This window comes from Pseudomonas fluorescens, assembly GCF_902498195.1.
GTDB classification, from domain to species: domain Bacteria; phylum Pseudomonadota; class Gammaproteobacteria; order Pseudomonadales; family Pseudomonadaceae; genus Aquipseudomonas; species Aquipseudomonas fluorescens_BU.
Genome location: NZ_CABVIY010000006.1, coordinates 401,264 through 458,934, shown reverse-complemented (window position 1 = coordinate 458,934; position 57,671 = coordinate 401,264). Strand labels below are relative to the sequence as shown.

General features: G+C 60.0%; 51 protein-coding genes and 3 pseudogenes (2 of these 54 running past the window's edge). 23 read left to right on the top strand and 31 right to left on the bottom strand.

The genetic code is table 11. The features are described from left to right. Positions 1–150: the beginning of an arginine/ornithine succinyltransferase subunit alpha gene (aruF, locus tag F8N66_RS23580; RefSeq protein WP_150772453.1), read on the bottom strand. Its footprint begins 870 nt before the window's first position; the window shows 150 of its 1,020 coding nt (coding positions 1–150); its start codon is at positions 148–150; the stop codon falls past the left edge of the window. Between the two features lie 221 nt (positions 151–371). Continuing rightward, on the bottom strand, positions 372–1,592 hold the full coding sequence (locus F8N66_RS23575) for an aspartate aminotransferase family protein (RefSeq protein ID WP_150772452.1): 1,221 nt from the start codon (positions 1,590–1,592) through the stop codon (positions 372–374). Positions 1,593–1,907: 315 nt separating this feature from the next. Here F8N66_RS23575 and F8N66_RS23570 point away from each other — a divergent pair, with 315 nt between their 5' ends. Beyond that, entirely contained in the window at positions 1,908–9,656 is a 7,749-nt protein-coding gene (locus F8N66_RS23570; protein WP_150772451.1) for a dermonecrotic toxin domain-containing protein, read from the top strand. Positions 9,657–9,714: 58 nt separating this feature from the next. On the opposite strand, the gene argR is transcribed toward F8N66_RS23570, so the two are convergent. The 7 genes from argR to acs form a co-directional block, all read right to left on the bottom strand. Further along, complete coding sequence (gene argR / locus F8N66_RS23565) at positions 9,715–10,695, bottom strand: transcriptional regulator ArgR (protein ID WP_150772450.1); 981 nt, start codon at positions 10,693–10,695, stop codon at positions 9,715–9,717. Between the two features lie 246 nt (positions 10,696–10,941). After that, complete coding sequence (locus tag F8N66_RS23560) at positions 10,942–11,706, bottom strand: ABC transporter ATP-binding protein (protein ID WP_150772449.1); 765 nt, start codon at positions 11,704–11,706, stop codon at positions 10,942–10,944. Between the two features lie 27 nt (positions 11,707–11,733). After that, positions 11,734–12,846: a M14 family metallopeptidase gene (locus F8N66_RS23555; RefSeq protein ID WP_150772448.1), complete on the bottom strand. Its 1,113-nt coding sequence runs from the start codon at positions 12,844–12,846 to the stop codon at positions 11,734–11,736. Position 12,847: 1 nt separating this feature from the next. Further along, on the bottom strand, positions 12,848–13,546 hold the full coding sequence (locus F8N66_RS23550; RefSeq protein ID WP_150772447.1) for an ABC transporter permease: 699 nt from the start codon (positions 13,544–13,546) through the stop codon (positions 12,848–12,850). Beyond that, entirely contained in the window at positions 13,543–14,232 is a 690-nt protein-coding gene (locus tag F8N66_RS23545) for an ABC transporter permease (protein WP_095193266.1), read from the bottom strand. The genes F8N66_RS23550 and F8N66_RS23545 overlap by 4 nt, the downstream gene beginning before the upstream one ends. A gap of 90 nt (positions 14,233–14,322) precedes the next feature. Beyond that, positions 14,323–15,099, bottom strand: a complete 777-nt coding sequence (locus tag F8N66_RS23540) for an ABC transporter substrate-binding protein (protein WP_150772446.1) — start codon at positions 15,097–15,099, stop codon at positions 14,323–14,325. Positions 15,100–15,794: 695 nt separating this feature from the next. Continuing rightward, on the bottom strand, positions 15,795–17,750 hold the full coding sequence (gene acs, locus F8N66_RS23535) for an acetate--CoA ligase (protein WP_150772445.1): 1,956 nt from the start codon (positions 17,748–17,750) through the stop codon (positions 15,795–15,797). Positions 17,751–18,218: 468 nt separating this feature from the next. Between acs and F8N66_RS23530 the strand changes: the two genes are divergently transcribed. Beyond that, positions 18,219–18,482, top strand: coding sequence for a DUF2790 domain-containing protein (locus tag F8N66_RS23530; RefSeq protein ID WP_150772444.1), 264 nt, complete (start codon positions 18,219–18,221; stop codon positions 18,480–18,482). Positions 18,483–19,021: 539 nt separating this feature from the next. Then, positions 19,022–20,269, top strand: a complete 1,248-nt coding sequence (locus F8N66_RS23525) for a ribonucleotide-diphosphate reductase subunit beta (protein WP_150772443.1) — start codon at positions 19,022–19,024, stop codon at positions 20,267–20,269. 165 nt (positions 20,270–20,434) lie between these two features. On the opposite strand, the gene F8N66_RS23520 is transcribed toward F8N66_RS23525, so the two are convergent. Beyond that, positions 20,435–21,247 carry an HNH endonuclease gene (locus F8N66_RS23520; RefSeq protein ID WP_150772442.1) on the bottom strand — a complete coding sequence of 271 codons (813 nt, stop codon included), beginning with the start codon at positions 21,245–21,247 and terminating at the stop codon, positions 20,435–20,437. Positions 21,248–21,475: 228 nt separating this feature from the next. Here F8N66_RS23520 and F8N66_RS23515 point away from each other — a divergent pair, with 228 nt between their 5' ends. Beyond that, a complete protein-coding gene (locus F8N66_RS23515) occupies positions 21,476–22,435 on the top strand; it encodes a hypothetical protein (protein ID WP_150772441.1) in 960 nt (319 codons plus the stop codon). Between the two features lie 27 nt (positions 22,436–22,462). Here F8N66_RS23515 and F8N66_RS23510 read toward each other — a convergent pair whose 3' ends face one another. Both F8N66_RS23510 and bglX read right to left on the bottom strand, forming a co-directional pair. Further along, positions 22,463–23,158 carry a DUF6933 domain-containing protein gene (locus tag F8N66_RS23510; RefSeq protein ID WP_150772440.1) on the bottom strand — a complete coding sequence of 232 codons (696 nt, stop codon included), beginning with the start codon at positions 23,156–23,158 and terminating at the stop codon, positions 22,463–22,465. 48 nt (positions 23,159–23,206) lie between these two features. Continuing rightward, complete coding sequence (gene bglX / locus F8N66_RS23505; RefSeq protein WP_150772439.1) at positions 23,207–25,504, bottom strand: beta-glucosidase BglX; 2,298 nt, start codon at positions 25,502–25,504, stop codon at positions 23,207–23,209. 224 nt (positions 25,505–25,728) lie between these two features. Between bglX and F8N66_RS23500 the strand changes: the two genes are divergently transcribed. From F8N66_RS23500 to F8N66_RS23490, 3 genes are read left to right on the top strand one after another with little or no spacing between them, the layout of a single operon-like run. Further along, positions 25,729–26,046 carry a helix-turn-helix domain-containing protein gene (locus F8N66_RS23500; protein WP_150772438.1) on the top strand — a complete coding sequence of 106 codons (318 nt, stop codon included), beginning with the start codon at positions 25,729–25,731 and terminating at the stop codon, positions 26,044–26,046. Positions 26,047–26,092: 46 nt separating this feature from the next. Further along, positions 26,093–26,455: a type II toxin-antitoxin system RelE/ParE family toxin gene (locus F8N66_RS23495; protein WP_150772437.1), complete on the top strand. Its 363-nt coding sequence runs from the start codon at positions 26,093–26,095 to the stop codon at positions 26,453–26,455. Beyond that, positions 26,448–26,768 (top strand): helix-turn-helix domain-containing protein, encoded by a 321-nt coding sequence (locus F8N66_RS23490; RefSeq protein WP_150772436.1) that lies wholly within the window; start codon positions 26,448–26,450, stop codon positions 26,766–26,768. Before F8N66_RS23495 ends, F8N66_RS23490 begins: the two co-directional genes overlap by 8 nt. 23 nt (positions 26,769–26,791) lie before the next feature. Here the strand turns inward: F8N66_RS23490 and F8N66_RS23485 are convergent, their stop codons facing one another. Further along, the gene (locus tag F8N66_RS23485) at positions 26,792–28,309 is read right to left on the bottom strand and encodes an amidase family protein (protein WP_150772435.1); all 1,518 of its coding nucleotides are present in this window, start codon (positions 28,307–28,309) and stop codon (positions 26,792–26,794) included. Positions 28,310–28,440: 131 nt separating this feature from the next. Further along, positions 28,441–29,499 carry an MBL fold metallo-hydrolase gene (locus tag F8N66_RS23480; RefSeq protein WP_150772434.1) on the bottom strand — a complete coding sequence of 353 codons (1,059 nt, stop codon included), beginning with the start codon at positions 29,497–29,499 and terminating at the stop codon, positions 28,441–28,443. Between the two features lie 216 nt (positions 29,500–29,715). Here F8N66_RS23480 and F8N66_RS23475 point away from each other — a divergent pair, with 216 nt between their 5' ends. After that, positions 29,716–30,327: a TetR/AcrR family transcriptional regulator gene (locus F8N66_RS23475; RefSeq protein ID WP_150772433.1), complete on the top strand. Its 612-nt coding sequence runs from the start codon at positions 29,716–29,718 to the stop codon at positions 30,325–30,327. 123 nt (positions 30,328–30,450) lie between these two features. After that, positions 30,451–30,981 carry a DUF1003 domain-containing protein gene (locus F8N66_RS23470; protein WP_150772432.1) on the top strand — a complete coding sequence of 177 codons (531 nt, stop codon included), beginning with the start codon at positions 30,451–30,453 and terminating at the stop codon, positions 30,979–30,981. Here F8N66_RS23470 and F8N66_RS23465 read toward each other — a convergent pair. Then, a complete protein-coding gene (locus tag F8N66_RS23465; RefSeq protein WP_150772476.1) occupies positions 30,966–31,928 on the bottom strand; it encodes a LysR family transcriptional regulator in 963 nt (320 codons plus the stop codon). The genes F8N66_RS23470 and F8N66_RS23465 overlap by 16 nt on opposite strands. A gap of 15 nt (positions 31,929–31,943) precedes the next feature. On the opposite strand from F8N66_RS23465, the gene F8N66_RS23460 reads away from it, so the two are divergent. Then, positions 31,944–32,651 (top strand): CTP synthase, encoded by a 708-nt coding sequence (locus F8N66_RS23460; RefSeq protein ID WP_150772431.1) that lies wholly within the window; start codon positions 31,944–31,946, stop codon positions 32,649–32,651. Beyond that, positions 32,648–32,971, top strand: coding sequence for an antibiotic biosynthesis monooxygenase family protein (locus F8N66_RS23455; protein ID WP_150772430.1), 324 nt, complete (start codon positions 32,648–32,650; stop codon positions 32,969–32,971). The genes F8N66_RS23460 and F8N66_RS23455 overlap by 4 nt, the downstream gene beginning before the upstream one ends. Positions 32,972–33,096: 125 nt before the next feature. Here the strand turns inward: F8N66_RS23455 and F8N66_RS23450 are convergent, their stop codons facing one another. After that, complete coding sequence (locus tag F8N66_RS23450) at positions 33,097–33,423, bottom strand: DUF2025 family protein (protein ID WP_150772429.1); 327 nt, start codon at positions 33,421–33,423, stop codon at positions 33,097–33,099. A gap of 221 nt (positions 33,424–33,644) precedes the next feature. On the opposite strand from F8N66_RS23450, the pseudogene F8N66_RS23445 reads away from it, so the two are divergent. The 5 genes and pseudogenes from F8N66_RS23445 to F8N66_RS23425 all read left to right on the top strand — a co-directional run bounded on the left by F8N66_RS23445 (position 33,645) and on the right by F8N66_RS23425 (position 39,000). Then, a pseudogene (locus F8N66_RS23445) lies at positions 33,645–34,771 on the top strand (glycerophosphodiester phosphodiesterase). A gap of 198 nt (positions 34,772–34,969) precedes the next feature. Then, on the top strand, positions 34,970–35,278 hold the full coding sequence (locus tag F8N66_RS23440) for a PepSY domain-containing protein (RefSeq protein WP_150772428.1): 309 nt from the start codon (positions 34,970–34,972) through the stop codon (positions 35,276–35,278). Positions 35,279–35,436: 158 nt separating this feature from the next. Continuing rightward, positions 35,437–35,742: a PepSY domain-containing protein gene (locus F8N66_RS23435; RefSeq protein ID WP_150772427.1), complete on the top strand. Its 306-nt coding sequence runs from the start codon at positions 35,437–35,439 to the stop codon at positions 35,740–35,742. 422 nt (positions 35,743–36,164) lie between these two features. Further along, complete coding sequence (locus tag F8N66_RS23430) at positions 36,165–37,187, top strand: transporter (RefSeq protein WP_150772426.1); 1,023 nt, start codon at positions 36,165–36,167, stop codon at positions 37,185–37,187. A 199-nt stretch (positions 37,188–37,386) separates the two neighbouring features. After that, positions 37,387–39,000 carry an inorganic phosphate transporter gene (locus F8N66_RS23425; protein ID WP_150772425.1) on the top strand — a complete coding sequence of 538 codons (1,614 nt, stop codon included), beginning with the start codon at positions 37,387–37,389 and terminating at the stop codon, positions 38,998–39,000. A gap of 92 nt (positions 39,001–39,092) precedes the next feature. On the opposite strand, the gene F8N66_RS23420 is transcribed toward F8N66_RS23425, so the two are convergent. Next, positions 39,093–39,515, bottom strand: coding sequence for a multidrug/biocide efflux PACE transporter (locus F8N66_RS23420; protein ID WP_150772424.1), 423 nt, complete (start codon positions 39,513–39,515; stop codon positions 39,093–39,095). 88 nt (positions 39,516–39,603) lie between these two features. On the opposite strand from F8N66_RS23420, the gene F8N66_RS23415 reads away from it, so the two are divergent. Continuing rightward, a complete protein-coding gene (locus F8N66_RS23415; protein WP_150772423.1) occupies positions 39,604–40,458 on the top strand; it encodes a LysR family transcriptional regulator in 855 nt (284 codons plus the stop codon). Positions 40,459–40,579: 121 nt separating this feature from the next. Here F8N66_RS23415 and F8N66_RS23410 read toward each other — a convergent pair whose 3' ends face one another. From F8N66_RS23410 to F8N66_RS23400, 3 genes are read right to left on the bottom strand one after another with little or no spacing between them, the layout of a single operon-like run. Next, the gene (locus F8N66_RS23410) at positions 40,580–41,815 is read right to left on the bottom strand and encodes an RNA polymerase sigma factor (protein WP_150772422.1); all 1,236 of its coding nucleotides are present in this window, start codon (positions 41,813–41,815) and stop codon (positions 40,580–40,582) included. 1 nt (position 41,816) lies between these two features. Then, positions 41,817–42,161, bottom strand: a complete 345-nt coding sequence (locus F8N66_RS23405; RefSeq protein ID WP_150772421.1) for a YciI family protein — start codon at positions 42,159–42,161, stop codon at positions 41,817–41,819. A gap of 27 nt (positions 42,162–42,188) precedes the next feature. Continuing rightward, positions 42,189–42,614 (bottom strand): YybH family protein, encoded by a 426-nt coding sequence (locus F8N66_RS23400; RefSeq protein ID WP_150772420.1) that lies wholly within the window; start codon positions 42,612–42,614, stop codon positions 42,189–42,191. 141 nt (positions 42,615–42,755) lie between these two features. On the opposite strand from F8N66_RS23400, the gene F8N66_RS23395 reads away from it, so the two are divergent. After that, on the top strand, positions 42,756–43,241 hold the full coding sequence (locus F8N66_RS23395; protein WP_150772419.1) for a GNAT family N-acetyltransferase: 486 nt from the start codon (positions 42,756–42,758) through the stop codon (positions 43,239–43,241). Positions 43,242–43,364: 123 nt separating this feature from the next. On the opposite strand, the gene F8N66_RS23385 is transcribed toward F8N66_RS23395, so the two are convergent. The 3 genes from F8N66_RS23385 to F8N66_RS23375 form a co-directional block, all read right to left on the bottom strand. Continuing rightward, positions 43,365–43,853: a GNAT family N-acetyltransferase gene (locus F8N66_RS23385; protein WP_150772418.1), complete on the bottom strand. Its 489-nt coding sequence runs from the start codon at positions 43,851–43,853 to the stop codon at positions 43,365–43,367. A gap of 97 nt (positions 43,854–43,950) precedes the next feature. Beyond that, a complete protein-coding gene (locus F8N66_RS23380; RefSeq protein ID WP_150772417.1) occupies positions 43,951–44,436 on the bottom strand; it encodes a GyrI-like domain-containing protein in 486 nt (161 codons plus the stop codon). Positions 44,437–44,502: 66 nt separating this feature from the next. Beyond that, a complete protein-coding gene (locus tag F8N66_RS23375) occupies positions 44,503–45,165 on the bottom strand; it encodes a LysE family translocator (RefSeq protein WP_150772416.1) in 663 nt (220 codons plus the stop codon). Positions 45,166–45,304: 139 nt separating this feature from the next. On the opposite strand from F8N66_RS23375, the gene alaC reads away from it, so the two are divergent. Both alaC and F8N66_RS23365 read left to right on the top strand, forming a co-directional pair. Then, positions 45,305–46,522, top strand: a complete 1,218-nt coding sequence (gene alaC / locus F8N66_RS23370) for an alanine transaminase (RefSeq protein ID WP_150772415.1) — start codon at positions 45,305–45,307, stop codon at positions 46,520–46,522. Positions 46,523–46,691: 169 nt separating this feature from the next. Further along, positions 46,692–47,555: an RHS repeat-associated core domain-containing protein gene (locus F8N66_RS23365; protein ID WP_150772414.1), complete on the top strand. Its 864-nt coding sequence runs from the start codon at positions 46,692–46,694 to the stop codon at positions 47,553–47,555. A gap of 69 nt (positions 47,556–47,624) precedes the next feature. Here F8N66_RS23365 and F8N66_RS23360 read toward each other — a convergent pair whose 3' ends face one another. Beyond that, positions 47,625–48,977, bottom strand: coding sequence for a GntP family permease (locus F8N66_RS23360; protein WP_150772413.1), 1,353 nt, complete (start codon positions 48,975–48,977; stop codon positions 47,625–47,627). 82 nt (positions 48,978–49,059) lie between these two features. After that, the gene (locus F8N66_RS23355) at positions 49,060–49,593 is read right to left on the bottom strand and encodes a gluconokinase (RefSeq protein WP_150772412.1); all 534 of its coding nucleotides are present in this window, start codon (positions 49,591–49,593) and stop codon (positions 49,060–49,062) included. 215 nt (positions 49,594–49,808) lie between these two features. Here F8N66_RS23355 and F8N66_RS23350 point away from each other — a divergent pair, with 215 nt between their 5' ends. From F8N66_RS23350 to F8N66_RS23335, 3 genes are all read left to right on the top strand, one after another. Continuing rightward, positions 49,809–50,840, top strand: a complete 1,032-nt coding sequence (locus F8N66_RS23350; RefSeq protein ID WP_150772411.1) for a LacI family DNA-binding transcriptional regulator — start codon at positions 49,809–49,811, stop codon at positions 50,838–50,840. 142 nt (positions 50,841–50,982) lie between these two features. Continuing rightward, positions 50,983–51,621, top strand: a complete 639-nt coding sequence (locus F8N66_RS23340) for a glutathione S-transferase family protein (protein WP_150772410.1) — start codon at positions 50,983–50,985, stop codon at positions 51,619–51,621. 158 nt (positions 51,622–51,779) lie between these two features. Continuing rightward, positions 51,780–52,340, top strand: a complete 561-nt coding sequence (locus F8N66_RS23335) for a hypothetical protein (RefSeq protein ID WP_150772409.1) — start codon at positions 51,780–51,782, stop codon at positions 52,338–52,340. 126 nt (positions 52,341–52,466) lie between these two features. Here F8N66_RS23335 and F8N66_RS32270 read toward each other — a convergent pair. The 6 genes and pseudogenes from F8N66_RS32270 to F8N66_RS23305 all read right to left on the bottom strand — a co-directional run. Beyond that, positions 52,467–52,886 (bottom strand): annotated as a pseudogene (locus tag F8N66_RS32270) (methyl-accepting chemotaxis protein); the annotation flags it as partial. A gap of 129 nt (positions 52,887–53,015) precedes the next feature. Next, positions 53,016–53,681, bottom strand: a pseudogene (locus F8N66_RS32265) (PAS domain-containing protein); the annotation flags it as partial. A gap of 737 nt (positions 53,682–54,418) precedes the next feature. After that, complete coding sequence (locus tag F8N66_RS23325) at positions 54,419–55,432, bottom strand: ABC transporter substrate-binding protein (protein WP_150772407.1); 1,014 nt, start codon at positions 55,430–55,432, stop codon at positions 54,419–54,421. Beyond that, positions 55,429–55,968 (bottom strand): sigma-70 family RNA polymerase sigma factor, encoded by a 540-nt coding sequence (locus F8N66_RS23320; protein ID WP_150772406.1) that lies wholly within the window; start codon positions 55,966–55,968, stop codon positions 55,429–55,431. Before F8N66_RS23320 ends, F8N66_RS23325 begins: the two co-directional genes overlap by 4 nt. A gap of 236 nt (positions 55,969–56,204) precedes the next feature. Beyond that, positions 56,205–56,996, bottom strand: coding sequence for a phosphate/phosphite/phosphonate ABC transporter substrate-binding protein (locus F8N66_RS23315; protein WP_150772405.1), 792 nt, complete (start codon positions 56,994–56,996; stop codon positions 56,205–56,207). A gap of 140 nt (positions 56,997–57,136) precedes the next feature. Next, positions 57,137–57,671, bottom strand: the 3' portion of a protein-coding gene (locus F8N66_RS23305; RefSeq protein WP_150772404.1) for a fatty acid desaturase. It continues 407 nt past the right edge of the window; 535 of the gene's 942 nt are visible here — the last part of the coding sequence; its start codon lies beyond the right edge, outside the window — the gene reads right to left on this strand; its stop codon occupies positions 57,137–57,139.

Genomic DNA, 57,671 nt, shown 5'->3' with positions numbered 1-57,671 from the left:
TTCGGCGGAGAACGACGCTTCGCTCGCGGCAATCTTGTCGCTCAGGCGTTCAACGTCATCCGGCAGGGAAGTGACACCAATCGGACTGTCCGCAGCCAGACGCTGTACCTCGCCCAGATCAGCCATTTGCGCGGGGCGCATCACCAGCATGGTGTCACTCCTTTTCAAAACTCTTGAGGAAAATAACCGGGCAGTCATTGAAGACACTCGGACTAAAGTGGGAGCGGGCTTGCTCGCGAAAGCGATACTTCAGACAGCAACGATGTTGGCTGATACACCGCTTTCGCGAGCAAGCCCGCTCCCACATTTTGATCCGGCCCGGAACAAAAAATTGGGATCGACGCCTGAATCGCCAGGCGTCGAAGGGTCTATCAGGCTTGCGTCAGTGTTGCCGCGGCGCGCTCGAAGCGGTCCAGGCCGGCATCGATATCGGCGTCTTCCACCACCAGGCTCGGGGCGAAACGCACCACGTCCGGGCCGGCTTGCAACACCATCAGGCCTTCTTTTTCAGCGGCGTTGAAGATGTCCTTGGCCTTGCCTTTCCAGGTATCGCTCAATACACAACCGATCAACAGGCCCAGGCCACGGACCTGGGTGAACAGGCCGTACTTCTCGCCGATCTGCTCAAGGCGCGCCTTGAACTTGTCGTGCTTGGCGTTGACGCCGGCCAGCACTTCAGGGGTGTTGATCACGTCGATCACCGCTTCGGCGACAGCGCACGCCAGCGGGTTGCCGCCGTAGGTGGTGCCGTGGGTGCCGACGACCAGGTGCTTGGCCAGGTCTTCGGTGGTCAGCATCGCCGCGATCGGGAAACCACCGCCCAGGCTCTTGGCGCTGGTCAGGATGTCCGGGATCACGCCGTAATGCTGGTAGGCGAACAGTTTGCCGGTGCGGCCCATGCCGGTTTGCACTTCGTCGAAGATCAACAGCGCGTTGTGCGCGGTGCAGAGTTCGCGGGCGCCTTGCAGGTATTCGAGTTCGGCCGGGATCACGCCGCTTTCGCCCTGGATCGGTTCCAGCACCACCGCGCAGGTCTTGTCGGAAATGGCGGCTTTCAGCGCGGCCAGATCGTTGTACGGCACGTGGGTGATACCGGTGATTTTCGGACCGAAGCCATCGGAGTACTTCGACTGGCCACCGACGTTCACGGTGAACAGGGTACGGCCGTGGAAACTGTTGAGCGCGGCGATGATTTCGTACTTCTCGCTGCCGAAACGGTCATGGCCGACACGACGGGCCAGCTTGAAGGCGGCCTCGTTGGCTTCGGCGCCGGAGTTGCAGAAGAAGGCACGCTCGGCGAAGGTCGCGTCGATCAGCTTATGGGCCAGGCGCAGGGCCGGCTCATTGGTGAACACGTTGGACACGTGCCACAGCTTGTTCGCCTGCTCGGTCAAGGCACCGACCAGCGCCGGATGCGCATGGCCCAATACGTTAACGGCAATCCCGCCGGCGAAGTCGATCAGCTCGCGACCGGACTGGTCCCAGACGCGGGAACCGGCGCCACGTACCGGAATGAAAGCGGCAGGCGCGTAGTTGGGAACCATTACCTGGTCGAAATCGGCGCGTTGTACCGCAGCGTGCTCAACGGACATCGGAGTCTCCTGAAGAGGAACACCCGCCTGAAACTGGCGAGCGATGGGGGGATTGTAAGGACAGTTTTCAGCCCGGCCTTGCCGCCAAGCGACAACTTCTTATAGCGCAAACCCCGGATTTTCCCGGGTTTACGGCAATGCGACATATAGGGTCGCAAAGGCGCAGTTTAACTGCCTCACGGGGATAGCGGCAGGGTCGCGGGGATTTGATTTACGGAGCCGCGCCATTCGCAACCAAGCCTTAACTATGTAATGCACGGTGATCGCGTCGCTTTGATTTGCTTGGGCATTCTCCAACGCTCAAGGAATAGCACGATGCAATTACCCAACCGACCACAATCCGCAACGACAACCGACACGCAGTACCCGGAACACCCGGACAGCCACTATCAACACCTTAAAAACTCAGTGCCCACATGGCTTGGCCAGGCCTCGTCGGCCAAACGCCAGGCCTTGAAGAACACCCAGCCGAAGCTCCTCGATCGCCTTCAAGCGGCGCCCGCCGCACAACACCAGGCACTAAAGACACTCAACGCCGCCCACTGGACCGCCCAAAACGAAGTCGACCGACGGCTGGCGCGCCTGCAAGACGCCAGCGCGTTCGCCGAACCCTTGCTCAAGGCGGCATTGAAAAGCCGTTTCGGACTGGACCTGGACGTCAAGGCAACCTTCCTGCGCCTGTATGTTCCTGCGACGATCCCCTGGTTCCCGATCAAGACCGGCGCCCGCGCCTGGACGGTGTCGCTGGTGGAGGCAGCCCTGCACAATTTCGAAGCGACGGAAACCGGGGACGCCGCCTATGAGGCTCACTCGACCTTCATCACCCAGCCTTCCGACACAGGACAGTTCGAAACCCTGCCTGCCATCAAGCAAAATCTGAGCATTCCAGCCTTCATCCGGCTTTGCAGGGAGCTGGACATCGGCGCCCAGTACAAAAGCCATCTCGAAGAAAACCTCGGGATTACCAGCCCGGTCGCCGCGTCGGTGTTGCGACTCAAGGTTAACGAAAGTCAAAAAGCCGCGATGAAGGCCGCCCTGCAGATGGCGCGGATGACCGGCGACGTCAGCGAGCAATATGTTCGCTTGATCGAAGGGCTGCTCGATGGCCTGCAAGGCATGCGCGTCAACGGCCAGGCGTTGTTATGCCAAGACTTGACGATGATGTCCGCCACCCTCACCGGTCCCCTCGTGTTTGCCCCTGACCTTGAAAGCAGCGAGACCGTCGCCAAGGTAGTGACCTATGTCCCGGATGACCCAGAGCATCCGTTCAAGGAGTACGCCTCGACGGCCGGGATGGCGACCGAACTGATCAGGCAACTGCGCTCCAAGGATTACCAACGCTTCTTCAGCCGTTTCGTGGATCACGAAAAACGCGGAGTGTTCTTCGCCAGCCTCAATCAGCGCCTGACAAAGATCACCTGGCATGAACCGGTTCAGGGAAGCAGCCTGCCCAGCTGGCGGGAAACCCCCATCGACCGGCCCAACCTGCAATTTGCAATCACGCCGATCAACGCCAATCTGTGGCAACACCTCTATCAGGGGAAACTGAACAAGATCCTCAACGACGCGCGAGTCATTGCCGTATCGACCGCAACGGCCGATCAAAAAGCCCGTTGGGCGCTATGGGATTCTTTCGTCAACATCGCCTCCACCATCCTCCAGGTTGCCGCGTTCATCGTGGCGCCGTTTGTGCCGGTGCTGGGCGAACTGATGATGGCCTACATGGCTTATCAATTACTCGACGAAGCGTTCGAAGGCATTATCGAATGGGCTGAGGGCCAGAACACCGAGGCGCTCGAACACCTTTTGGGCGTCGTGGAATCGTTGATACAGCTGGGGGCCTTCGCGGCAGGCGGCGCCATTGGCGTGGGCGAATTTCGCAAGGCATTGCCCAAAGAGATCGTGGCGTTCATTGACCGGTTCAAGCCCGTCGAGCGCCCCGACGGGCAAACCCGGTACTGGAAACCGGAGCTGATGGCTTACCAGCATGAATCCATTCCAGGACCGAACTCCCGACCCGACAAACTGGGTCTGCACCCGCACGAGGGAAAACAGCTGCTGCCCCTCGACCAGGCTCACTTTGCCGTGAGCGAGGGCCCCGTCGCCGGCCAGTACCGCATTGACCATCCGACCCGGCCTGACGCCTACAAACCGGCCTTGCGACACAACGGCGAGGGCGCATGGCATACCGAGCTTGAGCAGCCACTGGAATGGGACGCCCCTACCGCATTGCGCCGGATCGGCCCTTCTGTCGACGCGTTTACGCCTGCCCGGCGCGAGCAAATCCTTAAGGTCAGTGGCTACACAGAGGATGCGCTGCGCAAAATGCACGTCGACCAGGAGCCTGTACCGCCCTTGCTGGCCGACAGCATCAAGCGCTTCAAGATCGATCAGGACCTTCAACAATTCATCGAGCAACTGGACAGCGAATTGCCCGCGCAGTACCTCGCTGCCGATCCGTTGACTCAACTGCAACTGCTCGCCAGGCACGAGCGATGGCCGACCGGCAAAGGGTTAAGCTGGGTGGATGAGCAGGGGGACATTGCCTGGACTTCTTCGACCGACGAAACGCTGCCGCTGACGGTGGTTCGCCAGGACAACCTGTTGCAAGGTGATCTGCTCAAGACGCTGCTGCAGTCACTTAACGAAAGCGACATCAAAACGCTGCTGGGCGAAGAGTTTTCCGGGCCGACGCTCTCACTCGACGCGCGCGCCCGAACGCTGCGAAAGCAACTGGTGCAGCTTGCCCGCAAACAGCGTACCGCGATGTTCGAATCACGCTACACCACACTTGAAAACACGCCGGACCCACTGGCACGACAGATCGCGCAACACCACCCGCAACTGCCCGCCAGTGTTACCCGGGAATTGCTCCACACCGCCACCGGGGCGGAACTTCAACAGATCAGCCAGGGCCGCCTGCCCGAACGTCAACAGGCGCTGGTAGCGCTGGCCAACCAGGAAGTGCGCGTGACCCGCGCCTTCGAGGGGCTGGAACTGGACTCTGTCAGCAATCCGGATACCGAGACACTGGCATTGCACAGTCTCCATCAGCTGCCCGGCTGGACCGGCGACGTGCGTATCGAGGTCCGGGACCGGTCTTACACAGGGCAGCGGCTGGACAGTATCGGACGTGCGGACGCCCCCGCTCAGAAAGTCCTGGTCCGTTACGCCGATGGCACCTGGCAACCCTACGACGAGAGCGGCCAGGCACTGCATTCGGCCACCGACTACTACTCCGGCATCTTGTACGCTTTGCCGGATGCGGAGCGCCAGGCGCTGGACATCCACATCGAACAGGGGCAAAAGCTGAAAGAGGCCATCCGCGCACGACCTTTGGAGCGAAACGAGCTACGCGTGACGATATCGCCCCAACCCATCCAGGAAGCAGCTGTGGACACCCTGCGGCTGTTGGGTTCGGACGGTTACGGACGAATCCTGCGCACGGTGCGCACCACTCAAGAGCCGCCAACCCTGACCCTGGAACAGCGCGTGCGCGAGGTGTATCCGGGGCTCTCCCCCCAGGAAGTCCAGGCGCTGCTTGCAACGTTGCGCAATCATGCGATGGGCCCACGCGCAGAACTGTCACGCCTGCACAGTGCATACGAACGGCTCTGCACTGATCTGCATCGCTGGGCAAACGAGGTACCCAACAACGACCCTGTCAGTGGGGTTGCGCTGACAACCCTCGAGCGCCAGGCCGCTGTGCAGAATCGCGCGCTGCTCAAGCAAGCGATCCAACGCTGCTGGCGCCGGGAAACACGCGGGCCTGCGGGTTACATGCTGCACATTCCCGGACCGATTCTGGGCGACCTCCCCGCGTTGAACGCAGACTTCAGCCATGTCGTCGTGTTGTCGATCAATGGCAGCCCCGGCACCGGCGCCCTCGAGCCTTTTCTGCAGAACTTCCCCGGGTTAATGCACCTGGACATCAGCAACCTCGGCCTGCAAACACTGCCGCAGGCAATCACTTCAATGCCAATGCTTCGCCATTTGATCGTGCGTAACAGCGGTATCGCCTTTTCCCCCGCCGACCAACAGGCACTCTCTTCGCTAAGGGGGCTCGCCTTGCTCGACTTGCAGGACAATCCGCTGACACTCACGCCTGACCTGCAAGCCATGCCGGCGCTGCGTCACGTCAACCTGGCCAATACGGGGATTTCCACCGTCCCCCCGGGACTGCTCAATCACCCCCAACTCCTCACCGGCCGCTTCGATGGCAATCGGATTTCCGTGCTGCCCGATGGGCTGTTTACGCTGGCGGGCGATCTTGGTGCTGGATTCGTCTTTGAAAACAATCCGCTGACCCCCGCTATGCACGAGCGGATCAAGATCTATTACACCCGCACCGGGAAACACTTCGGAGTGTTGCCCGATCAGACCGATCTTCATCGCACGATGGCGCTGTTCCCTGAGCGGGATGTTCACCAAGCGACTGACCTGCTGTACCGCTTGCCGGGCACATTGGTGGAGGGGCGTACCCGGCTCACTGAATGGGAAACCGAAATTGCCCGCCTGACCAGCGACCTCGCACAATGGTCTGCCAACGTTCCGGCACGCCACCCCGCCACCGACCAGCCATTGACTGTCAGGGAAATGTTTTCCGAACAGGTGGCACGAGAAGCGTTCGGGCAAGAATTAGAAAGTGTCTGGCGCAACAGATTGGGCAGCGCTTCAAGAGGGCTCGAATCGGAACTGAAATTCATCGGCGATCTGCCGGTGCTCACGGCGGACTTCAGCCATGTTTCCAGGCTCACCCTCACCGGCAACAAGGCCGTCACTGCAACCACGCCCTTTTTGCAACGTTTCACAGGGTTGCGCAGCCTGACCCTCAACAACTTTGCCCTGCACCAAGTGCCCCGGGCGATCACCCACCTGCCGGAACTTGAGGCGTTGGTCCTGATCAAGTGCGATGTGGTACTCACTCCCGACAGCCAGGCCGCGCTCGTGTCACGGGCCAAACTTGTCACGCTGGAACTGTCACACAATCCACTGGGCACGGCTCCCGACCTGACGACACTGCCCGGGCTGACGTACATCGACCTGTCCAACACCGGCCTGACCACTGTTCCCGCCGAACTGGCGGAACATGCGAACCTCAACATCGTCATTCTCAGTGACAACCAGATAACCGAACTGCCCGACACCCTGTTCGCCCTCCCCACCGACCGCATTGACGGCTTTGACTTCGAGGGCAACCCATTCTCGGCAGCCACGCGGGAACGCATAAAAACCTGTTTCCGCGCAACCGGGCAAGATTTCGGAGTCCTGGCCGATCAGGCCGATATCGACCTGGCCAAAGAACTGTTTCCAGCGCTGGACGCGCAAGACGCCAGCGACATGATTTATGACTTGCCCGGCACACTGGAAGAGGGCCGGGTACAACTCAGACACTGGCGAGCCGAACTCAGGCAACTGACGGAAGACCTCTCGCAATGGGCACGAAATGTTGCTACCCATCACCCTCTCTCAGGCAAACCGCTCGATGCCAGCCAAGTGCAGGCCGAGCAAGTCTCCAGGGCTGAGTTCCAGCAAAAGCTTGAGCAATTCTGGCGTCTGCGAAGAGAATCTTCGAACATGCGCGCGGAGCATTTCGAGGCGAACCTGGCCTTCTTCGGGGACATGCCCCTGCTGACGACCGACTTCAGCCATGTCCAGAGCCTGACCCTCAACGGCAACAGTACGATCGGCGGGACAGGCCCGTTCCTAGAGCTTTTTCCAGATTTGCACACCCTGCAGATGCGTCAATTTGCACTGGATCAGATACCCCAGGCCCTCCCTCGCATGACGAGGCTCAAAGAGCTGGAGTTGACCCATTGTCGGGTGACGCTCACGCCCGCAGGCCAGACCACCCTTTCATCGCTGGTCATCCTTGAGTCACTGGACCTGAGTGGAAACCCGCTGGTGCTGACACCCGACCTGACGGCCATGTCCCAGCTGAGCGATATTCGACTGTCCGACACGGCAATAACCAGCCTGCCAAACGGCCTCACGACGCTTCCCCACATGAGCAATGCCTTTCTGGATGGCAACCAGATCACCGAGCTGCCCGACGCATTGTTCAGTCCGGACCTCGACCTCGTCGAGAAGATCAACCTTGCCAACAACCCGCTGTCCCCCACCAGCCGAAACAAGATAAAAACCCGCTACGCAGCAACCAAGGACGACTTTGCGGTGCTGGCCGAGCAGGCCGATATCGAGCGGACGCAAACGCTGTTTCCGCAACTGGACACCGATGACGCCAATCATGTGATCTACACATTGTCCGGGACCCTGGAGGACGGCCGTGCCCAGCTGACCCTCTGGGAGACGGAAATCGCTGGGCTCAGACGCGAACTCAGTGATTGGGTCGACGACGTCCCCGCGCAAAACCCGTCCACCGACCAATCACTGAGCGCCGAGGAGATCAACGATGAGGTGATCACGAGAAATGCGTTCGCCCAGAGCCTGGAACAATTCTGGCGCCAGCGGGAGACTGAAAAACCCGAAGTCAGGGCAGACACCTTCGCCGCGGACCTGGGTTTTATCGGTGACATGCCCGTGCTGACGGCAGATTTCAGCCACGTCACCGAGCTGTCCCTCATCGGCAACAAAGCCCTCGGGGTGCCTGCCCGCTTCCTTGAACCTTTCACCGGCCTGCAACACCTGGAACTGCGCGATTTCACCCTCGGTCGCCTGCCGCAGGCGATCACCCACATGCCATCGCTCAATATCCTTGCCGTGATCAATTGTGGTGTCGTGCTGGATGCCGAGGGGCTCGTCGCGCTGGCCTCGCGAACCCGCCTGGAGATGATCGACCTGGCCAACAATCCGCTGGCTCGTGTTCCTGATGTCTCGACCTTGCAGGCACTGACTTACATCGATCTGTCCAACACTGGCATTGACCGCGTCCCCGTCGGCCTGCCCGGCCATGCCCGAATTGAAACGGCGATTTTGAGCGATAACCGCATCACCGAACTCCCGGACGAAATTTTCAATCTGCCCGCCGACACGGGCAGCGGCCTGGATTTTGGCAACAACCCGTATTCGACAACGACGCGTGAGCGGATAAAAGCCTATCACCGCAAAACCGGAAATGACCTGGGTGTCGCGGCGCCCCAGGCGGACATCGATCAAGCCATCGAGCTCTACCCTGGCCTGAACCCTGAGCAAGCCAGCGACTACATCTATCACCTGCCCGGCACACTGGCCGATGGCCGCCTTGAACTGGCACGCAAAAAATCCGAGCTGGCCAGCTTGATCAGCGAGCTGACCGTGTGGATGACCGATATACCCAATGATCCCGTGACGGGTGAACCGCTCGATGCCGAGGCGCTGCTGCAAGAGCAGTTCAAACGCATGACATTCAAGACCGGCCTCGAACAGTGCTGGCGTCAATTACCGACAGAGAATGCCTTCACCAACGAACTCAGCTTCGTGTCCAGCCTTTCAATCATGGGCGACCTGCCGGTGCTGTCAGCCGATTTCGGGCATGTGCTTGAGCTTTACCTGACGAGCACGGGAAGCATTGTCCCAAGGGCGAGCCGGTTCCTGGACTACTTTCCCAATCTGCACAGCCTCGCTGTCCGGGGTTATCAGCTGGATAACATTCCCGAAGCCATTTTCAAGATGAACAGCCTGACTGCACTGAGCTTGCCGGAGTGCCGTATCACCCTGACCCGGCGAACTGTGGACGCCCTCGCCGACATGGAAAATCTCGACAGTCTGAACCTCAGGAACAATCCGTTGGGCTTGACGCCCGACCTGCGCAACCTGAGGCATTTGTCTTCGCTGGACCTGAGCAACAGCGGGTTGCGGGAAATGCCGAGGGGAGTGCTCGATAGCACCAGCCTGACCCACGCTGATCTGTCCAACAACGCGATCACCGACATGCCGATCGAATTGCTGGACGCCAACCCGGACCACACGGCCAATTACGATCTGAGTGGCAACCCATTCTCCCCACGGAGCCTGGAACGCATTGCCGCTCACTACCATGAAACGGGCAATACCCTGGGCATCAACGCCGTGAGGGGAATGCCACGGCCTGGCAACCAGCCACCCGACGAGGAAATGGAAAGCTGAACAAGCGCGTGAGCCTGCATGGCCATGGGTGCAATGCCCATGGCCATGCACGTCAGGATTAACCGCGCTCCGACGGCACCGACGACAATTCGAACGGGCTGCTGCTGCGCCGCTGGTTGCGGTCTTCCCGCGGCGTGGCGCCGAAGAAATTGCGGTAGGCGCTGGAGAAGTGCGGCCCCGAGGAGAAACCGCACGACAGGCCGATCTGGATGATCGACTTGCTGGTTTGCATCAACATCTGCCGGGCCTTGTTCAGGCGCAGTTCCAGGTAATACTGGCTCGGCACACGGTTGAGGTATTGCTTGAAGATCCGCTCCAGCTGACGACGGGACACGCACACGTGCTGGGCGATTTCGTCGGTGGTCAGTGGCTCTTCGATATTGGCCTCCATCAGCAACACCGCTTGCGTGAGCTTCGGATGGCTGGAGCCAAGACGGTTCTGCAACGGAATGCGCTGACGCTCGCCACCTTCACGGATACGCTCGACCACCAGTTCTTCGGAGACCGCGCCAGCCAGTTCCGCACCGTGATCACGGGCCAGCACCGCCAGCAACAAGTCGAGCACCGACAAACCGCCACAGGCGGTCAGGCGATCGCGATCCCAGTCGAACAGGTGACTGGTGGCGATCACTTTCGGAAAGCGTTCGGCGAAATCGTCCTGCCAGCGCCAGTGCACCGCGGCGCGGTAACCGTCGAGCAAACCGAGCTGCGCCAACGGGTAGACCCCGGCGGACAAACCACCGATCACGCAACCGGCACGCACCAGCTGCTTGAGCGCGCTGCTGAGCGCCGGTGCCAGCGTGGTCGGTGGCTCGTCGGCCAGCAGGAACAGTTTCTGGAAATTCTCGAGCTTGCCGGTCCAGGCTTCGCCGGGCAATTGCCAGGCGCCTTCGCCCGGCGGTTCGGCTTGTAGGAAAGACAGTTCGTAGACCACATCAGGATGCACACGCTGGGCAACACGCAAGGCCTCCTCAGCCAGCGCAAGCGTCAGGGCTTTAGTGCTGGGCCAAATCAGGAAACCAATTCGATGGGCAGTCATGGCGGGCAATCCGAAACGAAAACAGTGATGAAGGCGTGGGCCAATGCTAGCCCGGAAATGAACGCAAATCTCAAAACCAACACAGGTCCACTGTAGGAGCGAGCCTGCTCGCGAAAGCGATGGATTAGTCGACACCTATGCTGGATGTCAAACCGCATTCGCGAGCAGGCTCGCTCCTACAAGGGATCGGAGCCAGCCTTTAATTTGCGAAGCATGCACGATCCTGGTGCACAACGGCAGTCCTGATTACTTAAGGCTGCCCGAGAGGAATTGCTGCAGACGTTCCGATTGCGGGTTCACCAGCACTTCACGCGGGTTGCCGCTTTCTTCCACCACACCTTTGTGCAGGAACACCAACTGGTTCGACACTTCGCGGGCAAAGCCCATTTCGTGGGTCACCACCACCATGGTCCGGCCTTCCTGGGCCAGGGCCTGCATCACTTTCAGCACGTCGCCGACCAGCTCAGGGTCCAGCGCCGAGGTCGGTTCGTCGAACAGCATGACTTCCGGCTCCATGGCCAGCGCACGGGCAATCGCCACGCGCTGCTGTTCGCCGCCGGACATGTGCCCCGGATAGGCGTCCTTGCGATGCGCCACGCCGACCTTGTTCAGGTAAAGCTCGGCTTTCTCACGGGCTTCTGCCTTGGACATGCCGAGCACATGCACCGGCGCTTCCATGATGTTTTCAAGGGCCGTCATGTGCGACCACAGGTTGAAATGCTGGAACACCATCGACAGGCGCGAACGCATGCGCTGCAGCTGTTTCGGGTCGGCGGCTTTCATCGCGCCGTCCTTGTTCGCCACCAGTTTCAGCTCTTCGTTATTGAGCAGGATACGGCCCGCGTGCGGCTGCTCCAGCAGGTTGATGCAGCGCAGGAACGTACTTTTGCCGGAGCCACTGGAGCCGATGATGCTGATCACATCGCCAGCCGCCGCCTTCAGGGACACGCCCTTGAGCACTTCGTGACTGCCATAGCGTTTATGCAGGTCTTGGACTTCAAGTTTGTACATGCGGTCGGTTCTCACAAAAACAGTCAGTCAGTCGTTGAGCAAGCGCCCGTGACGCAGCGCTTCGCGCCCCGCCACCTTGGCCAGCCAGAAACCGGGTTGGGCGTAACGCAGCCGTTCAATGGCAAACAGCACCCCGGACGTACCAGCACACACCGTGCTGACCCGATCCGCCAGCGGATCGATCACTTCGAAAATTTCGTCGCCGGCCTCGATCCACTCGCCGGGTTTACGCAGGAAACTCACCACGCCAGGGTGCGGGGCGAAGAGCATTTCGGTGCCTTCGAACGGCACGCCTTCGCAAGGCTCGTGCGCCGCATTCGGCCATTCGCCGCTGATCAGGCCCTGCTCGGCGAGGAACGCCAGAATGCCTTCGGCGTACGCCTCGGTCTCGGGGCGGCCGGTGTCGGACTGACCACCCAATTCAAGGGTAGTCGCCAGGCACGCCAGCGGAATCTGTGCGTCCGGAAACAGACGCGACAAACGCAGCCATGGCAGCGAACAGGCTTCATCGAAGGAGCTGCCGCCGGAATCTTCCGCCAGCAGGCCGACCTTCACATTCAGGTGCGCGGCCAGCGAGCGCCACTGCGGCCAGTGCTGTGGCAAGGCGTACATATGCAGCGCCGCCTCGCAATCGCAATGCAGGTCCAGCACCACATCGGCGGTGCAGGCATGGCTGAGCAGGACGCGCTGCATGCCCTGCAACTGGCTGCTGGCGGGCGGCAACGCAGCCAGCACATCGCTCATGGCCTGGCGGATCAAACGGATATTGGCGTGCGGGTCATCGCCCAGATGCCCCTCGAGTCGCGCGGCCACGGGCGCGCTCAGCTCGACGAAATCACGGTTGAAATTCTTGCCGCTGCCAGCCTCGAAGCGCCCTTGATGATTGCCCTGCAACAGCTGACCGAGGCCCAGTGGGTTGGCCACCGGTACCAGCTCGATCACCCCGTTCAGCAGGCCCTGGGATTCGAGTTCGGCCAGGCGTTTTTTCAGCGCCCAGGCCGTGCGCATGCCCGGCAGTTCATCGGCGTGCAGGCTGGCCTGGATGTAGGCCTTGCGCTCGCCGCTACCGAAGCGGAACACCGAAATCTGGCGCTCGCTGCCCAGGTGGCTCCATGGCAATACGTGATCGATGCGTTCCATATCAGTGCTTCCGCGGGGCGAGGTAGCCCAGCCAGCGACGCTCGGCCAGTTTGAACAGCTTCACCAGAATGAAGGTCAGGCACAGGTAGAACACGCCGGCGGTGATGTAGGCCTCGAACGGCAGGTAGAACTGGGCGTTGACCGTGCGCGCGGCACCGGTGATGTCGATCAGGGTCACGATGGACGCCAGGCTGGTGGTCTGCAGCATCATGATCACTTCGTTGCTGTACTGCGGCAGCGCCCGGCGCAGGGCCGACGGCAGCAGGATGCGCTTGTACATCTTGAAGCGCGACATGCCCATGGCCTTGGCCGCTTCGATCTCGCCGTTCGGCGTGGCCCGCAGGCTGCCGGCGATGATTTCGGCGGTGTAGGCGCTGGTGTTGATGGCGAACGCCAGGCACGCACAGAACGTTGCGCTGGACAGCCACGGCCAGAGGAAGCTTTCACGCACCGCTTCGAATTGCGCCAGGCCGTAGTAGATCAAAAACAGCTGCACCAGCATCGGCGTGCCGCGGATCACGTAGGTGTAGAGCCACGCCGACATGTTGACCACGGCGTTTTTCGACACCCGCATCAAGCCCAGCGGCAATGCACACAGCAGGCCGAAGAACAGCGATAGCGCGAGCAGTTTGAGGGTGGTCAGCAAGCCGCCGAAGTACAGCGGCAAAGCCTCCCAAATGACGTTGTAGTCGAAGATCATAGATCAGCCGCCCTTACGCCTACCGAGTAGCGCTTCTCAAGGTGACGCAATGCCAGCAACGAGACACTGGTGATCACCAGGTACAGCGCCGCCACTGCGAGGAAGAAGGTGAAAGGCTCACGGGTGGCATCGGCCGCCTGCTTGGCCTTGAACATCATGTCTTGCAGACCCACCACCGAAATCAGCGCGGTGGCCTTGGTCAGTACCAGCCAGTTGTTGGTGAAGCCCGGAATCGCCAGGCGAATCATCTGCGGCACCAACACCCGGAAGAACACCTGAAAACTGCTCATGCCGTAGGCCATGCCCGCTTCGGCCTGCCCCTTGGGGATCGCCATGAACGCGCCACGGAAGGTTTCCGACAGGTACGCCCCGAAGATGAAGCCCAGCGTGCCGATACCGGCGGCCAGCGGGTTCAGGTCGATGTACTCGTCATAGCCCAGCATCGGCGCGACGCGATTGAGCAGGTCCTGGCCGCCGTAGAAAATCAGCAGGATCAGCACCAGGTCGGGAATACCGCGAATCACCGTGGAATACAGATCGCCCAGCCAGGCCAGCCAGCGCACCGGCGACAGACGCAGCGCCACGCCGATCAGGCCCAGGACAATGGCCAGCGCCATGGACGACAAGGCGAGCTGAAGCGTCAGCCAAACGCCATCGAGGATGACAGCCCCGTAGCCTTTCAACATGATTCAGGTCCTCGAAAGTTGGGATGAAAAAATGGCGCAAACCTCAGAGATCCTGTTGCTTGCGCCATTCGGACTTGTCGCCGGGACGTATTACTTGCCGTAGATATCGAAGGCGAAGTACTTGTCCTGGATTTGCTTGTACTTGCCGTTCTCGCGAATGGCAGCGATCGCGGTGTTGATCTTGTCTTTGAGCGCGTCACCCTTGCGAACCGCGATACCCACGCCGTCGCCGAAGTATTTGACGTCGGTGAAGGCAGGGCCGACGAAGGCGAAACCTTTGCCGGCTTCGGTTTTCAGGAAACCGTCATCCAGCAGCGTAGCGTCTGCCACGGTGCCGTCGAGGCGGCCGGCGGCCACATCCAGATAAATTTCGTTCTGCGAACCGTAAGGCTTGATCTCGGCACCGAGCGGCGCCAGGACTTCGCGGGCGAAACGCTCGTGGATCGAACCACGCTGCACGCCGATATTCTTGCCCTTGAGCTCGGCCAGGTTGTCGCCGACCTGAGTGCCGGCCTTCATGACCAGGCGCGCCGGGGTGTTGTAGTACTTGTTGGTGAAGTCCACGGACTTCTTGCGGTCTTCAGTGATCGACATGGACGACAGGATCGCGTCGATCTTGCGCACCTTGAGTGCCGGGATCAGACCGTCGAACTCTTGCTCGACCCACACGCACTTGACCTTCATCTCTTCGCACAGGGCGTTGCCGATGTCGTAGTCGAAACCCACGATGCTACCGTCCGGTGCCTTGGACGCGAACGGAGGGTAAGCCGCCTCGATACCGATTTTCAGAGGTTTTTCATCAGCGAAGGTTGGCAAGGACAGCACGGCGGACATTGCCAGGGCGCCAAGCAGCACGAGTTTCTTCATCTTGGGACTCCATCGGTAAAGGGCTAAAACAGCAGAGTGAGCGACAGCCCAATATGCGAATGAGTGGAACCGGAAAGTGTTGCTGCGTCCTACATTACGCGTGCGAAATTTCAACACAGGCAACGACGAGCGAATGATCGGCATTCTAACGACAGGCCCGAAGCCGATATTTCTTCAATGCGACAACTAGTTACAGATGCACCGAGAAAGCCGTTTGAGCACGTTGACAGCCCTGCAAAATCATGCAAAGGCAAAAGAGGGTAAACCGATCTATGTAGCAAATTGCGGGCCTATTATTGGCAAACCCTTCTAATCCGGCAAGCTTGGCGTGGGATGTTATTTTTTTTTGGTGCTTTTGCAGTGTCCAGGCGGGATTGTGCGTTTCCCAATGCCCCGTATCAGCGCGTGAGGTTACACATTCAGTCGCTTGAAAACTGACAGGTAACAGTGGGAAAGCTCCTACAAGGGAAGTCGATAATTATTGGCTGCTGTTTGGGCGGTGTTTGTTAGATCGCATCGCGAGCAGGCTCGCTCCTACAGGGATCTTGGGTGGACACAAAACTGGTGAACGACGGAAAACCCTGTGGGAGTGAGCCTGCTCGCGATGAGGCCATAACAGCCAACACAAAACCCCAGGCAACAAAAAGCCCCACCAGACTCACGCCCGGCAGGGCTTCAATGACGCCAAACGCTACTTACGCCACATTCATCGTCTTGTGCGTATCAATCAAATGCTGCACCACACCCGGATCGGCCAGGGTAGAGATATCACCCAAGCCATCATATTCAGCCGTCGCAATCTTGCGCAGGATCCGGCGCATGATCTTGCCCGAACGTGTCTTCGGCAACCCCGGCGCCCACTGGATGACATCCGGCGAAGCAATCGGACCGATCTCCTTGCGCACCCAGTTTTTCAGCTCGAGACGCAATTGTTCGCTCGTCTCTTCGCCCGCGTTCAGGGTGACGTAGACATAAATGCCCTGCCCCTTGATGTCGTGCGGCACGCCGACCACGGCAGCTTCAGCGACTTTCGGGTGAGCGACCATCGCGCTTTCGATTTCGGCGGTGCCCATGCGGTGGCCGGATACGTTAAGTACGTCATCCACGCGGCCGGTGATCCAGTAGTACCCGTCGGCATCACGACGCGCGCCGTCGCCGGTGAAATACATGCCACGGAAGGTCTTGAAGTACGTATCGACGAAGCGGTCATGGTCGCCGTACAGCGTACGCGCCTGGCCCGGCCACGAATCGAGAATCACCAGGTTGCCCTCGGCCTCGCCTTCGATGATGTTACCCAGGTTGTCCACCAGGGCCGGCACCACGCCGAAGAACGGACGCGCCGCGGAACCCGGCTTGAGGCCGTGGGCGCCTGGCAGCGGGCTCATCATGTTGCCGCCGGTTTCAGTCTGCCACCAGGTGTCGACGATCGGGCAGCGGGACTTGCCGACATTCTTGTAGTACCAATCCCAGGCTTCCGGGTTGATCGGCTCGCCGACCGAACCCAACAGGCGCAGGCTGCTGCCATCGGCGCCCTCAACAGCGGCAGTGCCCGCGGCCATCATCGCGCGGATCGCCGTCGGTGCGGTGTAGAGGATATTGACCTTGTGCTTGTCGACGATCTTCGCCACCCGGGTGATGTCCGGATAGTTCGGCACACCTTCGAACAGCAACGTGGTCGCGCCATTGGCCAGCGGGCCATAGACGATGTAACTGTGGCCGGTGACCCAGCCGACGTCGGCGGTGCACCAGTAGATTTCGCCCGGACGGTAGTCGAACACGCGTTCATGGGTCATGGCAGCGTACAACAGGTAGCCGCCGGTAGTGTGCTGCACGCCCTTCGGCTTGCCGGTGGAGCCGGAGGTGTAGAGGATGAACAGCGCTTCTTCGGCGCCCATTTCTTTCGGCGCACACACGGTGCCCGCCACTTTCATCAGGTCTTCGTACCAGATGTCGCGGTGCTGGTTCCACTTGATGTCGCCGCCGGTGCGCTTGCACACGATGACTTTCTGGATGCTGTTGGTTTCAGGGTTGGTCAGCGCGTCGTCGACGTTGGCCTTGAGCGGGATCTTCTTGCCGGCACGAATGCCTTCGTCGGCGGTAATCACCACTTTCGAACGGCAGTCGATGATGCGGCCCGCCAGGGCTTCCGGCGAGAAACCACCGAACACCACCGAATGGATCGCGCCGATCCGGGTGCAGGCCAGCATGGCGACCACGGCTTCGGGAATCATCGGCATATAGATAGTCACCACGTCGCCGCGGTGCACGTCCTGGCCGCGCAAGGCGTTGGCGAACTTGCAGACTTCTTCATGCAGTTCGCGGTAGGTGATGTTGCGGCTTTCGGAAGGGTCATCCCCTTCCCAGATGATTGCGACCTGATCGCCGCGCTCGGCCAGGTGACGGTCGAGGCAGTTGTAGGAAACGTTCAAAGTGCCGTCGGCGAACCACTTGATGTCGACATGGTGATCGTCGAACGACGTCTGCTTCACCGTGGTGAAAGGCTTGATCCAGTCGAGGCGCTTGGCTTGCTCGCGCCAGAAACCGTCCGGGTTGACGACCGACTGCTGGTACATGGCCTTGTAGGTCGCCTCGTCAGTCAGCGTATTGGCCAGAACCTCGGGACGAACGGGATACAGGGAAGCCGCACTCATCTTTCTTACCTCGGTGGAATAGTTGTTTTTGTATGGCCCCCGTTTTAGCCGGGCCGGGCCTATAGAACCATTCGACGATGGTAGTAACAAGGCCATACAAATTGTCCTGAATAGCCCCACTCCGGGCACCGCCCCCCGTCTGTAGGAGCTGTCGCAGGCTGCGATCTTTTGCTTGATCTTCGTAATGTCGCTGAAACGCAGATCAAAAGATCGCAGCCTGCGGCAGCTCCTACAGGAACACATCGGGGTTTGAGGGATTGTTACAGGATCTGTCAAAGGTGTTTATCAAAAGCATGGCTATATGAATCCCACCCCCGCCCCTAAAATCTGCCTCGCCAACCCGGCAATCTGAGTTAACCAAGTTACAGCCCCCACGAAGGCAGTTAACCCAAACCAAGTAGTGCAGTTCCACACGCAACCCCAAAAAGGTTGCGTGACCCCATTCGACCTCAAGAAGGTAAACATTAGATGAAAGCTTTATTGGTACTGGCCCTCAGCAGTCTGTGCTTAACCGCCATGGCAGACGAGGCCCAGACTGATGTCGCACAGCAACAACCGGCAATCGAGGATTACACTTACTCAATGCATCTGGACATCGCCAAAGTTATTTCCATGAGCGAAGTACCGAATGTGTGTGAAGTGGTCCCGATGAAAATGGAATACGACGACTCCAAAGGCCAACGCCATATCTTGCGCTACAGCATCATGGGCAATGGCTGCTCCAGCGGTTGACAAGACTGCACCGAATCGCACCGTTTCAGCTCATCGCTGAAGGTCGATTTCAGCCCGGCTTCGGTCGGGCTCAGTTGTGTCTGGAGTCCTCGAAAAGCGTTTCCAAACACAAGATGTAGTGAAAAAACCCTTTTTTTGATCATTTCTTGATCAAAACCGAAATCAAGCGTTTTTTACGAAAAAAAATCTTCACCCGCCAAAGCCCTGTAAACCCTCGCTCCGACCGAAAAACCCGCCCTCTCGACCGCTTCATGCGCGGATTCGCCCCACCACGGCCGCAAAAATTTCCCTATAATGCCGCCTTAAACGGGCCTGCAATATCCCCTTACAGGGATGACAGCCAGTCTGAAGCCCACGCCGAAGTCCTCACCGATTTCTGCGCCGTCAGCGGCTCTCGGAACCCCGTACAAAATTATGTTTATTTGCCTGCGTGTACCGCTGCAAAAAACGCTATCCAACGCGGCCAGTACGGCCCGGTGAAAAACCAGACCATCCATTTTCACACGGGCAACTGGCCCTCACGCAGGAGACGACACGTCATGCTGAGCTGGGACGAATTCGACAAAGAAGACACGGAAGTAGTGGCCAAGAGCGCCAACGCCGGCCACGCCACCGAAGCCAATATGGACCGTCTCGACAGCGCCGGCGGTGCCGCCGCCCTGGAAGCCCGCGCCGTGACCGCCGCTGACTCCGCCGCCGTCGCCCGCGCCAAGGCCGCCCTGGATTCCCTCGACGTCGCCGAAGGCCTCGCCGAACTCGAAGGCGCCTCCGCCCGTGTCGCCGTTGACGAAAAGCGCATGATCAATTGCCGCGCCGACCTCAACCAACTCGTACCCTTCAAGTACGACTGGGCCTGGCAGAAATACCTGGACGGCTGCGCAAACCACTGGATGCCGCAAGAAGTCAACATGACCGCCGACATCGCCCTCTGGAAAAACCCGGAAGGCCTGACCGACGACGAGCGCCGCATCGTCATGCGCAACCTCGGCTTCTTCTCCACCGCCGACTCCCTGGTCGCCAACAACCTGGTCCTGGCCGTCTACCGCCTGATCACCAACCCGGAATGCCGCCAGTACATCCTGCGCCAGGCGTTCGAAGAGGCGATCCACACCCACGCCTACCAGTACTGCATCGAATCGCTGGCCATGGATGAAGGCGAAATCTTCAACATGTACCACGAGATCCCATCGGTCGCGAAAAAAGCCACCTGGGGCCTGAAATACACCCGTTCGATCTCCGATCCGAAGTTCGAAACCGGCACCGTCGAAACCGACAAGGAACTGCTGCGCAACCTGATCGCCTACTACTGCGTCCTGGAAGGCATCTTCTTCTACTGCGGCTTCACCCAAATCCTCTCCATGGGCCGTCGCAACAAAATGACCGGCGTCGCCGAGCAGTTCCAATACATCCTGCGCGACGAATCCATGCACCTGAACTTCGGCATCGACGTGATCAACCAGATCAAAATCGAAAACCCGCATTTGTGGGATGCCGAGATGAAGGAAGAAGCTTCGCAGATGATCCTGCAAGGCACCCAGCTTGAGATCGAATACGCTCGCGACACCATGCCTCGCGGCGTGCTGGGCATGAACGCGGCGATGATGGAGGATTACCTCAAGTTCATCGCTAACCGTCGCCTGTCGCAGATCGGGTTGAAGGAAGAGTACCCAGGGACGACTAACCCGTTCCCTTGGATGAGCGAGATTATGGACTTGAAGAAAGAGAAGAACTTCTTTGAGACTCGGGTTATTGAGTACCAGACCGGTGGGGCTTTGAGCTGGGATTGATTCCTGAGCTTGCCGGGATTTGACGATATAGATCGACAAACCGAAAAATTAAGAGCCCCGATCTGATCGGGGCTTTTTATTGGGTAAGAAAATTCTTACTCATTTCGATTTTTTCCGCCAAAACTCCCACAGCAGTCGCACTCCCTATTACTCCACCTAATTAACCTAGGTTAGATCGTCGAAAACCCAACGACCATTGAGAAGGCCTCTCAACTGCCCAATGCTTAGCAGCTGTTGAGGATTTCTATGAACAACCGCGTGGCAATTTGCGCAGAGTGTAATCAAGTCAGTAACTGGATCGACGACCTGGTCCCCGTCGAATTCAGAAATAGGTTTCACGTGATGTACATGGATAAAGCCTTTTGCATGCGTACCGTAGGCTTTTTCAAAGTCGAAATCACAGGCTTTGCATCGAAGCCCATGGATAGCGATTGCTTGAAGCCTAAGTTTTGGACAGCGCTCATACCTCACACCGTAATAGGTTATTTTTTTTCCTTCAGTCCCGATAACTCTCGTCTCAAACGTCTGTTCACTGTCGATTAGATTAAAGTCGTCGAACTGCTCCGACTTCAGAACAGCATGGGTGCAGATGGCGTCAAATACGGCTTGATCAACGAAACGTACACCATTGCGCCAGTAGTTACTCTTCAACTCCAGGGGGATTTTCTCTAGGTACTCCCCGTCAAGCTTGATCGGAACTGCAGATTCAAAGGGCTTGAAACCACCAATAAAAGCGAACATATCACCTTGCGTGCTGTTCTCATCCGCCTGAACCTTTTGAATTCGAGCAACGCCAAAATAATGAGGATTGGCGCTCAGACGCTGATCCGAAAAAGCCTTTTTCTTCATCTTCCCTTTGTAATACAGCACCTCCGTTCCTTCAGTGAGAATCGACCGGTATCGCTTCGGGAAGTGATATTGGACCCCGGTTTCGTCGTCCCACTTCGATTCATCATTTTCGGCAATGACAGCTGGCATCCACTCATCCTCCTATCAGAGGATGAAGACTACCAAATTTGACGATAACTCCTACACGATTGACAGATAACCCTCACAACCAACTCGAAACAGAGCCTCTGAGATCTCGAACAAGGCTATGACGCTGCCCGGAATATGAAACCGTCGGTGCGACTAAGTTGAATTAACAGATGCGCCATCACGCTCCTCCCGCTATTAATACCCTTCCCTCTCACGGACCCGCCCCCCATGAAATTCGACCTCGCCTACTGCCTCAGCCTCGACGCCAAGCTGTCGATCTACGACGTACGCGATCTCAATTTCGACGAGACCCAGACGTTCGATTCCGCCCAGGAACATTTCCAGTGTCCTAACGATGCCTGTCGTTCGGCGTTCGATGCGGCGAATGGATTGGGGACGTTCAATGCCAGGAATGTGAACTACGTGCGCACGCCGCATTTCAAGAACCTGCCGGGTACACGGCATGTCGAGGGATGTCCTTATGTGAGTCTGAAGGCGCCGGCGTCAGGTGTGGACGCCGAAGCGGATGACAGCCGCGAGGAGCATTTCCCATCGGAGTTGTTGCTGACGCGGCGTCAGTATGTACGCAAGCCGCGCAGCCCGGAGGGGGCGGCGGAGGTTGCGAGGGATGAGGTGATCAGGTCTTCAGCGGACACTCACGTCGAGCATCCCACTCAGGATTCAACACCGGACAAGACCAGCGTCTTCGCCCACCCGGTGGAGTGTTTCGTCTCGAACTACGAAGACAAAGAGCTGCTCAAGCGCACACCGCTGAAGATCGGCGAGCACACCGCAACCTACGGCGCATTCTTCAAGAAGATCGAGTATTTGCAGGACAACAAGGGCCTGATCTATTGGGGCAAGATCAAGGAGATCAAGGACTACACCCAAAGCTTTCGCATCGATTTCGAGAAGAAGGTCTGGTTCGAGAAGAAGCCGTACTCAGTGAACGTTTACCTGAGCAAGAAGCTGATCGACACCTACCGCAAGCGCAAGGCGTTTCTTGCGGAGATCAAGCATGCGATCGAAAGTGGGCGGGCGTTGTATTGCTTCTTTTATGGAGTGACGCCTGAGCTGAAGCAAGTGCCGAGCAAGAAAAACCCCGAGCAGACGTTCGGGGTGTTCAGTGCCAATATCGAGAATCTGGATCACTTGATTGTGCGGGAGGCGCCAGGGCTGGAGGGCTAGAACGGTATCCAGCGTTGTGTGAATCGCTTATTGCTCTTGGCTTCCAAGTTGATCCTGGAGCGCCCATATTTCCCGCTTCACTTCCATACGCCGCTCAAGGGCAGCGTGAATGCCTGACTCATCAAGCTCGCAGTAACGGCCCAACCAGTGAGCGACCATTTCCTCATCCGGATAGTAAAAGTCCTTGTGGCCTTTGCTGCTTCGTGGCGTGTCATTCATATCGCCATCGAAGCGTCCGGCTGAAAACTCGTCCGAAGGCAAGGTCCCCCATTCGGCGGCGCAATCCTCGAAAACCCAGGAAATTTCACTGATATGTTTTTGCGCACCACGATGACCGCGTTTGTAAAAGGCGTACTCACGGCAACCCTCCTGGAAACGCTCCATCATCTGCTCGGCATCAACCCAGCTAAGAATGTCGTGGTTCCCGGCATGACGGATCAACCCCTCTACCCAACGGTCGGCGAACCGTCGAATGAAACCTTCGATATCCGCCTTTTTCGCGTCCGCGAAAATCATGCAATAACGGGTTTGCACATGGATGACGTACAGCACGTGTTTGCGTTGCACCGTGGTGGCGTGAACCAGCCACTGCTCAGCAAATTCACCGGTCTCATCGTCCTCGATGACGGGCGATAGCGGCTTCTCGACTGGCGTGATTTTTTTGCCCTTGTGCACGCGGCTGAAGAAATTACTGGCCGCTTCGGTGCAGTTGAAGATCAACATGCCTGATTCCATCTTCAGTGAATCGAAGACAACAGCTTGGCAGGCCACTCAAAACAACTCAAACCGCCGCTCCTTCACATCCCGCGAATCCAGCCCGATCATCACACTGAACGCGCCCGCCTCAGCCGCATGCTCCAGTTGTGCATTGTAGAACTTCAGGTCTTCTTCGCTCAGGTTGAAGTACAGGGTTCTTTCTTCCCCGGCTTGCAGCAGGATTTTCTGATAGCGCTTGAGTTCTTTGACCGGGCGGCTGATCGAGGCGCTGATGTCGCGCAGGTAGAGTTGCACCACGGTTTCGCCGGCGCGTTGGCCGGTGTTTTTCAGCACCACGCTGGCGCCCAGGACTTCGCCGCGCTTGAGGCTTTGCCGGGTCAGGGTGATGTCCGAGAGGCTGAATTGGGTGTAGCTCAAACCGAAACCGAACGGATAAAGCGGACCATTCTGTTCATCGATGTAGCGGGAGGCGACTGCTCGCGGCGCATCGGCTTGAGGGGGTTTGCTGGTGTTCAGGTGGTTGTAGTACGTAGGCACCTGACCCACCGAGCGTGGGAAAGTGATGGGCAGTTTGCCGGACGGATTGTAGTCGCCGAACAGCACATCGGCGATGGCGTTGCCGCCCTCGGTGCCGCTGTACCAGGTTTCCAGCACCGCATCGGCCATGTCGTGTTCCTTGCCGATGGACAGCGGGCGGCCATTCATCAGGACCAGCACCAGGGGTTTTCCGGTGGCTTTTAGCGCGCTGATCAGCCGTGCCTGATACCCGGGCAAACCCAGGCTGGCGCGGCTGGCGCCCTCGTAGGACATGCCGCGGGACTCGCCCACGACTGCCACCACGACATCGGCCTGTCGAGCGACGTCCACCGCTTCCTGCAACATGCGCGTCGGCGAACGCGGGTCGACTTCTACATCGGCGGGGTTGGCGCCGGGAACGTTGAGGTAGTCCAGGATGCGAGGGTCATCCGTGACATCGGCGCCCCGCGCGTATAACAACCGGTCCGGCGCATCGAGGGCATGGGCGATGCCGTCGTACACCGACACCGCCTGGGCAGAGGTGGCGATGGAGCTCCAGTTGCCCAGGATGTCGAGCCGACTCTTGGCCAACGGCCCGACGACCGCGATCCTGGCGGACTTGTCGAGCGGCAGCGCGTTGCGTTGATTTTTCAACAGCACCAGGCTTTTGCGGGCAACGTCCCGGGCCTGTTCGCGGTGCATTCGCGTTTCGGCATGAATGTCCGCGGGGTCATCCTTCGCGGCACCGATGCGCAGGTAAGGGTCGGCAAAAAGTCCCAGGTCGTACTTGGCGCCCAGGACTTCTCTGACAGCATCATCGACTTCTTCCTGCGATACCGCGCCTGAACGCAACAGGCCCGGCAGTTCATCGCGGAACAGCGTGTCGGACATGCTCATGTTGAGCCCGGCCCTGATCGCCAGCATGGCCGCCTCGCGATCGGTGCTGGCCACACCGTGGCTGACCAGATCGGCCACGGCATTGAAGTCGCTGATAATCAGGCCCTTGAAGCGCCATTGCTTGCGTAGCAGGTCGCGGATCAACCAGGTATTAGAGGTGGCGGGCACACCGTTAATGGCGATGTAGGTCAGCATCATCGCGCCCACGCCCGCCTTCACCGCCGCGTGGTAGGGCGGCAGATAATCCTGGTACATGCGCGGCAGGCTCATGTCCACCGAGTTGTAGTCACGCCCGCCTTCCGGGGCACCGTAAAGAGCGAAATGCTTGGCGCTCGCCATCACGTTGCCAGCTGCGCCAAGGGTACTGCCCTGCAACGCCTGCACCATCGTCGAGGTGTAGAGCGCGGACAGCCAGGCATCTTCGCCCCAGCCTTCCGACGCCCGGCCCCAACGCGGGTCCCGTGTGATGTCGACCATGGGCGAAAACACCATGTCCAGGCCGTCGGCGCTGGCTTCTTGCGCGGCGATGCGGCCGGCGAGCGTGATCGCACCGGTGTCCCAGGTGGAGGCCAGGCCGATGCCAATTGGAAAGATCGTGCGATGGCCATGGATCACGTCGTAGGCGAAAAACAGCGGGATCTTCAGGCGACTGCGCAGGGCTGCGTCCTGGAATTCGCGGAGGTCGGCACGGCCTACCGCGTAAAAAATGCCACCCAACCGCGACGCCGCAGCCTCTTCAAGCAACTGTTCCCGTGGCGATTGCACGCCGATGCAGTTCAACCTGAGCTGGCCGATTTTTTCTTCGGTCGTCATCTGCCGCAGCAAGTTTTCGATGAAGTGGGCCTTGGCGGCAGCCGATGTCTGATCAGAGAGCCGTTGTGCCACAACGGGCGCGCTCGCCAGAAAGGTGATCAGCATCAGCCAGGCAATTGTTCGCATCGTCTTCCGTCTCGGTGGGCCTGTGTGCCCAGCGTCCCTTAATCGCAAGACAGCGTCTACTGTCACTTATGACAGGTGTCATCGACCTCAGCCGGCGAATGGAAATGCCTACCGCCCGTCCGACTCCATGGAATCATCCGAAAAATCAATTTGATCCGCGCTCAAAACAACTGTACAAAAACACAGTACATTAATGACCAACACTCTCGAGCCCGGAGAACACCATGGCCTCTCAAGCGATGAAAATCACCCTGGAACGTATCGCCCTTTTCCAATTCACCCCGGCCCACTGCGCCCAGGCCCGAGCCATGCTGGGCTGGAGTGTGGACGAACTGGCGCGGGAATCCGGGGTTTCGGTGGACGCTATCCAGCGTTTCGAGGCAAAGCGCGAGGTCGCGGATGTCACCCGGTTGGCGTTGGCGTACCGGTTTGAGTCAGAGGGGCTGGTGTTTTTCCCGGGGTTTGCGCCGGGGCGCGGGATGAATGTGAAAGGCTCGACGCAGAATCCGGCGGGGCGGGCGGATTTTGCGATGGTGGAGTGAGCGAAAGCATCGATTGACGATTATTCCCAAATAGGTATATTTTCGCATGAGTACAAGGAAGTCACTCCTGTGGGTTGGCAGCAGTAAGAAAGATCTCAAGCAGATGCCTTCAGATGTACAGGACGTTTTTGGTCATGCTCTGGATCTGGCACAAAGCGGCAAGAAGCATGCGGATGCAAAGCCTCTTAGGGGCTTTGGAGGTGCGGGGGTCCTTGAGTTGGTTGAGGACTTCAATACGAACACCTACCGTGCCGTTTATACCGTTAGTTTTGGCAGCTCTATTTATGTTCTGCATTGCTTCCAGAAAAAGTCGACGTTTGGCATCAAGACCGCGCAGCACGACATCGATCTGATCAGGACGCGACTTCAAGCAGCGCAAGATCATGCGAAAGGATTGAAAAATGGTTGAAATCGAAGAGAGCAGCGGGAACGTCTACAAAGACCTGGGAACGCCAAACGCCAGTGAAATGCGGGTCAAATCGCAGCTGGCGGCAAAAATTGGTGAAATCATCAAAGCCCGGCATCTGACTCAGGTCCAGGCATCAGAAATCCTGGGGCTGTCGCAACCCAAGCTTTCCGAGATGTTGCGCGGGAAGTTTCGAGGGATCAGTGAAGCCAAGATGATGGAATGCCTTTTACTGCTCGGGCGGGACGTGCAAATCGTCGTCAAATCGGCCCCACGATCACGAAAAGAGGGCCGACTTGAAGTGGTCTTCACCTGATTCGCTACTTTCTCCCTCTCACTTCACGGCTTGAACGCAGGTGCCCGCCGCGCCTGTGAGGCTTGCTCATAACCGTAGGCCAATGCCAGGAGCCTGGCTTCGCTCCAGCGAGGCCCGAAGAAGAAAATCGAAGTGGGCAGCCCGTCATCGTCCATTCCGGAAGGCACCATGACGCCGGGGTATCCCGCCAGCGGAACGATGTTCATGGCAGGCGAACCGACATCCGATACGAGGGCATCCAGTTGATGCGTTGCCAGCAATTGATCGATGGCAGCAGCGTTTTCACTTTGAATCTTCTGCCAGAGCTGATTGTAGGTTTGCTCGTCGAAGACAACACGGCAGGCGGCAATCAACATGCTCTGGCCATGACCCTTGGAATCGCGGGTATTGAATTGCAGAAGGTCTTCCAGTGTCTTGGCGGGAATGGTCGTTCGAGATGCCAGGTAGGGAGGCAGTTCGCGTTTGATGCCCATGTAAAAGGCGTCGTCCAGGCCTTCTGTACCCGGATCGCTCATTTCCACGGGAATCAACGTTGCACCCGCCGCCTGCATGAGTTCCAACGCTTGGGAAAACTGAGGATCGATCAGGAGCGGCAAAGCGCTGCGATCGAATTTGGCGGGGTAGCCGATTCGCTGTCCAACCAGGGCATCGGGACGCAACAGCGTGGTGTAGTCCAGCCAATTCAGCACATTGGGTTTTTTAATCGGATCGGCAGCATCGTCACCGGCCATGGCATTCAACAGGAGTGCGGCGTCGCGAACGGTGCGCGCCATGGGGCCCGGCGTATCCAGCTTGAGCGTAACGGGGACGATGCCGCTGCGGCTTAACAGGCCCACCGTGGGTTTGATGCCCACTACACCATTGAAGGACGCCGGACAGATGATCGAGCCGGCAGTCTCCGTTCCGACGGACAGAGGAGCAAAACCTGCAGCGGCGGCAGCGGCGGCGCCTGAACTGGAACCGCAGGGATCCTTACTCAGTACGTGCGGATTTTTGGTTTGCCCGCCGCGTCCGCTCCAGCCACTGGGGATGGCTGCGTCGCGAAAATTTGCCCACTCACTGAGATTGGTTTTACCGAGAATCACCGCGCCGGCCGCCCTGAGGCGTTGCACGATAAAGGCATCCTGCGCGGCGGGTTGCCCGACCATGGCCAATGAACCGGCACTGGTCTGCATTTGATCGGAGGTATCGATATTGTCCTTGAGCAATACCGGGATGCCATGCAGCGGTCCCCGGATGTGCCCGCCCTTTCGCTCCTGGTCCATCGCTTCGGCCATGGCCACGGCATCTGGGTTCAGCTCGATGATGGCATTGATCGCCGGTCCGTTTTTGTCCAGGGTTTCGATCCGCTGTAACAAGTGCCGAACCAGCCTGGCGGAGCTCAGTTGACCGCGATCCATCGCCTGGTTGATTTCATCGACACTCATGTACTCCAGCCTGGTTTCCGGTGCGGCGACCTGCGCCCAGGCTGCGCTTGCGGCCATCGAAAACAGGGCCATTACCGCCAGCCGCTTCATGCCGCCGTTTAACGTTACGTCCATGTAAAAAATCCCTATGACTGATGTCGAGTGAATGATTTCACCCGTGTTTCAGCCTATAGAAACGGCCGAAATTATCCGTCATCGCAGATCGCAGACGCTCGTACGATTGGTCGCGCCTGTTTGTAGTCGTCTCACCCGACGCTGGGTCGATCCTCATACACCCGCTGTTCAACGTCCAGCCACCAGGCGCCACCACGCTGCGGATGCGTCAGGTTAAAGGCCTCGCCCATCTGCGGTGTGGCAATCGAAACGCTGCGCTCCCAGGCCAGGGCCAGGATACGGTCGAAGGGTTCGTACCAGGCGTGCATCGACAGGTCGAAAGTGCCGTTGTGGATCGGCAGCAGCCAGCGCCCCTTGAGGTCCAGATGAGCCTGCAAGGTCTGTTCGGGTTGCATGTGCACATGCGGCCATTCGACGTTGTAGGCGCCGGTTTCCATGAGGGTCAGGTCGAATGGGCCGTATTGCTCGCCAATACGTTTGAAGCCGTCGAAGTAGCCACTGTCGCCGCTGAAGAAGATGCGCGTGTCGCCATCGATCATCACCCAGGAGGCCCAGAGCGTGCTGTTGCCGTCGAACAGGCCGCGACCGGAAAAATGTTGCGAGGGGGTAGCGATGAAGCGAATGCCCTCGACCTCGGTGCCCTGCCACCAGTCCAGTTGCCGGACCTTGCTGGCGTCGATGCCCCACTTGACCAGGGTATCGCCCACGCCCAGCGGGGTGAGGAAATACTTGGCCTTGTCCGCGAGTTGCAGCACCGCCCGATAGTCCAGGTGGTCGTAGTGATCGTGGGACAGGATCACCGCCTCAATCGGCGGCAATTGGTCCAGGCTGATCGGTGGCTGGTGAAACCGCTTGGGGCCGGCCCACTGCACTGGCGAGGCGCGCTCGGCAAAGACCGGGTCGGTGATCCAGAATTTGTCACGCAGTTTGAGCAACACGGTGGAGTGGCCCAGCCGGTAGACGCTGTGGTTTGGCGCTGCGATCAGCGCCGCTTGTGTCAGGGTTTGTACCGGGACTGCTGCGCTCGGGCGGGTATCGCGGGGTTTGTGAAAAATCACGTTCCACAGGATGCGCAAGGTTTTACGAAACCCTTCGCGCTTCACCGGGGCATGGTTACGGTATTGCCCTTGCAGCTGACGGGAAGCTTCAGGTGTGGCGGCGTCTTGCGCCGTAGTAGTGGAACTGGCCATGACTGAATGACTCCAGAAAAACCGCGCACTGCACGATTTTCCGCTGTGGGACGATAAATGGCCAAGGCACGCACGCATTAGCCGCAAACACTATTATCCACCGCACAGGATTAACAAAACATTACACTGCACAGTGTAGTTTCTAGGTTGCAACAAAGCCGATCACAAGTAAACTGCCTGGTGTAGTTTTTTCCCATTCACTGCCGAAGCGTATTTATGACAGCTCTCCTGCGCCTGACCGACCGAAAACGCGAAGCCATCATTCAGGCGGCGATTGCCGAGTTCCGCGCCAACGGTTTCGACATCACCAGCATGGACAAGATCGCCGCCACGGCCGGTGTGTCGAAACGCACGGTATACAACCACTTCCCCAGCAAGGAAGAGTTGTTCGCCGAGATTCTCAACCAATTATGGGCGCGGGTGACCGCAGAGCGGGTCACCCCCTATCAACCCGATCTGCCGCTGCGCGACCAGTTACGCCCCCTGTTGCTGGCCAAACTGCAGATGCTCGGCGATGACAATTTTCTCGATCTGGCGCGGGTCGCGATTGCGGCGACCATCCATTCCCCGGAGCGCGCACAGAACATGGTGGCCCGCATGGGGGAACGCGAAGAAGGCCTGACGGTGTGGATTCGCGCCGCCCAGGCCGATGGCCGGGTGAAAGCGGTCGCTGCGGAATTCGCGGCCCAGCAAGTCCAGGGACTGCTGAAATCCTTTGCGTTCTGGCCGCAAATTTCCATGGGGCAGCCCAGCTTGTCGCCCGACATGCAAAGCGCCGTGGCGGAGTCGGCGCTGGACATGTTTCTGGCCTGCTACCAAGTGCAATAAATGACAATGTCGACTGGGTGATCGCACGGTTGATCGTGCTGAATCCAGCACCATGATGTGTTTCAGAATGAAACCGGCGTCAGGGCTATAGTGAATGTTTGTCCCAGCGCCATCGAGACCATCATGACCAGCGAAACCCAAGCTCCCGCCGCCGTCGATCATCTGCGCTTCCTTCATGCCCATGCCCACCTGGGCCCGACCTTTGGCAACGATAAATTTGCGCTGCGCGCCGAAGCCTTTGCGCGATTTTTCGGCACGCCGACCTTTCTCGGTGCGCAAACGCTGATCGTGGTGGTTTGGGTGTGCGTCAACCTGTTCGGCGTCACCCACTTCGATGTCTACCCGTTCATCCTCCTCAACCTGGCGTTCAGCCTGCAATCGGCCTACGCCGCGCCGTTGATCCTGTTGGCCCAGACCCGCCAGGCGGCACGGGACAAAGCCCAGTCCGAAGCCGATGCCAAACACCGCGAAGCGCTGGCAGTCACTAACAGCGAACGTCAGGTGCAAGCGGCGCAGAACTCTGCGCAATTGCTTCAGCTGCTTGAGCAAAATACCCAGCTGACCCAAATGACCAAGGAATTGACCGAGCGTATTGAAAGCCTGACCTCGGAGATGCATCAGCATTTCGTGCGCAAGGATCAGCCCAAGGCCTGAAGGCTTAATGGCAGTTTCAGCGCGCGCCCCAACTCGTCGAACAGCGTCACCACCGAGCGCAAGGCACGGCAATCCGGGCGGGTCAGCAACCAGAGCGCGGTGTCGTAACCGTGCAACGGCTCGCCCAGCGCCTGTAATCCGTCACCGATCAAAAAGTCCGGCAACGCGGCTACGCCTAACCCGGCACGCACCAGTTCGCTGACCGACAACATGCTGTTACAGCGATAACCCGGCATCACACCGGGCAACGCTGAACGACGCCAGGCCACCGTCGGGTGATCGGGCAAAAAGTCATCCGGGGCAATCCAGGTCAATGCGGCCAAGTCCCCGGTATCGACCGATTGCAGATAGCGCGCGCTGGCACACACGCGATACGAAATGTCCGCCAGGCGCCTCCCCACCAGATGTTCCGGCGGTGTACGGGTCAGGCGCAACGCGATATCAGCGTCGCGGCGGCTGAGGTTGGCGAAGTCGTTGGAGGTACTGAGTTCAATGGTCAGCGCCGGGTAGTTCGGCATGAACTGCGCCAACGCCGGCAGCAGCAACCCTTGCAGGACCGAATCGGTGCAAGTCAGGCGCACGGTGCCGCTGATGACGTCCCCGCCCTGCTCCACGCCGATGCGCGCCGCGTCCAATGCCTGTTCGGCACGTTCGGCCTGCTTGGCCAGCGCTTGCGCCAACGAGGTGGCCAGGTAGCCGGCGCGGCTCTTTTCGAACAATTGCTGGCCCAGCGCGGCTTCCAGTCGCCGCACCGCCCGAAACACCGTCGAAACATCCACCTTCAACAGCTGCGAGGCCCGGGCCAGAGAGCCGCCGCGCACCAGCGCAAGAATCAGGGCCAGGTCCGGGTAGTCCAGTCGATAGTGCGCCGGTGCATTGATCACTTGGATAAACGCCAATATTGAGTGCGTGAACGCCAATTTATAGTGGGTATCAGGAATCAACAAGCGCAGAGGTATCCCATGGAACATCGCGTCATCCGCATCGCCCTGATTGGCGATCATGACCCCCACGTCACCGCCCACCGGGCGATACCCGTGGCCCTCGACATGGCCGCCGGGCACACCGGCTTTAATGTGCAGGGACAATGGCTGGGCACCGAATGCATCGATGCTGATACGCCGCTCGACCGATACGACGGTTTCTGGTGTGTGCCGGCCAGCCCCTATCGCAACATGGACGGCGCACTGCGGGCGATTCGTTTTGCCCGCGAACAACGACGGCCTTTCCTGGGCACCTGCGGCGGTTTTCAACACGCGGTACTGGAATATGCGCGCACTGTGCTCGGCTGGTCGGATGCCGAGCATGGCGAGACTTCACCCCATGCCGCTCGGGCCTTGCTCACGCCCCTGGCGTGTTCCTTGGTAGAGGTGGTGGACACTGTTCATCTGGCGGAAGGCTCGTTGATCGCCAAGGCGTATGAAACGTCCGAGATCCAGGAAGGCTATCGCTGCAACTACGGTGTGAATCCCGAGTTCGAACGGGATTTGCTCAAACATGGCCTGCACAGTGTCGGCCGCGATTCGGCGCAAGGCTTGCGCGCCCTGGAACTCACAGGGCACCCGTTCTTCGTTGCCACGCTGTTTCAGCCGGAGCGTGCTGCGCTCAAGGGCATCCTGCCGCCCCTGGCGAGGGCCCTGGTCCAAGCGTGCGCGGAGCAGCCGTCATGATCGCCAATACGCCGCCCACGCCGTACTACGCGGTGATCTTCACCTCGCTGCGCACCGTCGGTGACCAGGGTTACGCCGAAGCCGCCCGGCGGATGGTGGAACTGGCGCGCGCGCAACCGGGGTTTCTCGGCGTGGAGTCGGCGCGTGGCGATGACGGGGTGGGGATTACCGTGTCGTACTGGGCCAGCGAGGCGGCGATTGTGGCGTGGAAGCATCATCCCGAGCACAGGGAGATTCGTGAGCGTGGGCGGTCGACGTGGTATGCGCGGTGTCATACGCGGGTGTGTCGGGTTGAGCGGGCGTATGAGTTCACTCTGTAGTTGATGGGGTGTTTTTCAGGCCGTCTTCGCGAGCAAGCCCGCTCCCACAGTTGACCTGCGCAGTTCACAATTCCCTTGTGGGAGCGGGCTCGCTCGCGAAGAGGCCAGCAGCGACACCGCAAAACTCAACCCCGCACCAAACACCGCACCGCCGAAATCTCCGGCACCTCCCGCCGGCTCATGTACACCCGCAACGGTTCGGTGATGTGAATCCGGTCGTCGATGTTCTGGTCCAGCAGCAACTGGATCAATTCACGCTTGAGGGTCATGGTGTGCCCGGGACCGGCGACCCAGACGAATTCGCTGGCGGGGATGATGCCGTCGTCCGCCACATCCATGCCAAAGGCGTCTTCACTGAAGCGAATGATGTAGTGGCCAGTCTTGCGATTGAGGCCAACGAAGCCTTTGAGCTGGTCGGCAGCCTGGCAGATGAGCTGGGAAGTGATGCGCACGGTAAACCTCACAGGCAGTGATCAATGGTTTACACGCGAGGCTGGGGAACGGGTTTCCCTCTGCCGGGGAAATCGCCGGGGCCAAGGGTACTGCAAACACGTGCACACAATTGCTGACGAACATCAGCATTAACCACGTTTATGTCGGTCTCGCGATAGCGTCGGCAACGTTCAGTTGTTAAAAGGGACGTCTTCGACAACATTGCGAAAGGAACTCGACCATGCCTGCCACCTTCAGCAAACACGCCCTGATGCTGAGCCTGCTCCTCGGCCTCGGCCAGGCGCAAGCCGCCAGCGAACCCACCCCCGGCGCCCTGGCCGCCCGCCTGGGCATCCCCCATCCGGCGGTGATCGCCCACCGTGGCGCGTCGTTCGATGCACCGGAATCCACCGCCGCCGCCTATCAACTGGCGCGTGACCTCGGTGCCGACTACCTCGAACTCGACCTGCAACGCAGCAAGGACGGCGTGCTGTTTGCCCTGCATGACAACAACCTGCAACGCACCACCGATGTCGCCAGCAAATTCCCCGAGCGCAAGGACAGCCCGGCCACTGCGTTCACCCTGGCCGAACTGAAAACCCTGGACGCCGGCAGCTGGTTCAACACCGCATACCCGGACCGCGCCCGCCCCTCCTACGCGGGTCTGAAAACCTCACCCTCGATGAAGTCATCGACATTGCCCAGGGCAACCCGCTGCACAAGCCGGGCCTGTACATCGAAACCAAGGAGCCCAAGCAATTTCCCGGCATCGAGCACGACTTGAAACAGAAACTCCAGGCGCGTGGCTGGCTGAGCCCGGCCGGTTCGAAACCGGCGAAAAACGAGCTGGCGGTTGGCCAGGGCCCGGGCAAGGTGATCCTGCAAACCTTCGAGAAGAGCAGCCTCGAACTGCTGCAAAAGGAAATGCCCCAGGTGCCGAAGGTCCTGCTGCTGTGGGTCGGCGAAGGCAACATCGAGCCTGCCTCGAAGGTCACGTTTGCCGAGTCCGGCGAGAAGGACAAGGCCGCTTACTACGCCAAACAGCAACCCCGGGACAAAGCCGAGTTCCAGCGCTGGGTCGACTACGCCAAGGCCCAAGGCGCGATCGGCACCGGCCCGTCCGCCGCGCTGACCCAGGGTGGCGATCAGAGTTACGCGGACCTGGTGAAACCCTGGATGAACCAATACACCCACGACCAGGGCCTGCTGGTGCACGTCTACACCGTTGACGATGCGGTGGATTACCAGAACGTCATGGACGCGGGCGTCGACGGTATTTTCACCAACCGCGCCAGCGAGTTGTTGAAGTTCTACAAGCGACCGGCGGCGGCGAGTGTTGATCAGGTGTTGAAGAACAACGGGTACTGATCGTCCTCTGTAGAAGCAGGCACGCAGGCGATGGTCGTTAACGATGACGCGGGAAGCCTGACACCCCGTGGCGTTCCCGGGTTCATCGCGAGCATGCTCGCTCCTACAGTGGCATCGGCAACCGGGAATTTAAGGCTGAATTAAGTTGCAACAACTAATCTGATCCCACTTAAACAGCTCACCCAAGGAAAGAAGCCCATGAAAACGTTGACCGCCCTGTTCGCCGCTGCAACCCTGATGCTCACCGCCGGTCTGGCCCAGGCGAAAGATGTGCCTGTCGACCAAATCCCGCAACTGGTCAAGGACGGCAAAATCAAGCCGCTGGAAGAACTCAACCAGATCGTTCTGAAACTGCATCCGGGTGCGACCATTACCGACAGCGACCTGGACAACCACACCACCCTCTACGAATACGAAGTCGAGTTGAAAGACGCTCAAGGCGTTGAATGGGATGTGGATTTGAATGCCGCCACTGGCGAAGTGCTGAAGAACAAAAAAGACGACTGATACACACAGCCAAAAGCCGCACGATTTTCCGATCGTGCGGCTTTTTTGTGCCCGAACGGTTGTAAGACTTTGATTCGGGTGAAGCGCCTTTAAGGGTGAATTAAGTGACGGCGATTAGTTTGAGCCCACCCAAGTCACTCCTCCAAGGAAAGCGCCTCATGAACACCCTGACTGCATTGTTCGCCGCCGTCACCCTCACCCTCACCGCCGGCCTGGCCCACGCCAGTGAAGACGATGTCCTGCTGCACCAGATTCCCCAGTTGATCAAGGAAGGCAAGGTCAAGCCACTGGAAGAACTGAACCAGGTCGCCCTGAAGTTGCACCCCGGCTCGACGATTACCGAAACCCAGCTTGAACATCGCCTCAAGGGTTACATCTATGAAGTCGAAGGACGCGACCCGAATAACGTGAAGTGGGACGTGGACATTCTGGCCGCTACCGGCGAGGTGCTGAACAGCAAGTAAGGTAAACCGCCGCTGCCCGCAAAGCCGCACGACCTGATCCACGTGCGGCTTTTTTGCGTCTGGCGCTCAATCAGGGCGTGAAAAGTGTCCGGACATCCCTGTCCGCGACCATGGCTTTTGGCCAAAGGCGCGCAACTTACCCCAAGCGAGATCGGCGTGCCAGAGCGGTTCTTGAGGTGAAACCGACCATCGGTACAGCCATCGTTTGCATTCAAATTACTGTCACAAAACCGTCATGACACCTTGCGATGATGCGGCTCACGTGAACCCGCCATAACGCTGAACCAGTTCCCTGCAGGAGCGAACATGCTCGCGATGGACCAGAGAACGCTGCGGAGTATCAGGCTCCCCGCGTTAGCGTTAACGACCATCGCGAGCATGCTCGCTCCTACAGGAGACAAAGCCCCTCCATGCGAGTCCTCATGAACCACAGCATCGATCAAAGCCATCGCGATCCGGATCTGTTCGGCCTGTTGTACGGTTTCAGTTTTCGCCCCGGCGAGCGCGGGCGGGAGATCGATTCGGCCAGGGCGTTGCAGTGCCTGCAACAACCGGACGACGGCGACGAATTTCTCTGGCTGCACCTGAACCTCGCCCATGCCGCGTGCGAGCGCTGGATGAAAAGTCATCTGGAACTGCCCGACGAATTTTTCGAAGCCCTGCATGAAGGCTCGCGCTCGACGCGCATCGAGCATGTGGACGCGGCGTTGCTGGCGGTGGTCAACGATGTGGTGTTCAACCTCAGCAGCATGGTGTCGTCGGATGTCTCGACGCTGTGGGTGTGCGTACGCAGTCGGCTGATCATCAGCGCGCGCCTGCAACCGCTGCACTCGGTGGACAAGTTGCGTTCCTCGGTGAAGGCCGGCGAGCGCTTTCGTTCGCCACTGGAGTTGCTGGTGCACCTGCTGCGCGACCAGGGCGAGGTGCTGACCCAGATCGTGCGCAAGACCAGCCTGAGCGTGGATCAGATCGAAGACGAATTGCTCTCCTCGCGCCTGTCGACCAACCGCGCCGAACTGGGCGCCAACCGCCGGGTGCTGGTGCGCCTGCAACGCCTGCTGGCGCTGGAGCCGGGGTCGTTGCTGCGACTGCTCAACCGCCCGCCGCCCTGGCTGCAAAAGGAGGACGTCAAGGAGCTGCGCAAATCCACCGAGGAGTTCGCGCTGATCATCAACGACCTGACGGCGCTCGGGGAACGCATCAAGCTGTTGCAGGAAGAAATCGCCGCCAACCTCAACGAGCAGAGCAACCGCACGCTGTTCACCCTGACCGTGGTCACGGTGCTGGCGCTGCCGATCAACATCATCGCCGGTTTTTTTGGGATGAATGTGGGTGGGGTGCCGCTCTCACAGGACCCGGAAGGGTTCTGGATCCTGGTGGCGCTGGTCGCGACCTTTACCGTGATTGCCGGGCGCTGGGCGTTTCGCAAGCGGCGCGATTATTAAGGGCAAAGGATCGCAGCCTCCGGCAGCTCCTACAGGGATCGCGTTTCAAAGGTAGGAGATGCCGAAGGCTGCGATCTTTTGCCTCTGCTGTTCGGATCAACGGACGCTCAAAAGCCCAAAACCCTGACCCAACGCAGCCTCCCTGTAACATTTAGCAATGATCATGACGGATACCCCTTCCCTCCACAGGATGTCCGGCATGGCTACGCCCTCCTACTCCGCCCCCCAGGCGCCCGTCAGTAGCGGTAAACCTCAGTTCGATAAAAAACCCGGCCTGCTCACCCTCGTGATTTTCTTCGCGGTACTGGCCATGGGCCTGTTGTTCACCGCCTACAGCCTGATGCACGACATGAACGAACTGGGCACCGTGGTGACCACCTGGACGCCGTTCCTGCTGTTGGGCGTGGCGCTGGTCATTGCCCTGGGTTTCGAGTTCGTCAACGGTTTCCACGACACCGCCAACGCCGTGGCCACGGTGATTTACACCCACTCGCTGCCGCCGAATTTCGCGGTGGTCTGGTCGGGTTTCTTCAACTTCCTCGGGGTGCTGCTGTCCAGCGGCGCAGTGGCGTTCGGCATCATTGCCCTGCTGCCGGTGGAGCTGATTCTGCAAGTCGGTTCATCCGCCGGTTTTGCGATGATCTTCGCCTTGTTGATCGCGGCGATCCTGTGGAACCTCGGCACCTGGTGGCTGGGCCTGCCGGCCTCGTCGTCGCACACCCTGATCGGTTCGATCATCGGCGTGGGCGTGGCCAATGCCCTGATGCACGGGCGCGACGGCACCAGCGGCGTGGATTGGGCGCAAGCGACCAAGATCGGTTACGCATTGCTGCTGTCGCCCCTGGTGGGCTTCGGTTGTGCCGCGTTGTTGCTGCTGGCCTTGCGCGCCTTCGTGAAGAACCGTGCCCTGTACAAGGAACCGAAAGGCAACACACCGCCGCCGTGGTGGATTCGCGGTTTGCTGATCCTCACCTGCACCGGTGTGTCCTTCGCCCACGGCTCCAACGATGGCCAGAAAGGCATGGGCCTGATCATGTTGATCCTGGTTGGCACCCTGCCGATGGCCTACGCGCTGAACCGCACCATGCCGGCCGACCAGGCCTTGCAGTTCGCCGCCGTGGCCGAAGTCACCCAGCAAGCGCTGGTGAAAAGCGCACCGTTGCCGGCCCCGGCCGATCCGCGCCCGGTGCTGTCCGAGTACGTGCGCAGCAAGGAAGCGACGCCCCAACTGGTGCCGGCGCTCGCGGCGCTGACCGGCAGCATCGGTGCACAGGTCAAGAGCTACGGTTCGCTATCCAAAGTGCCGGCCGAGGCTGTGGGCAACGTGCGTAACGACATGTACCTGACCAGCGAGACCATTCGCCTGATGGACAAGAACAAGGTCGGCAACTTCGACGCTGACACCAGCGGCAAGCTGCAACTGTTCAAGCAGCAGATCGACAGTTCCACGCGGTTCATTCCGCTGTGGGTGAAGATCGCGGTGGCGATTGCCCTGGGACTGGGCACCATGGTCGGCTGGAAGCGCATCGTGGTGACGGTCGGTGAAAAGATCGGCAAGACCCACCTGACCTACGCCCAGGGTGCCTCCGCCGAAACCGTGGCCATGCTGACCATCGGTGCCGCCGACATGTTCGGGTTGCCGGTCTCGACCACCCACGTGCTGTCTTCGGGCGTGGCCGGGACCATGGTCGCCAACGGCGGCGGCTTGCAGATGAAGACCATCCGCAACCTGCTGATGGCCTGGGTGCTGACCTTGCCGGCGGCGATTCTGCTGTCGGGCAGTTTGTACTGGCTGTTCACCCAAATCTTCTGACTCATCACCTGTAGGAGCTGCCGCAGGCTGCGATCTTTTGATTTTGCAAAGGCAGCGTCAAAAGATCGCAGCCTGCGGCAGCTCCTACAGGGTTATGCGTTGACCATACGCGCACGCATCACGTCATACACCCAGTGGTAAACGTAGGTGTACGGCAGGAAAAACAGCAGCACACCGATGTCCAGCAGGAACGCTTGCCACAGGCTGATGTTCAGCCACCAGGCAATCAGCGGCACGCCCAGGGCCACCAGGCCACCTTCGAACAACAGCGCATGCGCCACGCGGGTCCAGGCGTTATGCGTCAGGGCAAAGCGCTTGAGCACGCGGTCGAACACTCCGTTGAACACTACGTTCCAGGCCAGGGCCAGGATGGCAATGACGACGGTGACGACGCCCATGTCCAGCATCGGTTTATCCATGATCCACGCCAGCAATGGGGTACAGATCAGGATGGCCAGCAGTTCGAAACCGACGGCCTGAAAAATACGTTCTGTGATGGATTTGTTGATGTTCATGACCAACCTCCTGAATAGCGATGGTTGCCATGGTCCAACATCACCCCGATACTTCCTAACCAATAACCATCGATCAAGGCGATAGTTCATGGCCTCCCAGGAAGTGTTGCAGGCGTTCGTCCAGGCAGCGACGCAGGGCTCGTTCTCCGCGGCGGCGCGCAAGTTGGGGCGCAGCCAGTCGACCATCAGCGCGGCGGTGGCCAGCCTGGAAATCGACCTGAACCTGGTGCTGTTCGACCGCAGCAGCCGCAAACCCACCCTCACCCCGGCCGGGCACGTGATGCTGCAACGGGCCGAGGACATCCTGGCCGCCACCAGCCGCCTGGAAATGACCGCCAGCCAACTGTCCCAAGGCGTCGAGGCGAAGCTCACCGTGGCCCTGTCCGACACCTACCAGTCCGACCGTTTCGAAGCCTCGCTCAGTGCCTTCGAGCAGCGCTACCCGGACCTTGAACTCGAATGCCTGATCGCGGAATGCGACGACCTGGTGGCGCTGGTGCAAAGCGGCCGGGCACACGTGGCCTTCGCCGAGATGCAGGACAGTTACCCGCCGGACCTGGTCAGTTCAACGGTGGACGAACGCACCGAAATCGCCCTGTTCGTCTCGCCCCGGCATCCACTGGCCACGCTGGCACACCTCGAACAGGACGTGCTGCAACAGCACCGGGAATTGCGCCTGGCGACCATCGTCAACCCGTATGAAAGCCGGGCGAAGGGCCGCGTCTGGTCGGCGCCCAGTTATTTGATGCTGCTGGAAATGGCCCAGGGCGGATTCGGTTGGGCGCCGTTGCCCCGTTGGCTGGTGGAGCGTTTTGGCCCGGGAACGCTGCAGGAGTTGCAAGTGCGCGGCTGGCCGAAAACGGTGTATGTGGACGCGTTGTGGTCGCGGTTGAATCCGCCGGGGCCGGCGGGGAGCTGGTTGTTGGGCAAGATGCTGGAATAGTGGCGTGGCCCATTCGCGAGCAAGCCCGCTCCCACAGTGATTGAGGGTGGATATACATGGTGTGATCGACCCAAAACCCTGTGGGAGCGGGCTTGCCCGCGAAGAGGCCCTTGAGATCACCTCACTCCAACGCCTTGAGCCGAGCCTCGATAAACCGCCGCTCCGGCTCTTGCCGGGTCAACTCAAGCGCCCGCGCATACGCCGCACGCGCCTGCTCCACCCGGCCCAGCTGCCGACAAAACTCCGCCCGCGCCGAGTGCGCCAGGTGGTAATCCAGCAGCTCACCGCGATCCAGAATCGCCTCGACCAGCCTCAGCCCCGCCAACGGCCCATCGCGTTTCGACAGCGCCGCCGCCCTGTTCAATTCGATCACCGGCGACGGCACGGCCCGCAGCAACACGTCATACAGGCCGACGATCTGCGCCCAATCGGTTTGCTCCACCGACGGCGCTTCGGCATGCACCGCCGCAATCGCCGCCTGCAGGCAATAGGGGCCGAATCGCCGGGTGCCCAGCGCCCGCTCCACCAGCGCACAGCCTTCGTCGATCATCTCGCGGTCCCACAACCCTCGGTCCTGCTCGTCGAGCAAAATCAGCTCGCCGGTCGTGGAGGTTCTCGCCACCCGCCGCGACTCGTGCAACAACATCAACGCCAGCAGGCCCATGACTTCCGGTTCCGGCAACAACTCCATCAACAACCGGCCAAGGCGAATCGCTTCGCGTGTCAACTCCTCGCGGGTCACTTGCGCGCCGATGGACGCCGAGTAGCCTTCGTTGAACACCAGGTAAATCACCCGCAGCACGCTGTCGAGGCGCTCGGGCAACTCCGCCAGGGACGGCACCTGATAAGGGATCTTTGCATCACGGATTTTCGCCTTGGCGCGCACGATGCGCTGGGCGATGGTGGCTGGCGCCGAGAGAAAGGCCCGGGCGATTTCTTCGGTGGTCAGGTCGCAGACTTCGCGCAGGGTCAACGGCACTTGCGCGTCCGCCGCCAGGGCCGGGTGACAACAGGTGAAGATCAGGCGCAAGCGATCGTCTTCCACGTCTTCGTCACTCCAGTCGGCCTGCTCCAGCGCCTCCAGTTGCGCGATCAACATCGGTCGCGAGGCAGCGAAGCGCGCGCGCCGGCGCAACACATCGATGGCCTTGAAGCGCCCGGTGGACACCAGCCAGGTGCGCGGGTTGTCCGGTACGCCGTCCTGCTGCCAGCGCTCGACCGCGACGAAAAACGCCTCGTGCAAGGCCTCTTCGGCCAGGTCAAAATCGCCGAGCAGGCGGATCAGCGTCGCCAGGATGCGCCTCGACTCCTGTCGATAAACCTGCTCGACCCGCACCGACACCGAAAGATCAGGCATCTCAAGGATTCAACGTACGAACGGGGCGCACTTCGACACAGCCGACCCGTGCAGCCGGAATGTCCCCGGCGACCTGGATCGCTTCGTTCAGATCCTTGGCATCGATCAGGTAGAAGCCCGCCAACTGTTCCTTGGTTTCGGCGAACGGGCCGTCGGTGATCGACAGCTTGCCGTTGCGCATGCGCACGGTGGTGGCGGTCTGCACCGACTCCAGCGCCTCGGCGGCGACCATCCGGCCACTGCCCTGCACCGACTCGGCGTAGGCCATGCACTCCTCGTCCTTGGGGCTCTCCGGCAGCGAATGCAACAGGCGCTCATCGCTGTAGACCAGACATAAATATTTCATCGTGCTCTCCTGACCGAAGGGTTCATCTCAGGGCTCCAGATTGAACAGCGCCGCGCCGCTTTCCATGTCGAACGGTGCCGACCAGTGTTCGTGGACGATGCGCCATTGCCCGGCTTCGCGTCGATAGCAGGCGGTCACGCGCATCCAGCAGGCCTGGGTTTCGCCCTTCTCATTGGTGCCGCCGCAATGGGCCAGCCAGTGGGCGAAGGCGATGTGTTCGTCGGCGACGATGTTCATGTGGTCGAAGTCGAACTTGTGCGGGCCCTGGCACATTTCCATGCAGGCCTGCCAATGCGCACGGTAGGCGGCCTTGCCGCGGAATTGCAGGGCCTTGACCGCGTCGTAGGAGACGATGTCCTCGCCATAGAAGCTCATGATTTTATCGACATCCTTGGCGACGACCGCCTGGCGATAGGTGTCGATCAAGGTCTGGATTTCGTGGGTAGCGCTCATGATGGTTCTCCGTGGTTTTTATGGTGAAGACACCCTTAGTCGTCTGGCGATCCGGCGAATCGACAGGTGAAATAAAAATAATCCACCCACGCGAAATCGCTAGAATCCGAGGCTCATTTCTGTTGGAAAAAGGACACGCCAGTGACCACCCGACTCGTGCCCTACGAAAGCCTGAACGCGCTGCAGCGCCAGCAGGTCGAGGCCATCGAAGTTCATCCCGGGCAGATCAGGTTTTCCGGTGACATCCACGGTGCCTTGCACACCCTGCTGTCCCGCCCCGGCCCTGGCGTCAAGGGATTTGCCCTGCTGGCCGACGACCTTGCCGTCGCCTTCCTGCTGCTCAAGCGCCCGCCGGTGTTGCCGGCCTGGGCCGACGAGCACAGCGCCACGCTGCATGCGCTTCAGGTCGACCAGCGTCAGCAAGGCAAGGGGTATGGCAAGGCCTGCCTGCAAGCGCTGCCCGAGGTGGCGCGCCAGGCCTGGCCGGAAATCAGGGGGCTGGAATTGTCGGTGGATGCGGACAATGAATCGGCGATTGCGCTGTATGGCAAATATGGATTTGTCGACAGCGGCGAGGCATACAAGGGCCGGATCGGCTATGAGCGGCGGATGGGCCTGATTTTTTGAGGTCATCCCCTATTCAATGTGGGAGCGGGCTTGCTCGCGAAAACGGTGTATCAGTCAACATTGATGTTGTTTGATACACCGTTTTCGCGAGCAAGCCCGCTCCCACAGGGATCTGTGTTGGGGTCAGAGGTTGAGCACCATCTCATGCCACGCCATCCCGCCATGGTCCGAGGCCGAAGGCTTGACGTAGGCAAAGCCGAATCCGGCGTACAGCGGGATATGCCGCTCCTTGCACATCAGGTTGATGCTGACCTTGCCCATCGCGCGCATGCGCTCGATGAATTCGCCCATCAGGCGCTTCGCCAGGCCCTGCCCCTGATAGTCGGGGTGCACCACCACCGACATGATCACCACGTGCGGGCCGGCCGGATCGTGGCCGATCAGTTCCTTGAACGCTTCGTCCGACATTTCCACCTGGAATGCCGCGCCGGAATTGATGAAACCGGCGACCACCCCGTCCACTTCAGCGACGATAAACCCTTCGGGCCAGGTGGCGATGCGGGTGGCGATTTTCTCGCGGGTGGCGGCTTCGTCGCCTTCGTAGGCAACGGTTTCGATGGCGTAGCAGCGGTCCAGGTCAGCAGGCGTGACGGGGCGAATGACGGTGTTCATGGCGGGTCGCAAATCAGATGGGAAGGTCGCGGATCATAAATCAGCGTCGAAAAGACATCGAGAGGCGAATCCTTCGATCCGCCTTGCGACGACAGGGTCAGGCCTTGATCGGCACCCAGATTTCCAGCTTGCCGGTGTTGAGCTTCGGGTTGAAGTCTTCGCTGTAGCGCTCCAGCTCCGGCGCGTCCAGCACCTCATGCCCCGACTGCGGCTGCCAGGTGCCGAAGATGTACTGAAACAGCTGCGGCAAGGCCTCCAGCGGCCCCTTGTGCTCGAACACCGCGTACAACTGCGGCTGCACCTCGACCCAACGGTACTGGTCCGGCAAGTCGTCGAGTTTGCTGATCTCGACGCCGGCGATGTAGTCGAAGCCGCCCTTGCCGTCGAAATTGCAGCACACACCGTAGGTCACTTCGCCTTTCTGGCCCGGAACATTGCCGATGTGGGGCATGAAGGTCTCCCAGAGTGCCGGGATGCCCTGGGTGGTTTGCTGGGTAAAACGTCCGCCTAGTCCTGCGATCAGCAGGAAGTGTCCGTGTTCGAAGCGCGGTTCCGTCACTTCAACGCGTGTTTGCTCATCCATGGCTCGACTCCTGGAGCGAAAAGTGGGTTCGGCTGGGAGTATAGAGGCCAAACCCGATTCGCCCAGTCAGAGGGTGTGCAACGCCTCGACGGCCCCGGCGCCGACAAACTCGTTGTAGCCCGATAGGATCACGTACACCGCGAAATAGCAGAAGATCGCCGCCGATGCCAGGTACGAATAGCGCAGCAGTTTGTCGCCGAGCAACTTGCCGCCGTGGCTGGCCGCGAAGCACAGGCCCGCCGACCACAGCAGCCCCGCGCAGAGGAAACCGCCGAGAAACAGCGCCGAGCTGAGCGCACCGCCACCGCCGGAACGGGCGATCAGGGTGCCGCCCACCGCCGCGAACCAGAGAATCGCACTGGGTGACGACATGGCGAGGAAAATCCCGCGAAAGAACTCCTTGCGATGGGAGTTCTGGCCTACCTCGGCGGTCTCGGCCAGCAGCGCCTCATGGTGGATCGCCGAATAAATCATCTTCGCCGCGAAGTACACCAGCAGCGCCGAACCACCGATCCACAACACCCAGCGCACGGTTTCGTATTGCAGCAGAACCGTCATGCCGGCCAGCGCCAGCACGGCGTAGATCAGGTCGCCGACGCAGGTGCCCAGGCCCAGGGCGAAGCCCTGAAAATAGCCGCGCTGCATCGCCAGGGTGATCATTGCGATGTTGGCCACGCCGATATCCAGGCACAGCGAAAGGCTCAACAAGAAGCCACTGGTAAATTCCATCGAACCCTTTCCTTCGGAAAAATTTGTTTACATAGAGGCTGGACAGTCTGCCACAGCTGCCCGTACATTCCGCCACAGGTCACCGCAGTGACCAGCGTCGCTCGGACGGTTCCGGGCGCTTACGTTATCCGAGGCAACAATGGCCGAACAAGGTTCGCCGCGCCGCTTTGCGCGCATAGATCGACTCCCCCCTTACGTTTTCAACATCACAGCCGAGCTGAAGATGGCCGCCCGTCGTCGTGGCGAAGACATCATCGACTTGAGCATGGGCAACCCCGACGGCGCCACGCCGCCGCACATCGTCGAAAAACTGGTGCAGGTCGCCCAGCGCGAAGACACCCACGGCTACTCGACATCCAAGGGTATTCCGCGCCTGCGCCGGGCGATTTCCAACTGGTACAAGGAACGCTACGAGGTCGACATCGACCCGGAAAGCGAAGCCATTGTCACCATCGGTTCCAAGGAAGGCCTGGCGCACCTGATGCTGGCCACCCTCGACCAGGGCGACACCGTGCTGGTGCCTAACCCGAGCTACCCGATTCACATCTACGGTGCCGTGATTGCCGGCGCCCAGGTGCGTTCGGTGCCGCTGGTGCCGGGTGTGGATTTCTTCGCCGAACTGGAACGGGCGATTCGCGGGTCGATCCCGAAACCGAAAATGATGATCCTCGGTTTCCCGTCCAACCCCACCGCACAGTGCGTGGAACTGGACTTCTTCGAACGGGTAATCGCCCTCGCCAAGCAGTACGACGTGCTGGTGATCCACGACCTGGCGTACGCCGACATCGTCTACGACGGCTGGAAAGCCCCGTCGATCATGCAGGTGCCCGGCGCCAAGGACATTGCGGTGGAGTTTTTCACCCTGTCCAAGAGCTACAACATGGCGGGCTGGCGCATCGGCTTCATGGTCGGCAACCCGGAACTGGTCAACGCCCTGGCGCGGATCAAGAGCTACCACGACTACGGCACCTTCACCCCGCTGCAAGTGGCGGCCATTGCGGCGCTCGAAGGCGACCAGCAATGCGTGCGCGACATCGCCGAGCAATACCGGCAGCGGCGCAACGTGCTGGTCAAGGGCCTGCATGAACTGGGCTGGATGGTCGAGAACCCGAAAGCGTCCATGTATGTCTGGGCCAAGATCCCCGAGGCCTATGCCCACCTGGGTTCGCTGGAGTTCGCCAAGAAACTGCTGGCCGAAGCCAAGGTCTGTGTCTCGCCGGGCGTGGGCTTTGGTGAATACGGCGATGATCACGTGCGCTTCGCCCTGATCGAAAACCAGGACCGGATTCGCCAGGCCGTGCGCGGGATTCGCGGGATGTTCCGGGCGGACGGGCTGGTCGCAAAAACCAACGCCTGACACATGACAACTGTGGGAGCGGGCTTGCTCGCGAAAGCGGACTGACATTCAACATGTACTTTGAATGTTACGCCCCCTTCGCGAGCAAGCCCGCTCCCACATTCTGGCTTCGTATTGCACCCTCGCTACCTAGCAGATCTGTCAGTTCCCGGCCCGGGAACAACATGAAATGCTGGAGGCCTTTATTGACGCGTCGTTAACCGAAGGTCTCCCGATGCCTACATCAGAACCTGCCAATCAAACATCCCGCATCCTGTTGTTAGCCGGCGACAGCAAAAATACCGTGCTCGCCGAGATGGCTGGCCCCCTTCACCACCTCGCCTACGCCCCCTATGGTCAACAATCCTCCCGGCAGGAGGTTATGACGCAGCAAGGATTTAACGGAGAACTGCGTGAGGCGAAGACTGATTGGTATGTTTTGGGGAAGGGATATCGCGTCTATAACCCGCGATTGATGCGGTTTCATAGCCCGGACATGTTCAGCCCGTTCGGGAAGGGTGGCTTAAACGGGTTCGCGTATTGCGGTGGTGAGCCGGTGATGCGTGCGGACCCGTCAGGCGAAAGTTGGCTTTCGACATGGTTCTTCAACAGATTTGCAGATGTAATGCAGATCCTTTCTCCCGTCGGTACAGGCGGCGGTGCGGGGCGCACGGCTGGAATAGCCAAACAGGCCAGGACCGGAGGCATGACGGGCATCTTGGTTGGAATGAATAAGAACCAAGCCACACCTTTCCTGAAACCCAGCAAAACAACCTTGCAAAAATCGACGCCACAAAAGGGTTTACCTACAGGGTCAACGCCTTCTCCTACAAGAAGCTCCAGTGCCCAGCCAGGCGCCGTTTCTACTCCCAATGAAAGCAAAAGCGTTCGCACTGGAATCATCCTCGAGGGCAACTACGGTGTGCGTCCACAGAACCAGTTCAGTAGGGAAAAAACGAGGGACGGACTCAGGATCAGCGGCACCGACTCTGGTGTCAAACAGATCCCTTCAACTGCCAGCGGTATTCGAAGTCCGTGGCCAGATAAGCATTGAGATTGACGGCCTGAACGCAGGCACAAAAAAACCGCATCACTGCGGTTTTTTTGTGCCTGCCAACTGCGCTTAAACGAACAACGACAACAACAGAATAAAGCCCAACCCCACCACCGACAGAATCGTCTCCATCGCCGTCCAGGTCTTGAACGTCTCCGCCACGGTCATGTTGAAGTACTGCTTCACCAGCCAGAAACCGGCATCGTTCACGTGCGACAAGATCAACGAGCCGGCACCGGTGGCCAGCACCAGCAGCTCGCGGTTAACCCCTGGAATCATCCCGACCACCGGCACCACGATGCCCGCGCCGGTAATGGTCGCCACGGTCGCGGAACCTGTCGCGATGCGGATCACCGCCGCCACCAGCCACGCCAGCAGGATCGGCGAGATCTGCGCGGCCACCGCCATGTGGCCGATCACGTCGCCCACGCCGCTGGTCACCAGCATCTGCTTGAAGCCACCGCCGGCGCCGATGATCAGGATGATCGCAGCGGTCGGGGCGAGGCTCGCGTCCAGCCATTTGAGGATCTGTTGCGAACCGATGCCCTGCTTGTAGCCGAAGGTGTACAGCGACAGCAGCAATGCGATCAGCAGTGCCGAGATCGGGTGACCGATCAGGTCCATGAAGGTGCGGAAAAAGTTACCGTCCGGCAGCACCACATCGGCGAAGGTCTTGAGCAGCATCAGGAACACCGGCGACAGCACGGTGACCAGGGTGATGGCGAAGCTCGGCAGATCGGCCGAATCGGTCTCGCGTGCCAGTTGATCCACCAGTTCCTGATTCGGGTGACCGGGGATGTGCTTGGCAATGAAGGTCCCGAAGATCGGACCGGCAATGATCGCCGTAGGCAGCGCCACGATCAGGCCGTACAAAATGGTCTTGCCGATGTCGGCACCGAACACGCCGATCGCCAGCAACGGGCCCGGGTGCGGTGGCACCAGGCCGTGCACGGCGGACAGACCGGCCAGCAGCGGGATACCGATCTTGATGATCGACACACCGGTACGCCGGGCGACGATGAACACCAGCGGGATCAGCAGCACGAAACCGATTTCGAAGAACAGCGGAATGCCCACCAGGAACGCGGCGAACATCATCGCCCACTGCACCTTGTCCTTGCCGAAGGCACGGATCAGCGTCTGGGCGATCTGATCCGCCCCGCCCGACTCGGCCATCATCTTGCCGAGCATGGTGCCCAGCGCGAGGATGATCCCGACGAAACCGAGCACGCCACCGAAGCCGTCCTGGAAGGCCTTGATGATGGTGCCGATCGGCATGCCGGACGTCAGCCCGAGGAAGGCGGCGGCGATGATCAGGGCAATGAAGGGGTGAAACTTGAACTTGGTGATCAGGACGATAAGCCCGATCACCGTGACCACTGCATCGAGCAGCAGGAACGTCTCGTGGGACATGCCAAACATTAGGGGTGTCTCCTGGTTGTTGTTGTTATTAAAGCGGGTAATTCGAAAGCCATAAGGACAGCGCTATCTCTGCGAGCAAAAATTAACCGGCGCGTTGCAGGCCGTGCTCAAGCCACCAGTGGTGCGCCTGGACAGCTAACTGATCGACGCTGTGTGTCGACGCATCGAGGGCCAGGGTCAAGGGCTCGCCAACGGGGGATTCGAGGGTGGCGAACTGGCTGTCGATCAGGGTCGAGGGCATGAAGTGGCCCGGCCGATGGGAAACGCGGTCGGCGGCGACTTCGGGGGTCAGTTCCAGGAACACGAAGCCCAGGCCTGGCAAGGCACTGCGCAGGCGTTCGCGGTAAATGTGCTTGAGGGCCGAGCAGGTCAGTACCGGGCGCTGGCCCAGGGCGTCGATGCGGCGCAGTTCATCGCACAGGCTGTCGAGCCAGCCGGCACGGTCTTCGTCGTTCAGGGGGATACCCGCGCTCATCTTTTCGATATTGGCGGCAGGGTGGAAAGAGTCGCCTTCAATGGCAGTGGCGCCGCTGAGCTGGCACAGGGCCTCGCTGACGCACGTCTTGCCGCAACCGGCAACGCCCATGATGACCAGGGCGGTGATGGGATGATTCATGTAACACCTCAGCGCGCAGACAGCGCTACCTTTGCAAGCTATGACACTCAATCAAAAGTAGAAGTTGCCGACGCCTTCTTGTCATTTTTGTGGGTTGCAGCATGTTCGTCTCCAACGCCAAAAAGCGAGGATCAGGCGAACCCCCGCTCACGCATTTGCAGCTGCATCGAGACAGCGCTACCTTAGTGCCTTGTATTTTGTTTGGCAAGCCGTCGATGACCTCAACCAAGAACGATAAAAATACGCGCACCACGGGCCGCCCTACCCTGAACGAAGTCGCCCGACTGGCCGGCGTCAGCCCGATTACCGCCTCCCGCGCCTTGCGCGGCGTCAGCACCGTGGCCACCGAACTGGTGGAAAAGGTGCAGAACGCGGCGCTTGAACTCAACTACGTGGTCAACTCCGCCGCCCGCGCCCTGGCCTCGGCCCAGAGCCATTCGGTAGTGGTATTGGTGCCCTCCCTGTCCAACCTGTTGTTCATCGATACCCTGGAAGCCATTCATCAGGTTTTGCGCCCCAAGGGCTTCGAAGTGCTGATCGGCAACTTTCACTATTCACGCGATGAAGAAGAAAACCTGCTGCGCAACTACATGGCCTATCAGCCGCGTGGCTTGCTGCTCACCGGCTTCGACCGCACCGAAAGTTCGCGGCGGATGATCGAAGCCAGCAACATTCCCTGCGTGTACATGATGGAGCTGGACAGCGCCGCCGGCCTCAATTGCGTGGGGTTTTCGCAACTGGCCGCCGGCGAAACCGCCGCCGATCATTTGCTGTCTCGCGGCCGCAAGCGCCTGGCGTACATCGGTGCGCAACTCGACCAACGCACCTTGCTGCGTGGCGAAGGCTTCCGTCGCACCCTGCAGAAAGCCGGCCTGTATGACCCGGCGCTGGAAGTGCTGACGCCGCGCCCGTCTTCCGTCGGCCTGGGCGGCGAGCTGTTCCTGCAAATGATCGCCAGTCATCCCGATGTCGATGCGATCTTCTTCGGCAACGACGACCTGGCCCAGGGCGCGCTGCTTGAAGCCATGCGCTGCGGCATCAGGATCCCCGAGCAGGTGGCGATTCTCGGCTTCAACGACCTGCCCGCCTCGGCCCACATGGTCCCGCGCCTGAGCAGCATCAGCACCCCGCGTGAAGCCATCGGCCGCCGCGCGGCAGAGCAGATGCTGACGCTGATGGCCGGCAATACCGTGGCCAAACCGGTGCAGGACATGGGGTTTGAGCTGAAGGTGCGGGAGAGTACGTAAGCCCCCTGGCAAGGCGCACATCCTGCAGGAGTTGCCGCAGGCTGCGATCTTTTGACTGTGCTTTTTAAAAACAAGATCAAAAGATCGCAGCCTGCGGCAGCTCCTACACTTGTCTGTACGTCATTGTGGATGGAGTCGCTTCATGGAACACGCACTGAAAATCCTCGGCAAAGCCTCGTCGATCAACGTCCGCAAGGTCCTGTGGACCTGCGAGGAACTGGGCCTGTCCTACGAGCGCGAGGATTGGGGCAGCGGGTTTGCCTCGACCCACAGCCCCGAGTTCCTCCGGTTCAACCCCAACGCCCAGGTCCCGGTGATCATTGATGAGAACGGGCCGTTGTGGGAATCCAACACCATTTGCCGCTACCTGGCCGGCAAGCATCACCATCACCACGCCGAGCTGCTGCCCACCGAACCCGCCGCCCGCGCCCGGGTGGAACAGTGGATGGATTGGCAAGCCACCGAGCTCAATCCGTCCTGGAGCTATGCGTTCATGGCACTGGTGCGCAAGGACCCGGAATTCCAGGACCCGCATCGCCTGGAGGTGGGTGTGCGTGGGTGGAACCAAAAGATGGGCATCCTCGAACATCAACTCGCGACCACCAAAGCCTACGTTGCCGGCTCCCGATTTACTTTGGCCGACATTGTCATCGGCCTGTCGGTCAACCGCTGGTTGATGACCCCCATCGAGCGGTCTGACTACCCGGCGGTCGACGAGTATTTCAAGCGGCTGGCGCAACATCCCGGTTTTCTCAAGCATTGCTGCAACGGCCTGCCCTGAGCGCACAACGCTTGCCGTTCGTCGGCAAACACTTGCCCACCTTTCAGTCAAACCTGGGTTGAATGGGCGCCAACCCATTGATTATCAAGGCGCTACATTCACAGGCACAGTATTTGCTCAAGGCACTGGACCACCACCACTCATAAGGTCTACCCATCATGTTGGTCAGTGCAAAACCCAACCTGGTTACACCGCTCCCCAAACGCCCTGGTGAAGATCCGACCAGCGAAGCCGTCGCCGGACTCCAGGGCGCCATGGCCCAGGCCCTGCAAAACAATGTGCAGGCGCAAACCGCGCAAACCGGCACGCAGGTCCAGGAATCCGCCACCCAACAGGCGACGCAGCAGGTCAGCGAAGCCACGCGGATCAGCGACAACGTCGACGAGGCGTTCGCCAAGACCCGGGTGAATCTGCAAGCCGTCAATGCGCCGCTGCCGGATGACGTCAAGGATCGGATCAAGGACGGCTCGGCCACGTCCGAATTCCAGGAATACATGAGCAAAACCCCGGAACAGCGCCTGCGCGACGCGATCCTGCAGGAGATGGGGCTGACCCAGGAAGAAGTCGATCAAATGCCGCCGGAGAAGCAGCAGGCGATCGGTGAGGAAATTGCCGAGCGTATGCAGCAAAAGGCCGAAATCGCCAAGGCGGAGAAAGCGCAGGAAAATGGCAATCAGGATACGGCTCAGGTCGTGGACAAATTTCTGGCTTCGCTTTGATTACAGCCTTGCACCTGTAGGAGCGAGCATGCTCGCGATGGACTCCGCGACGCTGCGGGCATTCAGAAAGCCCGCGTAATCGTTGACCTCCATCGCGAGCATGCTCGCTCCTACAGGGGTTTGCGTTTAATTCAGCTGCAACGTCGAGTTGAACTGGCTGATCGCATCGACCACATGCCGCGAGCCCTGTTGAATCTCCAGGATCACCTCCCCCGCCTCGTTCGCCAGTTCCACCCCGAGCCCGGTGCGGCTCAGGCTCGATTGCATGCTCGACACCGCGCTCACGGATAAATCGTGGTTCTTGCGTACCACATCGACAATCTCCAGCGTTGCCTGGCTGGTGCGTGCGGCGAGGCTGCGCACTTCATCGGCCACCACCGCGAACCCCCGGCCATGCTCCCCGGCGCGGGCCGCCTCGATCGCGGCGTTGAGCGCCAGCAAGTTGGTCTGATCGGCAATGCCCCGGATGGTCTGCACGATGGTGCCGATGATGTCGGACTGTTTGCTCACCGCATCGATGCTCAGGGCCGCTTCGTTCAAGTCCCTGGAAATGTCCTGGATGATCTGCACCGTTTGCTGCACCACCTCCGAGCCCTTGCGCGCGCAGGCGTCGTTTTGCACCGAAGTGCTGTGGGCCGATTCCGCGGCGGTTTGCAGGGTGGTCATCTGTCGGGTGATGTCGCTGGCGAACTTCACCACCTTGTACAACCGGCCCTTGGCGTCGAACAGCGGGTTGTAGGAAGCTTCCAGGAATACCGTATGACCGAACTTGTCCTTGCGTTCGAAACGGTGCGAGTGATATTCGCCGCGGTTGAGTGACGCCCAGAACGCCTTGTACGCCGGCGACTCGGCTTCGGCACGGTGACAGAAGAGGCTGTGGTGCTGCCCGATGACTTCGTTGAGCGAGTAATGCAGGGTCTTGAGGAAGTTTTCGTTGGCCGTGATCACCTTGCCGTCCGGGGTGAATTCGATGACCGCCATGGAGCGACCGATCGCCGCGAGCCGGCTTTCGTTTTCGTGCTCCCGGTTGACCCTGTCGGTGATGTCCGTGGCCACCTTGATCACGCTGCGGACCTGGCGATCCGGGCCGTACACTGGCATGTAGCTGGCTTCGAGCCAGATTTCCTTGCCGCGCTTGTTCAACCGCGAAAAGGTCCCGCTGACCGCCTCGCCCCGCGCCAGATCCCGCCACAATTGGGCGTAGGCCTCGCTGCGGTAAAACGCCTCTTCGCAGAAAATCCGGTGGTGCTTGCCGCGGACTTCGTCGGCGCTATAACCCATGACGCTGCAAAAATTTTCGTTGGCATCCAACACGATGCCCTCGGGGGTGAATTCGATCATCGCCATCGAACGACTGACCGCGGCCAACTTGGCATTGGCCTCGGTCAGCGCACAACTGAAGCGTTCGATTTCCAGCAAGTCAGCCTTGTTATGCAGGTTAAACATGGTCGTATTACCCCAAGCGCGGTCTTTTCGAGAAATTGATGTCCGGGTCTCTTGAATCCACTACATCCAGCGACAGGCACACGCGCCCCTCCAGAGGAAGGACATGGTCAGGTAATAAATGATGTTCAATCGGAGGGTCCTGTTACGACATCCTCATCAAGACATCCTGTTCTTGATAGCCCATGAAGGGGCCAGCCCTAACGTATTCATAAGCAAACTCCCTTTAACGAAAAGCTCCGTACCTGGATGGTTGGGTGCCTTGTGCCGCGCACTCTCAAGGTGTGCATCACGGTCAGCTGGAGGTGACCGACATGGTTAGTTACGACTGAGCATAGACAGCCATCATGCCCGCGCAAGGCCACTAGTCGGCCATTATTCGGACACTTATCAGGACAAAATCGGTTCAGCGGGTATGTTCAGCAACGTCTGCATTGCAGCTGCCGAAGGCCGTGATTGGTGGGGTTCAAGGGGGGACTGGCGAGCGGCTGGCGCTGATGGGCTCGCTGGCTGCGCAATTGGCGCAAGGCTTAAGTTCATTCGCGAGCAAGCCCGCTCCCACATTTGATCGCATTCCACGGGGCAAATGTGGGAGCGGGCTTGCTCGCGAAGGCTATTGATCAGGCACTACAGGACTATAGGTTGGCACTCACCTTGCCAGCCACCTCCCCCGGCACCCAACCCTTCCACACCTGCGGCTGGTCACGCAAAAACGCTTCGGCGACATCGCGCGGTTTCTGCCGTTTTTCGCTCATCTGCGCCAGGGTCTGGTTCAGCAGATCGATTGGCAGGTCGACTTTTTCGAAAAACGCCACCAGGTCCGGGTACTGCGCCTTGAACGGCGCGGACACGCCGATGGCCAGGTTGGCCGGCATCGAGCGGGTGCCCTTGGGGTTCGGGTTGTTGGCGTCGGCCAGGGTCTTCCAGGCTTCGGCGTCGAACGGCGGTTCGTCGAGCTTCACCAGTTTGAAGCGGCCCAGCAGCGGTGTCGGCGACCAGTAGTAGAACAGCACCGGCTTGCCCCGACGGATCGACGACGCCACTTCGGCATCCAGTGCTGCGCCGGAGCCGGTGCGGAAGTTGACGAAGCTGCCGGTCAGTTCGTAGGCCTTGAGCTTCTGGCTGTTGACGATTTCCGAGGTCCAGCCGGTCGGGCTGTTGAGGAAACGCCCGCGACTCGGGTCTTCGGGATCGCGGAACACATCCTTGTACCTGGCCAGGTCGGCCACGGATTTCAGCTCCGGCGCCAAGGGTTTGATGCCGCGCTCGGGGTCGCCCTTGATCACATACTCCGGCACCCACCAACCTTCGGTGGCGCCCTTGACCGTGTCGCCCAGGCCGAACACTTTGCCTTCGGCGGCCGCCTTGACCCACGCCGGACTGCGCCCGGCCCACTCTTCGCCGATCACCTGGATGTCGTTTTTGGCCAGCGCCGCTTCGAGGCTGACGGTGCTGCCGGGCAAGGTATCGGTGGGGTAGCCGTAACCTTTTTCGACGATCAGGCGCAGGATCTCGGTGATGAGGCTGCCGCTTTCCCAGGTGATGTCACCGAAGTGGATGGGCGCGGATTTTTCCGCCGCCGATGCCGGGTTGGCCATCAGGCTCAGGGCCAGCAGCGAACTGCCGAGCAGGGTTTTGAGCGATCTCATGCGGACCTCTTGTTCTGTGTAAGGAATTGGTTGGCGCTGTGCCGGGCGCACAAGGCGTCGGAGCGGGTCATGTAGGCGCTGACCGAACGCAGGGAAATGCCCAGCTCGGCGGCGATTTGCGGGTAAGTCAGGCCATCGACCCGCGACAGCAGAAAGGTCGCCCTGACCTTGCCGGGCAGTCGCGCCAGCGTGCGGTCCAGGCCATGCAGTGCCTGGGTCAATTGGGCGAGTTCTTCGGGGGACGGCGCTGCAGGCTGATCAACGTGCTGCAATTGATCCAGGTGCCGGCGCTCCAGATCGCGACGGCGCCATTGCTCAAACACCAGTCGCCGGGCAATGGTGGTGAGCAGAGCACGAGGTTCGCGGATCGGGATCGCCTGTGGAGCTTCGAGCAATTGCACGAAGGCCTCGGCGGCGATGTCTTCGACGCCGGGACCGGTCCCCATAGACTGGCGCAATCGCGCGCACAGCCACGGGTAATGGGCGCGGAACAATCCGCCCACGGCATTGCGATGGGAAAGGTCGGTGCCGGACATAGAGGCTCCAAGGGTTAGGGGTCGCTGAATGTCCGGTCGTCCGGTGTCGCGATCCTAGCAAGGAGCCTTATTCATTAATAATATTTAAAAGTGATTTTTATATTCCATTAAGAAATATACATTTGTGCCGCTTGGCAGATTGCCATCGCGAGCAGGCTCGCTCCCACAGGTCCGCGTAAATCCTGTAGGAGCGAGCCTGCTCGCGAAAAAAGGTCTGTCGACACTCTGCTCAAACTTTAACGCAACCGCCCGTACCCCAACGCCTGAGATTCCTGCTGGTAATCCAGAACGATCTGATAGTCGCTTTCACTGGCCGACAATACTTCCCGCAAACAAAGAACCTCTGCGACCTCCGGCAGTTCGCCCAAGGTTTCATTCATCACCTGCCGAATCTCTTCAGCCTGCCCATGACTGACGCTCGCCGCCGTGATGTACGGCAAGGTCGGGCTCAATGCGCTGCGCTCCACAATCCGCAGCCCGGCCACCTCCTCTGCGGCGTAACGCGCCAGATAGCCATAGGTCACGCTGTCGATGGCCGCCAGATCGGCCAGATCCTCACGCAGCCAGCGCAGGCTTTCGCGGTGGCTGCCGCTGATGCCGACGCGGGCAAAAAATGCCCCTTCGCGATGCAACGGCGCCAGTCGATGACGCAGCAGGTTCATGCCGCTGTTGGAATCCTCGCCGTTGATCACGCCACGGCTGCCATGAAAGCCCGCCAGGGTTCGGCGCGAATCATCCGTACGAGCCAGCAACAGGCTGCAATGGTTGCCGGCGCTGCTGTCGGGCAACTCGTAACGAGGACGGCCCAGCACCCGGACCTGGCCCCGCAACGCGGTCATCAACGGATAACCGCAGGTTTGCGTGAGCAGTAAGTGCGGGGAGAGCCAGAGGTCCATCAAAGACACACCCCGGGCGTCTCGGCGTGTGGCGCCCAGTCGTTCGAGGATGCGCGCCAGCCAGCGTTCGTTGGCCTGGCGGATGGGTTCGGGGGCGACGTACATCAGCAGTTCGGCGAGGTGTTGAGTCATGAAAAAATCCCATCCAGCATAAATCCCCTGTGGGAGCGGGCTTGCTCGCGAAAGCGGATCAACATTCAACATCCATGTTGCCTGACAGTCCGCTTTCGCGAGCAAGCCCGCTCCCACAAGGGGGTCGTCGATCCAAAAAATCAGTGAAACGGATGTCGCGGGCTGTCGATCGCCTTCAGCCCGTGCTCGCGCCACAACTGCCCATAACCCTGCACCAGAAACCCGCCGCTGCGCGCCAGCCATTGCTCGCGCCGAACGCGGTAGACGCGGGGCAAGTCGTACCAGGGCAACCCGGGCAAGTCGTGATGCACCAGGTGCAGGTTGAGGTTAAGGAACAACCAGCGCCAGGGCCAGGCCGCTTCGTTGAGCACGGTGCGCTGTTCAGGCTGCACGTGCGGGCGGTGTTCATAGTAGGAGCGAATCATCGCGATCGACAGCGCCGGCACACTGACCAGCAACAGGTAATGCCACACCGGCACGGCGCTGTAGCGCGCGATGAACACCAGCATCAGCAGGGTCAGCGCGCCGTGGCTGGACCACATGAACCAGGCCTGACGATCACCGCTCCAGAGTCGTTGCAGCTCTTCCCGGGCCAGGCCCAGCAAGGCCAGCGGCGCACCGAGGGCGAAGCGGCCAAGTACGGTTTTGTTCAGCCAGTGCAGGCCCTGTTCGAAC

Coding starts and splice junctions, on each gene's coding strand:
- F8N66_RS23575 (WP_150772452.1), bottom strand. CDS start 1,592: ATGTCCGTTGAGCACGCTGCGGTACAACGCGCCGATTTCGACCAGGTA.
- F8N66_RS23570 (WP_150772451.1), top strand. CDS start 1,908: ATGCAATTACCCAACCGACCACAATCCGCAACGACAACCGACACGCAG.
- argR (WP_150772450.1), bottom strand. CDS start 10,695: ATGACTGCCCATCGAATTGGTTTCCTGATTTGGCCCAGCACTAAAGCC.
- F8N66_RS23560 (WP_150772449.1), bottom strand. CDS start 11,706: ATGTACAAACTTGAAGTCCAAGACCTGCATAAACGCTATGGCAGTCAC.
- F8N66_RS23555 (WP_150772448.1), bottom strand. CDS start 12,846: ATGGAACGCATCGATCACGTATTGCCATGGAGCCACCTGGGCAGCGAG.
- F8N66_RS23550 (WP_150772447.1), bottom strand. CDS start 13,546: ATGATCTTCGACTACAACGTCATTTGGGAGGCTTTGCCGCTGTACTTC.
- F8N66_RS23545 (WP_095193266.1), bottom strand. CDS start 14,232: ATGTTGAAAGGCTACGGGGCTGTCATCCTCGATGGCGTTTGGCTGACG.
- F8N66_RS23540 (WP_150772446.1), bottom strand. CDS start 15,099: ATGAAGAAACTCGTGCTGCTTGGCGCCCTGGCAATGTCCGCCGTGCTG.
- acs (WP_150772445.1), bottom strand. CDS start 17,750: ATGAGTGCGGCTTCCCTGTATCCCGTTCGTCCCGAGGTTCTGGCCAAT.
- F8N66_RS23530 (WP_150772444.1), top strand. CDS start 18,219: ATGAAAGCTTTATTGGTACTGGCCCTCAGCAGTCTGTGCTTAACCGCC.
- F8N66_RS23525 (WP_150772443.1), top strand. CDS start 19,022: ATGCTGAGCTGGGACGAATTCGACAAAGAAGACACGGAAGTAGTGGCC.
- F8N66_RS23520 (WP_150772442.1), bottom strand. CDS start 21,247: ATGCCAGCTGTCATTGCCGAAAATGATGAATCGAAGTGGGACGACGAA.
- F8N66_RS23515 (WP_150772441.1), top strand. CDS start 21,476: ATGAAATTCGACCTCGCCTACTGCCTCAGCCTCGACGCCAAGCTGTCG.
- F8N66_RS23510 (WP_150772440.1), bottom strand. CDS start 23,158: ATGTTGATCTTCAACTGCACCGAAGCGGCCAGTAATTTCTTCAGCCGC.
- bglX (WP_150772439.1), bottom strand. CDS start 25,504: ATGCGAACAATTGCCTGGCTGATGCTGATCACCTTTCTGGCGAGCGCG.
- F8N66_RS23500 (WP_150772438.1), top strand. CDS start 25,729: ATGGCCTCTCAAGCGATGAAAATCACCCTGGAACGTATCGCCCTTTTC.
- F8N66_RS23495 (WP_150772437.1), top strand. CDS start 26,093: ATGAGTACAAGGAAGTCACTCCTGTGGGTTGGCAGCAGTAAGAAAGAT.
- F8N66_RS23490 (WP_150772436.1), top strand. CDS start 26,448: ATGGTTGAAATCGAAGAGAGCAGCGGGAACGTCTACAAAGACCTGGGA.
- F8N66_RS23485 (WP_150772435.1), bottom strand. CDS start 28,309: ATGGACGTAACGTTAAACGGCGGCATGAAGCGGCTGGCGGTAATGGCC.
- F8N66_RS23480 (WP_150772434.1), bottom strand. CDS start 29,499: ATGGCCAGTTCCACTACTACGGCGCAAGACGCCGCCACACCTGAAGCT.
- F8N66_RS23475 (WP_150772433.1), top strand. CDS start 29,716: ATGACAGCTCTCCTGCGCCTGACCGACCGAAAACGCGAAGCCATCATT.
- F8N66_RS23470 (WP_150772432.1), top strand. CDS start 30,451: ATGACCAGCGAAACCCAAGCTCCCGCCGCCGTCGATCATCTGCGCTTC.
- F8N66_RS23460 (WP_150772431.1), top strand. CDS start 31,944: ATGGAACATCGCGTCATCCGCATCGCCCTGATTGGCGATCATGACCCC.
- F8N66_RS23455 (WP_150772430.1), top strand. CDS start 32,648: ATGATCGCCAATACGCCGCCCACGCCGTACTACGCGGTGATCTTCACC.
- F8N66_RS23440 (WP_150772428.1), top strand. CDS start 34,970: ATGAAAACGTTGACCGCCCTGTTCGCCGCTGCAACCCTGATGCTCACC.
- F8N66_RS23435 (WP_150772427.1), top strand. CDS start 35,437: ATGAACACCCTGACTGCATTGTTCGCCGCCGTCACCCTCACCCTCACC.
- F8N66_RS23430 (WP_150772426.1), top strand. CDS start 36,165: ATGAACCACAGCATCGATCAAAGCCATCGCGATCCGGATCTGTTCGGC.
- F8N66_RS23425 (WP_150772425.1), top strand. CDS start 37,387: ATGGCTACGCCCTCCTACTCCGCCCCCCAGGCGCCCGTCAGTAGCGGT.
- F8N66_RS23420 (WP_150772424.1), bottom strand. CDS start 39,515: ATGAACATCAACAAATCCATCACAGAACGTATTTTTCAGGCCGTCGGT.
- F8N66_RS23415 (WP_150772423.1), top strand. CDS start 39,604: ATGGCCTCCCAGGAAGTGTTGCAGGCGTTCGTCCAGGCAGCGACGCAG.
- F8N66_RS23410 (WP_150772422.1), bottom strand. CDS start 41,815: ATGCCTGATCTTTCGGTGTCGGTGCGGGTCGAGCAGGTTTATCGACAG.
- F8N66_RS23405 (WP_150772421.1), bottom strand. CDS start 42,161: ATGAAATATTTATGTCTGGTCTACAGCGATGAGCGCCTGTTGCATTCG.
- F8N66_RS23400 (WP_150772420.1), bottom strand. CDS start 42,614: ATGAGCGCTACCCACGAAATCCAGACCTTGATCGACACCTATCGCCAG.
- F8N66_RS23385 (WP_150772418.1), bottom strand. CDS start 43,853: ATGAACACCGTCATTCGCCCCGTCACGCCTGCTGACCTGGACCGCTGC.
- F8N66_RS23380 (WP_150772417.1), bottom strand. CDS start 44,436: ATGGATGAGCAAACACGCGTTGAAGTGACGGAACCGCGCTTCGAACAC.
- F8N66_RS23375 (WP_150772416.1), bottom strand. CDS start 45,165: ATGGAATTTACCAGTGGCTTCTTGTTGAGCCTTTCGCTGTGCCTGGAT.
- alaC (WP_150772415.1), top strand. CDS start 45,305: ATGGCCGAACAAGGTTCGCCGCGCCGCTTTGCGCGCATAGATCGACTC.
- F8N66_RS23365 (WP_150772414.1), top strand. CDS start 46,692: ATGCTGGAGGCCTTTATTGACGCGTCGTTAACCGAAGGTCTCCCGATG.
- F8N66_RS23360 (WP_150772413.1), bottom strand. CDS start 48,977: ATGTTTGGCATGTCCCACGAGACGTTCCTGCTGCTCGATGCAGTGGTC.
- F8N66_RS23355 (WP_150772412.1), bottom strand. CDS start 49,593: ATGAATCATCCCATCACCGCCCTGGTCATCATGGGCGTTGCCGGTTGC.
- F8N66_RS23350 (WP_150772411.1), top strand. CDS start 49,809: ATGACCTCAACCAAGAACGATAAAAATACGCGCACCACGGGCCGCCCT.
- F8N66_RS23340 (WP_150772410.1), top strand. CDS start 50,983: ATGGAACACGCACTGAAAATCCTCGGCAAAGCCTCGTCGATCAACGTC.
- F8N66_RS23335 (WP_150772409.1), top strand. CDS start 51,780: ATGTTGGTCAGTGCAAAACCCAACCTGGTTACACCGCTCCCCAAACGC.
- F8N66_RS23325 (WP_150772407.1), bottom strand. CDS start 55,432: ATGAGATCGCTCAAAACCCTGCTCGGCAGTTCGCTGCTGGCCCTGAGC.
- F8N66_RS23320 (WP_150772406.1), bottom strand. CDS start 55,968: ATGTCCGGCACCGACCTTTCCCATCGCAATGCCGTGGGCGGATTGTTC.
- F8N66_RS23315 (WP_150772405.1), bottom strand. CDS start 56,996: ATGACTCAACACCTCGCCGAACTGCTGATGTACGTCGCCCCCGAACCC.